We start from the raw sequence: 43,986 nt of genomic DNA on the forward strand, positions 1-43,986 counted from the left end.
GCGTCAGCGGGGCGAGCGCCAGTGCATCGGAACCGAGGTAGGTTTCCCCATCGCCAAAGCCCAGCACCAGCGGCGAGCCGAGCCGTGCGCCAATCAGCATATCGGGATGCTGGCGAAAGGCGATGGCGAGCGCGAAGGCCCCGCGCAGCTGCGGCAGCACGGCCTTGACCGCTTCTTCGGGGCTCTTGCCCGCCTCGACCTGTTCCGACAGCAGGTGGGCGACCACTTCGGTGTCGGTGTCGCTTTCGAACACGCGGCCGCGCGCGCTGAGCGCATCCTTGAGCTGGCGAAAATTCTCGATGATCCCGTTGTGGACCAACGCCAGTTCGGCGGTGGCGTGCGGGTGGGCATTGGCCGCGGTTGGCGCGCCGTGGGTGGCCCATCGCGTATGGGCGATGCCGGTGGTGCCGGGCGCGGGATTGACCGCCAGTTCGCGCACCAGCCCGATCAGCTTGCCCGGCGCGCGGCGACGGATCAGCTGGTCATCGTGGATGGTGCAAACCCCGGCACTGTCATAGCCGCGATATTCCATCCGGCGCAGGCCATCGACCAGGCGTTCCGCCACTTCTTCCTTACCGACGATGCCGATGATGCCACACATGGGTTGGATGCCTTTGTCAGAGAGTATAGGGGACGCGAACGCCCGGCATATTGGCCGGGAAGTCGTTGATATTGCGTGTAACCAGGATTCGGCCCGTGACCTGCGCGGCGGCCAGGGTCAGCGCGCTGTCCAGCGCCATGGCCGGGCGCTGGCTGCGCAGCACCGCGCCGCGGCGGGCGATTTCCTCGCTCAGTTCGACCACCTTGAAGTGATCGAGGAACTCTTCCACCCGGTCGGCGTCGCCCCTCGCACCGGCCATGATCTCGCTCCAGCCGAGCCGGGTGATCCAGCGTTCGCCGGTGGTGATGATCGCGGTGCGCGCGGCCGACAGACCGACCAGCGCATCGACCAGAATCGCGCTGTCGAACAGGACGGCGCTCATCGTTCTTGCCCGCCCAGACGGATACGGCGCTGGTAGCTCAGCCCATCCCCCACGTCGCTGCGATCGCGCCACATTCCCATGAAGGCGTCCACGCCTTTGCGCGAAGTGCCTTCGCGCAGCTGGGTCACCGCCTCGCGCACCAGCGCGGTGCGCGACAGGCCGCGCTCCGCCGCCTGCTTGTCGAGCCAGCGGATGTCGTCATCGGGAATTTCCACCAGAGTGCGCATGACGGGCACTGATATCATGCCATGATATCGAGTCAATTACACTTGCGTCGCAATTTGTCGCAAGCCAGACTGACGCCACAGCAAGGCACTCCGGGGGCGATAATGAAATTCCTGAAATCGCAAATATTTGCGGCAACCCTGGCAATCTTGTGCCTGGCCCAGCCGGCGCAGGCGCGCGAGGTCAGGGTCGCTTACGAAAGCGCGCATGATGCGGAAATCGATCGCGGAATTGCGCAATTGCAGAGCGGGGACCCCAAGGGTGCAACCCAATCGTTCGGCGCGATCATCGCGGCCTATGAAAAGGACTATCCCTCGGGACCGGACTATCGCTGTTCGGTCAGCGCCAAGCACGCCGACTATCTGGCCGGCCAACTGGCCAACGCGCCGGGGACCAGCGACATCGTGATTCTTGGCCCGAACTGGTGCCTGGCGCTGTGGGGCTATGGTTTCGCGTTGATCGACCTGAACCGCTCGGCCGATGCCGAGGTCTATCTCGCCAAATCGGTGGCCATGGCGCCCTATGACGCGCACTACCGCAACGAATATGCCGAACTGTTCAAGAACCGACGCGATTGGCAGCGTTCCTACCTTGAATTCAGCCTGGCCTGGGAAGTCGTCAGCCACGATCCCAAGGGCCCGGACCGCTCTGTCGCGGCACGCTCGCTGCGCGGCATGGGCTTCAACAAGATCGAACTGGGTGACCTCGACGAGGCCGAACGCTTGTTCAAGCAATCGCTGGAGTTTGATCCGGACAGCCCCGCCGCCGCCAACGAACTGCGCTATATCGCCCGGCTTCGCGCGGCTGGTGGTGGGAATTAACTGCCTGGGACGCGTGGACAGATTCCACCATGGCAGTTCCTATGCGTTTTTGCGTGAAAGCTGCCGTTCCGGATACGACAACATTGCAGCCTTCGGACATTCAAGGCATGCATCTGGAATGCTGAAGAGAGTTTTCGCCCTCGCCGTTGCAAGCGTTCTCCTTCTTCCCTCACTGTTGTTCAACGCAGTAGCATTCGGTGGGCAATGGCGCTGTGGCTTGATGGGAGCCCAGGTCATTATCGGCGACACGATCGCGGCAATTGGAATAGTTATTGGCATCCGGTTGTGGCCATTTTCCAGCGACGCTGCATCAAAACGGAAGACGCTTACCGTAGCGACTTTGGCGATACTCCTAGGATGTGTGGCCTACATTCTGTTCCTTTCGCCAGAATGCCCGTTTGCAGCGCGTTAGCTTTATCTACTTCCCCCAACTTTCCGGTCGCCCAAGCTTGCAATTACCTATCCCGAAAGCGGCCGCGCATGGGGCTGGAATTTGTTCACGCGACCTAGCCCTTCTTCTCCGCCGCCTTCTTCTTTTTCATGGCATCGTGGAAGCGGTCGGCCCAGCCGGGTTTGACCAGCTGCTCGCCGCGCACGATGCGCAGTTCACCGGCCGAAACGTCACGCGTCACCGCGCTGCCCGCGGCGACGATCGCGTCGGCGCCGATCTTGACCGGGGCGACCAGCGCCGAGTTCGAGCCGATGAAAGCGCGTTCGCCGATCACGGTCTTGTACTTGAAATAACCGTCGTAATTGCAGGTGATAGTGCCCGCGCCGATATTGGCCCCCGCCCCCACTTCGGCATCGCCGATGTAGGCCAGATGATTGGCCTTGGCGCCCTTGCCCATGACCGACTTCTTGACCTCGACGAAGTTGCCGACCTTGGCCTTTTCTTCCAGCACCGCGCCGGGACGCAGGCGGGCGAAGGGGCCGACCTCGCACCCGGTGGCGACCTTTGCACCTTCGATATGGCAGTTGGCGCGAATCTTCACGCCATCGGCGATCACCGCGCCGGGGCCGAAGAACACGTTGGGTTCGATCAACACGTCGCGCCCGATTTTCGTATCCCAGGCAAACCATACGGTTTCAGGCGCGATCAGCGTAGCGCCATCGTCCATCGCGGCCTTGCGGCGGCGCTGCTGCCACAGCGCTTCAGCGGCGGCGAGTTCGGCGCGGCTGTTGATCCCGTCAACCTCGTGCGGATCGGCGGTTACCACCACCGCGCAGGGCCGTCCGTCGGCCAGCGCGATGTTGACCGCGTCGGGCAGGTAATATTCACCCGCCGCATTGTCGTTGGTCACGCGGGCGAGCAGCGCGAACAGGTCGGCCGCGCGCGCCGCCATCAGGCCCGAATTGCACAGGCGGCAGGCGCGTTCGGCCTCGCTCGCGTCCTTGTGCTCGACCATTTTCACGATCGCGTCGCCGTGGGCGATGATGCGGCCATAGCTCAGCGTGTCGGCGGGCTCGAAGCCCAGCACGACCGCCGCCGGGGCGTCCGCACCGTGCAGCCGGGCAATCATCGCGCGCATCGTCTCGGCGCTGACGAAGGGCACGTCGCCATAGAGGATCAGCACGTCGCCATCGAACCCGGCCAACGCCCCTTCGGCCTGCTGCACGGCGTGGCCGGTGCCCAGCTGCGGGTCCTGCACCGCGATCGCGGCGCGCGTTCCCAGCTGCGCTTCAAGCTGGTCGCGCCCATGGCCCGCCACCACCACCTGCCTGGCGGGGGCAAGCTCTGCCACGCTAGCCAGCAGGTGTTCGAGCATCGGCCGCCCGGCGATCGGGTGCAGCACCTTGTGCAGGTCGCTCTTCATGCGGGTGCCCTTGCCAGCGGCAAGGATTACGACGGCAAGTTTCGTTTCGGCGTTCATGGTTGTGGTCTTTGCCAGCAAATGCTTGCCGTTTCCACTACGCCGCGCCAGTGGAATGCGCCATGAACCACTTGCCCTTTTCCATCGTTGGTTTCGACCTCGATGGCACGCTGCTCGATACCTCGCGCGATCTTGGTGCCGCGGTCAATCACACCCTTTCGCTGCTGGGCCGTCCACCTGTGCCGGACGAGGCGGTATCCGGCCTGATCGGCGGCGGATCGCGCCTGATGCTGCGCCGCGCGCTGGCGCTGACGGGCGGCGATGAAGGGGTGGATCCCGAAGCGCTCTATCCCGCGCTGCTTGAATTCTACGAAGCGAACATCGCCAACCACACCGCGCTTTACCCCGGCGGCGCGGCGATGCTCGATGCGCTTGAGGACGCCGGCGCGCAGCTGGCGCTGGTCACCAACAAGCCGCAATACCTCGCCGACAAGCTACTGCGCGAACTGGGCCTGCATCACCGCTTTGGCGTGGTGATCGGCGGTGGCGGCGGCTATCCCCTGAAACCGCAGCCCGACGCGCTGCACGCGATGGTGGACAAGCTGGGCGGCGGCCGGGCCGCCTATGTCGGCGACACCACCTTCGATACCCGCGCCGCCCGCGCGGCCGGCCTGCCCTGCGTCGCGGTCAGTTTCGGCTTCACCGACGCGCCGCTTACGGAACTGGGCGCCGACGCGGTGATCGACCATTTCGATCAGCTTCGGCCGGCCCTTAACCGCCTCTAGGGCATTGTGAAACCAGTTCGGGTATGGTGTAACCGGGACCCAACGATAAGGGAGAGATGCCATGCGAATGCTACTTTTCGCGCTGGCAGCCTTGGTGGCCACGCCCGCCCAAGCGGAGCGCCTGCTGGTCGATTATCGGGTCTATCCGCCGCTCCTGGCCGCGCTCGATGACATGGACGGCAACGTCTATTTCGAGCAGAGCGACAATCCCCGCTTCACGCTCGACCGGATCAAGGTCCAGGGCGCCACGCTCGATACCTGGCAGGAAGCGATCGAGCTTGTGATCTATCCCCGCAACAAGAGCGTAACCGCCCCGCTCGACTGGTTCGAGGCATTCAGGAGCAGCGAGGACAAGACCTGCCCCAGCACCTGGGAAGTGCTTGGTTCGGACGAGGGTTCGGTGCTGTTCAGCCGCACCCAGGCCAAGTGCAAGGAACTGGCCGGGCAGAGCCGGATCTACCGCGCGCTGCTCGGCAGCCGGAGCGTGTTCATCGTCGCCGGGCTCTATCGCGGCGAACTTGGCGATGAAATGCGCGGCCAGTGGCTCAAGCTGTTCGAGACCGCGCGGCTGGAGCCCTAAATCAGGCGAAAGGGCGCCCTTCCTTCGAAAGAGCGCCCTCACGCATTCGCTTTGTCGGCCGGCGTGCCGCGGCTCAGAAGTCGAACTGGGCGCGCATCCCGACGGTATCGCCCTGGTACTTGGTCTGACCGCCAGCGGCGACGGCGGCATCGTCAAGCCAGAGGTGGCCGTAGTTGACGATGAAGCGGACATAGTCGGTCGGCATCCACAGCATCGAGGCGCCGACAACCTGCTGGGTGCCGCCGACGATCGCACCGTCGGACAGGTCCAGCCAGTCGTAGCGCAGGTTGGCCTGGATCGCGCCGATGCCGCCCTTGCCCAGCGGGGTCTTTGGACGGATGCGGTCATAGGCGCCGCCCTTGTATGCGGTGGTATCGTCGGTCAGCAGCATGCCGACTTCGGCATAGCCGCCGTTGAAGGTGGGGTCGGCCAGGCCCGGACGGTGCGGACGCATCCAGCTCGATTCCGCGGTCGCGTGGAAACGGCCGCTGATATAGGCGGCTTCCACCCCGAAGCCGGTTTCACCCGTGGCGGAGAAGTTGCCGGTATCGACCAGGCGCACGTCGGTGGTGTGGGTGAATGGACGCCCGCGATAGCGCGTCGTCGTCGACACGTCGTTGAAGTCGCGGACATGGAACGAACCGCCCAGGTGCAGCTGACCATTGCCGAACTTCGGCATGAAGACCACGCGGCCATCGACACTGTAGCTGTTGTTCTTGTCGGAATTGAGATCGGCGGCGTTATCGGTGAACACCCCGCCCTGCACCAGCAGCACCTTCGACTGATAGGCGGCGCTGACGCCGACGCGGCGCTCAAAGCCGAACGCGCTGTTGAACGTCGCGCGTTCCATGAAGCTGGTGAACAGATCCGACGTCATGTCCTCCATCGAATTGAACGGCTTGTGCTGACCCAGCGCGAACGTGAGCTTCGGGTTGGCCTTATAGGTCAGATAGAGGTCGGTCAGCTCGACGCCCGAATTGGCCAGGTCCGCCTCGACGCGGTAGCCCCAGCCGCCCGGCATGGTGCCGTCGAACCCGATATAGGCGCGGCGGAATTCGGTGGCCACGCCCAGGCTGGTGTTGCTGCCCGGCAGGTTCACGCCCGCAGTATCGACCTGCAGACGACCGCGCGGCTTGAACGACCAGCCATCCTTGGTGGCCAGCTTGGGCGCGCCATCCCACGACACTTCGACCGGGTTCTTTGCCGTCACGCTGGGAGTCGCGGCGGCCAGCGCGGCATTGGCCTTGTCCGCTTCGGCGCGCGCGGCGGCGGCATCGGCCTCGGCCCGTTGCGCGCGGGCTTCGGCGGCATCGGCGCGCGCGGTCTGGGTCTGGACCTGGCCTTCGAGTACTTCGACCCGCTGGGTCAACTGGCCCATCTGGGCGTTGAGCTGGGCCAGCTGAGCCTGAACATCGGCATCCTTGGCCATGGCTTCGGTGGGCAGCGCCCAGCCGACAGCAACGGCAACAGCAATAGCGGAACAACGGATCGTGCGGCTCATGGGTTCCCTCCCTTGGAGCAATTGTTTCGATTCGAAGTCGCCTCTACGACGGCAACATGACAGTTATTTGACACATTGCTTTCACTTGCCGCTACGGCGCGCGCCGGTGCGCTGCTGGGTGTTGAAAGCGGCGCTACAACGTGCCATCGACACGCCGCTTCCCCCAAGGATAGACCAGTTCGAGAGGAGCTCTGTCCAATGACTATTTCTTTCAAGGATCGCGTCGCGATCGTTACCGGTGCGGGCGGCGGCCTGGGCCGGTCCTATGCCATCGAACTCGCCAAGCGCGGGGCCAAGGTGGTGGTCAACGACCTCGGCGGCTCGCGCGATGGCACCGGCCATTCCGACGCCGCGCTCAAGGTGGTTGAGGAAATCAAGGCGCTCGGCGGCGAAGCCATGTCGAATGGCGGCAGCGTCACCGAAGCCGCGCAGATGGAAGAAATGGTCGCCAAGACCGTCGAAGCCTGGGGCGGCGTCCACATCCTGATCAACAACGCGGGCATCCTGCGCGACAAGAGCTTCGCCAAGATGACCATGGAAGACTGGAAGCTGGTGGTCGACGTGCACCTCAACGGTGCGGCTAACTGCACCAAGGCGGTGTGGAACCTGATGCGCGAGCAGAACTATGGCCGCATCCTGATGACCGCTTCGTCAACCGGCCTCTATGGCAACTTCGGCCAGGCCAACTATGGCGCGGCGAAGCTGGGCCTCGCCGGTTTCACCAAGACGCTGCACCTCGAAGGCGCGAAGAACAACATCCGCGTCAACACCCTGGCCCCGGTGGCCGGCACGCGCATGACCGAAGACCTCGGCATGCCGGAAGAGTTCTTCAACGCGCTCTCGCCCGACAATGTCGCGCCGATGGTGCTCTATCTGGTCAGCGAAGACGCGCCGACCAACATGATCATCGGTGCGGGCGCGGGCGCCTATCACGCCGCCTATGTCACCATGACCCCGGGCGTCGCCATTCCCAAGGCCGAACGCACGCCCGAAGGCATTGCCGCGCACTGGGAGCAGATCATCGACCGCGCGGGCGAGACGGTGCCCCAGTCGGGTTCGGAACAGTCGGCCGCGGTGATGGCCGCGCTCGCCAAGATCGGCGGCCTCGGCGCCTGACCCATAGTGTATTGACACACTAACACACATGGCGCACTTTCCCCCGACCAACAGGGGAGAGTGCGCCATGTATAGTGAAGCAGATCTGCAATCCGCGATCGCCGCAGGCGCGATCAGCCATGAAGCGGCCGAAGCGCTCCGCGCTCATGCCGCGGGATTGCGCAGCGCGCCGGTCGCGGACGAGGAACATTTCCGGCTCATCACCGGCTTCAACGACATTTTCGTCACCATTGCGGCCGTGCTGCTGATGGTCGCCTGCGCGGGGATCGGCGAAGCGATCGCACCCGGCATCGCCGGGCTGCTGGTTGCAGTTTCGGCCTGGGCCATGGCCACCTTCTTCACGGCCAAGCGGCGCATGGCGCTGCCCTCGATCGTTCTGCTGCTCGGCTTTGTCGGCGGCGTGGCGGCAATTCCGATCAATATCCTGGCCGAAAGCGAGCCGAACCTGCCCGACCGGGTCAACGCCCTGATCGGCGCGGGGATCGGCCTGGGCGCGGCGGCTGCCGCCTGGTTCCATTGGCGCCGGTTCATGGTGCCGATCACCGTTGCCGCAGGCGCTGGCGCAATCGTCGTTACCCTGCTCGCGCTGGTGATGGCGGCCATCGCGCCTGCCATCCAGGGCCGCGAAGAGCAGTTCCTGCTGCCGATGGTGTTCCTTGCCGGGTGCGGCGTGTTCGCCCTCGCGATGCGCTGGGATATGAGCGACCGCGCCCGCGAAACCCGGCGCAGCGACGTGGCCTTCTGGCTCCACCTGCTCTCGGCCCCGATGATTGCCCACCCGCTGTTCCACTGGCTGGGCGTGACCGAGGGCCAGAACATCGGCCTTGCGGCTGCCGTGGGCGTGCTCGCGATCTATATTGCCATGGGCCTTGTCGCCCTGGCGGTGGACCGCCGTGCGCTGCTCGTCTCGGCGCTGGCCTATGTGCTGATGGCGCTGGCCTGGCTGTTCCGCAACTTCGGCATGGTCGAACTCAACGTCGCGATCACCGGGCTGGTGATCGGCCTGGCGCTGCTGTTGCTGTCGGCCTTCTGGGGGCCGATCCGCCACGCCGTGGTGGTCCGCCTGCCGGCGGCGCTGCAAGCCCGCCTGCCGCTGGCCCCGGCCCTGGCCTGAGCGCGGTAACCGATTGAGACGCTTGCACTTGCCGCCAAGGCAACTAGGCTCCCCCTGGGCAAATCATCCGGGGGGAGCTTTCTTATATGACGCAGACACGAGCCGGCACCGGCCCGCGCGCATTGCGTTCGATCACGGCGGTCACCCGCGCCTTCCTGGGCTTCTACATGCTGATGCTGGGGCTTCAGGGGATCTATTTTGCCAGCCTGGCGCTGCGCGAGGTGAGCGAGGGCTACACCATGTTCCTGGTGATCTATCCCAGCACCGCGCTGAGCCTGTTCGTCCTGACCCTGATCACGGCGGTCCCGCTGCTGGTCTGGGTTTGGCAGGCGCACAACAATTTGCGCGCCGACCGCCTGGACGGGCTCAAGACCACGCCGGCCTGGGCCGTACTGGGCCTGATCATCCCGGTGGTGAACCTGATTGTGCCCCCTACCGCCATGCGCGAGCTGTGGAACCGCAGCCACGGCGAGCCGGAATGGTTCGCCCAGCAAAGCGTCGACAAGGTCAGCTCATGGTGGACCTGCTTCGTGGTTGGCAGCCTGATCGAGGCCGCACTGGTTATCCAGACCGGCTTCAACCTGCTCACCAACCTCAAGATCATCGTACCCGCCGGGGTCAACACCGGCCTGCACATGTTCGCGGTCGTCTTGCTGGGCATGTCGGCCTGGTTCCTGCTGCGGATCGTCGGCGCCGTCGCCAAGGCGCAGCAGACCGTGGTCAGCGTCGGCGATGCCTTTGCGTGAGCCCATCGGGGCTCAATCCTCGACCAGTTTGACCAGGCGGCGTTCGATCGGAGACAATACGCCGGGCAGTTCGTGGCCGCGCTTCAGCACCTGCCCAGCCTCGCCGTAGAGCGTCCACATCCCCTGCTTGCCGCGCAGCGCGGGGCGTTTTTCGATGCGGGCCTGCGGGCTTTCAGCCGCGCGGCGATAGGCGCTGAACACGGCCGCGTCCTTGCCGAAGTCCATCGCATAGTCGCGCCATTCCCCGGCCGCGACCATCCGGCCATAAAGATCGAGGATGCGCATCAGTTCCTCGCGCTCAAAGCCGACCTGATTGGCCCGAACCGCTCCAAGCGGAAACGGGGTGACGACCGCGCTCAAGCCGTCTTCTTGCCTTTGGTCTTGGCGGCTTTTTCATCCGCCCGTTCGGCCAGCAGTTCGGCCAGACGCTTTTGCAGGATCTCGATCTCGCACTGCAGGATTTCGAGCTTCTGCGTCGCGGGATCGAAGCGTTCGGTGCACGGCGTGCCATAGGGCACGAATTCCTGCGTCTCCGGCTTGACCTCGACCGGCACGGGCTTGGCCGGGATACCGACCACGGTCGCGCCTTCGGCCACGTCCTTGGTCACCACCGCATTCGCGCCGATCCGCGCGCCCGCGCCGATCTGAAGCGGGCCGAGGATCGCCGCGCCAAGGCTGACGATCACCCCATCGCCCAGCGTCGGGTGGCGCTTGCCGCCAACGCCGCTGGTGGGGTTGGTGCCGCCCAGGGTTGAGCCCTGGTACATCGTCACGTTGTCGCCGATTTCGGCAGTCTCGCCGATCACGACAAACCCGTGGTCGACGAAGAAGTTCTTGCCGATCGTCGCGCCCGGATGAATGTCGATCGAGGTCATGAAGCGGGCGAAATGGTTGACCAGCCGCGCCAGGAAATAGAGCCGCGCCTTGAACAGGCGGTGCGCGATCTTGTGAAAGCCGACGGCCCAGACGCCCGGGTACAGCAGCACTTCCCAGCGCGAACGGGGCGCGGGATCGCGGGCGACGATCGAGTCGATATAGCTGAACAGGCGTCCCGGCATCGTTCCCCCTTTATCCCCCGCTCGGGACCTTAAAGCAAGCGCGGTTAAAACAACCTTGGCTCTCGCGGTCCCACGATCTCTTCCAGCGCGTCGCGCCAGATCGAGAGCGTCGGGGCCTGTTTGCGCTCAAGGCCGAGCCGGTCGATTGTCGCGACCAGTCGCTCCACGCCCATGTGGGAACGCTCTGCCCGCGGCGCAAGATAGGCGATCGCATCGCCAGCAAGCGGCAGTGCGCGCAACTCGGCGTGGAGCAGGATCAGTTCGCCCAGCATCGCGTCGTCGGGCACGCCGATTTCAAGATGCAGCGCCGCCCCCAGCCGAGACCTGAGATCGGGCAAGGCGATGTCCCACCCCTCCGTCGCGCCGGTTACCAGCAGCAATGGCGTGCCGCTTTCCTGCGCCCGGTTCCAGCGGTGAAACAACTGCGTTTCGTCGATCCGGTCGGCATCGTCGATTGCCTCGCCCGCGCCGCTTTCGGCAAACCACCGCACGATCAGCGATTTGCCCGAGCGCGGCGGTCCGGCCAGGATCGCCGTGCGAAACGGCCAGCTGGCCGCGGCCGCCAGCGCCTCGAACACGGCCTGGTTGGCATTGCCGACCACGATCCGCGAAGGCGCGCCGGTCCCGCCGGGGATTAGCGGAAGCGCGATCTGGCTCATGGTTTCAGCGCCTGATCGACAGGGCGTTGTTACCCACGGTGACCTTCCAGCCGCGGGCGCGCAGGCTTTCCGCCAGGGTAGTCAGATCGCCCGCGAAGGTAACCCGCATCACCGAGGTTCCGCCCATCGCCAGGCTGGTCGTCGCCGCGCTCTGCACGCCGGGCGAGCCGCGCACCGCGCCCAGCGCGGCATCGACCGCACCCGCATCGGGCGAGGCGAACTGGATGGTGAAGGTGTTGACCACCACCGGCGCGGCGGGCGCTGCCGTCGGCGCGGCGATCGGCGCGGCATCGCTCGCCTGATCGGTCGGCTGGTCGGCCGCCTGTCCCGCAGCGATCAGCGCGGCCATCCCCGGATCGATCTGCTGGCGCATATTGAGCGTTGAATCGGGCTTGAGCAGCCCCGCGTCGAGCGCCTTAGCATAGATCTGGTCAAAGCGGACGACGGCGTCTTCCAGCATCTTGGGCACGCTCCGTTCGTCGTTCGCGGTGAGCGTGAAAGTCTCGAGGAAGGTGTTGTCCGGGCCGTAACGCGCGGTGAAGGTGCCGCGCACCGGCCCGCCGGGCCACTGCCGTTCCAGCCGCGCCTCGGCAATCAGTACGTCGGCCGCCCCGAACTGGTCGAGCACACCGCGCCACCACGTCCGGCTGCGGCGCAGCGGCTGCCCCGCCGTGATCAGCAGCGAATCCCCGCCCGCGCCAACCGGCCGGACATAGTCGATCGGGCTGGCCCCGGCGCGGAACATCGCCCAGGCCTGCTGCCAGGGGGTGCGCGCTTCATAGACCTGCGCGGTGCCCCCCGAATAGAGCACCGGGATCAGCAGCAGCGGCGCCGAATGCGCCTTGGCCCCGCTCCCGCCGCCGATGTACTGCCCGGCCTTCTGCCGGTCGAACACCACGCCCAGCGTCGCGATATAGCGGTGCGGGCCGATCTGTTCGCGCTCGATCACCACGGCGGAAACCATCGACTGGATCTGGTTTTCGGGCATCGCCGGGCCGCCCGCCTTGGCCCAGGCCAGCTTCGCCGCCTCGACCCAGCCCTTGTAGCGCGCGTCCTCGCCCGACGATCCGGTGACGTTCACCTCGATCCCGTTGATCGAAATGTCCGACGTGGTGGCGAGTGGCTGAATCCCGCGATCGCCCTCGATCTGCGCGATCAGCTTTGACGGGCCGACCGCCACCAGCGCCACGGTCAGCGCGATTCCCAGCCCGCCGATCAGCGTGGCGGCAGGGCCAAGTCGCGGGATTCGCGCGGAAAGAGAAGGATTTGCGGGTGTCATCGGGGAAAACCGAGTGCCTTTTGCCCAAACGGCAATGGAAATCCAAGCCGGAAAGCGTTAGTCGGCCTCTCGATGGCCAACAATCCTCCCCCCAAGAGCTACAGCTACGAACAGGCTGGCGTTTCCATTGCAGCCGGCAACGCGCTGGTGAAAGCCATCGGCCCGCTGGCCCGCGCCACCGCGCGCCCCGGCGCGGATGCCGAACTTGGCGGCTTTGGCGGCTTCTTCGATCTGAAGGCCGCAGGCTATAAAGACCCGCTGCTGGTGGCGGGCAACGACGGCGTCGGCACCAAGGTCAAGCTCGCGATCGACCATGACCGCCACGACGCGATCGGGATCGATCTCGTCGCGATGTGCGTCAACGACCTGATCGTGCAAGGCGCAGAGCCGCTGTTCTTCCTTGACTATTTCGCCACCGGCAAGCTCGACAATGGTGTCGCCGAACGCGTCGTCGCGGGCATTGCCGACGGCTGCAAGCTGGCGGGCTGCGCGCTGATCGGCGGCGAGACGGCGGAAATGCCGGGGATGTATGCCGCGGGCGACTATGACCTTGCCGGTTTCTGCGTCGGCGCGGTCGAACGCGGCGAGCAGCTAACCGGCGACAAGGTGGCCGAGGGCGACGTGCTGCTCGGCCTTGCCAGCTCCGGCGTTCATTCCAACGGCTATTCGTTGGTCCGCCGCCTCGCCGAAGATCTCGGCTGGAAGCTGAACCGCCCCGCGCTGTTCGATGCCGACAAGCTGCTGATCGACTATCTGATTGAGCCGACCCGGATCTATGTGAAGACGCTGCTCCCGGTCGTGCGTTCGGGCCGCATCCATGCCCTCGCCCACATCACCGGCGGCGGCCTGCTTGAAAACGTGCCGCGCGTGCTGCCTGCGGGACTCCACGCCCGGATCGACGCCGATTCCTGGCAGCAATCGCGGCTGATGGCGTTCCTGCAGGCGCAGGGCAACATCGAGCCGGGCGAAATGGCGCGCACCTTCAACTGCGGGATCGGCATGGTTCTGGCCGTGTCGGCAGACGATGCCGCCGGGGTGATCGCGGACCTGACGGCAGTGGGCGAGGAAGTCCACGTGATCGGCGCGATCGAGGCCGGCCAGCGCGGCTGCACCGTGCAGGGCAGCGCCGAGGCGTGGAGCGCGCGCGAGGCCTGGGAAGCGGTGCACCTTGCCTGATCGGGCCAAGGTCGCCGTCCTGGTATCGGGCAGCGGCACCAATATGGCCGCGCTGCTCTATGCCAGCCGCGCGGCAGGCTGCCCTTATGAGATCGTGCTGGTCGCCAGCAACAACCCCGATGCGGGCGGGCTGAAACTAGCCGCGGCCGAGGGCGTGCCCACCTTCGCCCTGCCGCAAAAGGGCATGGCCCGGCTCGACCACGACATGGCAATGGACGCCGCGATCCGCGCGAGCGGCGCGCAATATGTCGCGCTGGCTGGTTACATGCGGATTCTCACCGCCGAGTTCGTGAGTGGCTGGGACGGGCGGATGCTCAACATCCACCCCTCGCTCCTGCCGAAATACAAGGGCCTCCACACCCACGAGCGCGCAATTGCGGCGGGCGACAGCCACGGCGGCTGCACGGTCCACCTTGTCACCGCCGAGCTCGATGACGGCCCGATCCTCGGCCAGACCCCGGTCGCGATCGTGCCCGGCGACGATGCCGATACCCTTGCCGCGCGGGTCCTGATTGCCGAGCACCAGCTCTATTCGCGCTGCCTCGCCGCGCTGGTCTCGCGCGGCACCTCGCCCGAGTGGCTGACGCAGCAAGTGCGGGAACGCGCCCTCGCCCTGCCCGAGGCCGAGGAAACGCTCAGCCACGGCATGGCCTGCTTCGGCATCGTGAAGGGCAAGAAGTTCGCCTATGTCAGCAGCGACCACCACGGCGACGGCAAGCACGCGCTGCTGGTCAAGATCAGCGGGCCGGACGAACAGGCCCAGTTGATCGAAAACGACCCCGACCGCTATTACCGCCCCGCCTATTTCGGCGACGGCTGGATCGCGATCCGGCTGGACCTTGGCGATACGGATTGGGACGGCGTTGCGGATTGGCTGGGCCGCAGCTGGCGCAGCGTGGCGCCGGCCCGCCTTGCCGCGATGTTCGATTTCTGAAGACATGACGGTGACTGCCGCAAGTGCGGCGATCCGCAGGCTCTATGCGCACAGCGCACTGCAATCCTTTGTCGAGAACTCCGGCGGACTCTTCGTTGTCGGCTTCTACGTCAAGCAGGGCCTATCCTATCCGCAGGCCTTGCTGGGCTTCGCGGCTATGCTGGCGGTGCGGTACGTCATGCGCCGCGCTATCCTGCCTCTCTCCTTGCGGATCGGCCTGCGCAACGTAATGCTTGCCGGGATCGCGGTGCGCACGGGCAGCTTTGCCTTGCTCCCGCACGTTGGCGGCCTCGATGCCGTGCTGCTGGCCTATGTGATGCTCTCCGGGTTGGGCAACGTATTCTACTGGACGGGCTATCACGCCTTCATGTCGGCGGTTGGCAATTCCGCAGCACTTGGCCGGCAGGTCAGCATCCAGCAGGCGCTGACCGCCGTGATCGGTATCATCGCCCCGCTGGCTGGCGGATTCCTGCTGGTCTCGGCCGGGCCGAGCTGGGCCTTCCTGATCGTCGCCGGGCTGCAAGCGCTTGCCGCCGTGCCGATGCTCGGCGCACCGAACCCTGCGGTGGAGCGCGAAATCGCCTCGGACGATGCTCTGCTGCGCCGCGCCCGGTGGCTTTACCTTGCCGAAGGCTTGCAGGTCGGTTTTGGCGTGGTCGCGTGGAACCTGGCGCTGTTCGTGACGCTGGACGAAGCGTTCGACAGCTTTGGCGGCGCGCTGGCGCTGGCGGGGCTCGGCGCCGCGGCCGGCAGCCTGACGATCGGTCACCTGTTCGACCGGGGGCGCGGCCATCATTCGCTGCCGCTCGCCTATGGCCTCTCGGCGATCACGATCCTGACCAAGTCGGCAGCGGCAAGCACGCCCTGGGCGGCCGTGGCGGCAACCGCGCTTGGTGCGCTGGTCGCCCCGATGACGGCCACCGCCATGCTGCTACCCCTTTACACGATGGCCCAGCGTTCAAATTGCGTCCTGCGCTTCACCATGGCGACCGAGGGCGGATGGGACCTGGGCTGCATCATCGCCTGTGGGACCACGGCCGCCCTGCTGGAATTGGGATCCGGTTTTCGCTTGCCGATCCTGCTGGCGCTGGTTGGGATCGCGACGATCGCGGGGATGCTTTCGCGCTGGTACGCCCGCGAGCTGGCCGCAGCCTAGATCTCGCTTTCTTCCACCAGCGGGCGGCTTTCGCGGGTGCCCTTGTAGCGGGCATCGGGCTCGGTCGGTCCCGGCGAGATCACCACGTAATCGTCATGCACCTCGATCAGCGTGCCGACGAAGGGGAAGCCTTCGAAGCTGCCGGTCACGCGGTAGCTGACCGTGTCGCCGACCTTGAACGTCGCCGCATCGAAATTGAACGTAAACGGACAGTCTTCGCCGCCCTCACCCATGCCCTTCATGTGCAGTCTCCTTTGCGGGCAACATAAGGCTGGAAATTGCAAAGGAAAGCGGCAGGATCAGCATAATGCTGCGCGATTTCACCTCGATCTTCACCGTTCTGTTGTTCGCGGTCGAACTTGCGGTGCTGCTGCGGGCCATGCTGCGCCCCTTGCGCGAGCCGGCCTCGCGGCTGGCCTGGCTGATCGCGATCCTGGTGCTGCCGCTTATCGGGATGATCGCCTACCTGCTGCTGGGCGAGGCGCGGATCAGCCAGCGCCGCCGCGCCCGCTATGGCGCGATTGAGGCGCGGCTACCCCGCCCCGGCGGCGATCCGGAAGCGGCGCGGATGCTGGCGGACGGGCACTATGCCGGGCCGTTCGCCCTCGCCCGCTCGGTCAATGGCCTGCCGCCGACGCTGGGCAATTGCGCCCGCCTTGCCGCCGACAGCAATGCCGCGATTGCCGAAATGGTCGCTGATATCGACGCCGCCCGGGCGAGCGTCCACCTGTGCTTTTACATCTGGCTGGCCGACCACAACGGCCTCGCCCTGAAAGACGCGCTGCTGCGCGCGGCGGCGCGCGGGGTGAAGGTGCGCGTGCTGGCCGACGCGCTGGGATCGCGCGGCTTCATCCGCTCTCGCCACTGGGCCGATCTGGCGGCAGGCGGGGTCGATGCCCGGCCCGCGCTGCCGGTGGGCGGCATCGTCTGGACGCTGATTCGCGGCCGGGTCGACCTGCGCAATCACCGCAAGCTCTTGATCCTCGACAACCGCGTGGTCTGGTGCGGCAGCCAGAACGGTGCCGATCCCGAATTCCGCATCAAGCCGCGCTTTGCCCCCTGGGTCGACGTGATGACCCGCTGGGAAGGCCCGGTGGCGCGGCATTGCCAGTTCCTGTTCGCGTCCGACTGGATGGCCGAAGGCGGCGACGACGTGACCGCGCTGCTCAGCCATCCGTTGCCGACCGCACAGCCCGATGCAAGCATCACCGCCCAGATCATCGGCACCGGCCCGCTGCTGCCCTATCCGGCGATGACGGCCTGCTTCACCGCCCTGATCCACGCCGCGCGGCGCGAACTGGTGATCACGACGCCCTATTTCGTGCCCGACGAACAGCTGCTGTTCGCCCTGACCTCCGCCGCACGGCGCGGGGTCCAAGTGGTGCTGATCGTGCCGCGTCGCAATGACAGCCGGATCGTGGCCGGGGCCAGCCGCAGCTATTATCCGGCGCTGCTCGCCGCCGGGGTCGAACTGTTCGAATTCCGCCCCGGCCTGCTCCACGCAAAAACCATGGTGGTCGACGGCGCTGCGGCGCTGATCGGTTCGGCCAATCTCGACCGGCGCAGCTTCGAGCTCAATTTCGAGAACAACCTGCTGTTTGCCGACGTCAAGTTTGCGGCCCAGCTGCGCGAGCGGCAGGAGATGTGGCGCGCCGCATCGGACCGGATCACCCTGCGCGAAGTCGCCGCCTACAGCGCGCCCCGGCGGCTGTGGCAGAACTTTCTGGCGATGCTCAGCCCGGTGCTCTAACCCCGCAAACGCAAAGGGCCACCGGATTGCCCCGGCAGCCCCTGCGGTTCAGCTTTGCGAGGGCGCGCTTAGCCGACGATTTCTTCGGGCTTGAAGAAGAAGGCGATTTCAATCGCGGCGTTTTCTTCCGAGTCCGAACCGTGGACGGTGTTTTCACCGATCGACAGGGCAAAGCTCTTGCGGATGGTGCCTTCGGCGGCATCGGCCGGGTTGGTAGCGCCCATGATGTCGCGGTTGCGGGTGACGGCGTCTTCGCCTTCCAGCACCTGGACGACGACCGGCTCGCTCATCATGAAATCGCACAGTTCGCCGAAGAAGGGGCGTTCCTTGTGCACCGCGTAAAAGCCTTCGGCCTGTTCGCGGGTCATGTGGATGCGCTTGGAAGCAACGACGCGCAGGCCGGCTTCTTCCAGCATCTTGGTGACCGCGCCGGTCAGGTTGCGGCGGGTGGCATCGGGCTTGATGATCGAAAAGGTGCGGGTAACCGCCATGAGACGTTCCTTGCGTATTGTTGGTTTTTGAAAGTTGGCGCGCCCCTAGCCGCGATTGCGGGGGATCGCAACAATTAGCATCAGGCGGCCTTGATCCAGCGGCCGTCTTCCTGCCGCCAGAAATTGCGTTCCAGCCCCTCGCGCCCGTCCAGCGCACGCCAGGTGGCGCGGGCATCGTCGATGGTCGAATTGTCGAACAGCAGGAATACCCGCTCGAATGCCAGCGCCTCGTCGCGCCAGCGCCCGTCGGCCAGCGCGATGTAACGCGCGCCGTTGGCAGGCTCGGCGCGGTCCGACAGCAGGATCGGCTGATGCGCGTCGTGCGCCCCGCCAGCCATGCCGTGGGCCAGGAAGCTGTCCTTCAAGGCCCACAACCCGTCGCCGATCCGCCCCCGCAGCGCGGCGTCGGACGATACCACCAGCAGGCGCTCCCCGGCCTTCAGCGTATTGCGCGCGATCAGCGGCAAGGCGCCTTCGGCCGGGGTGGCACTGAGCTGGTAGAAATCGACCTTCAAGCGGTCCTCAGACTTCGAGCGTATCGCGCACGTAACGATCGAGCACTCGCACGCCATATCCGGTCGCGCCCTTGTCCCAGGTCGCGCCCGGCTTGTTCGACCAGACCATGCCCGCGATGTCGAGGTGCGCCCAGGGCATGCCCTTGTCGACAAAGCGCTGGATGAACTGCGCCGCCGAAATCGAACCGCCTTCACGCGGGCCGACGTTCTTCATGTCGGCAATCGGGCTGTCGATCAGCTTGTCATAGGCCGGGCCCATCGGCATTCGCCACAGCTTGTCGCCAGAGGCCGTGCCCGCACCCAGCAGCTTTTCAGCCAGCGCGTCGTCGTTCGAGAACAGCCCGCCGTGTTCGTGGCCCAGCGAAATGATCATCGCGCCGGTCAGGGTGGCAAGGTCGATCACCGCGGCAGGCTTGAATTCCCGCTGGGTCCAGGTGATCGCATCGCACAGCACCAGGCGGCCTTCGGCGTCGGTGTTGATTACTTCGATCGTCTGGCCCGACATCGATGTCACGACATCGCCGGGGCGCTGGGCGCCGCCATCGGGCATATTTTCAACCAGGCCGCAGATGCCCACGACATTGGCCTTGGCCTTGCGCAACGCCAGGGCCAGCATCGCGCCGGCAACCGCGCCCGCGCCGCCCATGTCCCACTTCATGTCTTCCATGCCGCCCGGCGGCTTGAGGCTGATCCCGCCGGTATCGAAGGTCACACCCTTGCCAACGAAGGCGGTGGGCTTTTCGCCAACCGGCCCGCCCTTCCATTCCATCACCAGCAGGCGCGGCTTGCGCACCGAGCCTTGCGCCACGCCAAGCAGCGAACCCATGCCAAGCGCGGCCATTTCCGCCTCGTCCAGCACGCGGATCGCAATGCCAGTTCCGGCCATGCGCTGCTGCGCGCGGGCAACGAAGCTTTCGGGATAGAGCACGTTGGCGGGTTCGGTGACCAGTTCGCGGGTAAATTCGACCCCGGCAGCCAGCGCGGCTTCGATCTCCCAGGCCGCATCGCTGCCCTCGGGTGCGCCGACAGCGCGGATCGTGGTCAGCGAAACCTTGTGATCGTCGAGCAGCTTGGTGCGATAGGCATCGTGTCGCCAGCCACGCAGGCGCGCGCCCAGCAGAACAGCGGCAACTTCGCCCGCGGTCAGGGCGCTACCGGAAAAGTCGATCGTCAGCGTTGTTTCGCCCGAAGCGAGGTACTTGGCGGTGAGTGCGGCCCCGGCACGTTCCATTGCGGCCATGCGATCCTTGGCGCTCGGGCTGCCCGCCCCGGCCAGCGACGCGCGCACGACGGCGCCGCCACGGCTGAGAAAGCCTTCGAAAATCTGGCCGGTCTTGCCACTAAAGCGGCTGGCGCGCGCGCCTTCAACCAGAACGGGCTCAAGGTCGGCAGGTAGCGCATCCTGATCGATGATCCGGGCGATAGGGCTGGTGTTGGCGGCAAGGGCGCCGTTGACGAATTCGATCTGCATCTTTGCTCCAGGCGAAAATGTCCGGTGTGCGGCAAAGTATGGCCGCACCGCGTTTGCGTGGATTGCAGTTAGGCGCGGGCGGTGCGATAGGCAACCCATGCTCCCTGTCTCGCAGCGCCGGCTGCCGCATCATCGTTCGCTTTACTCCGGCGTCGCCGCAATGGCGCTCGCCGCGCTTGGTTTACCCACGCACGCCGCCGCGCAAGTCGCCGATCCAGCTGGCGCGGCCGCTGGCCAGAATGCCGCCGAACCGGCCAAGGACGCCGTCCCCGGCGACGAGCAGATCGCGTTTGAAGCCGACGGGGCAAGCTATGACAGCAATACCGATGTCATAACCGTGTTCGGCAATGTCTTCATGCAGCGCGGCAACCAGTCCGTCCGCGCGGACAATGTCACCTGGGACCGCAAGTCGGGCCAGATTGTCGCGACCGGCAGCATCCGCTTTGTCGACGCCGACGGCAACCAGCTCTTCACCGACCGGATTGAACTGACCGACGAGTTCAAGGCCGGAGCGATGGAAAACATGCTGCTGGCGCTGCGCGAAGGCGGACGCCTCGCCGCGACCAAGGGCGAGCGGGTGGAGAACGGCGACATCGTTCTGCACAACGCAGCCTATTCCGCCTGCGCAGTGGAGGATGACAAGGGCTGCCCGCGCAATCCCAGCTGGCGCGTCACCGCGCGGCGCGTGGTCTATGATCCAGACGAACGCCGGGTGCGGTTCTACGGCGCAAGCCTCGAACTGTTCGGCGCACGGCTTTTGCCGCTGCCTGGCTTGGTGCTGACGACGGATGGGCGGCCGATCTCGGGCCTGCTGATTCCGGATGTGCGCCTGTCGGCGTCCAACGGCGTCGAATTTTCGCAGACCTGGTATCAGCGCCTCTCGACCAGCAAGGACCTCGCGGTTACCGGCTATGTCTATACCGGCGCGCTTCCGATGGTGCAGGCCCAGTTCCGTTCGCTGGAGGCCAAGGGGGCCTGGCAGGTCACCGGCTACGCCACGCAGAGCGAACGCATCACGATCGGCGGGACCACTTCGAACACGCAAAAGGACTTTCGCGGCTATCTGTTCGCCAACGGCCGCTTCCAGTTCGATCCGAACTGGAGCCTGACCTTCTCTGGCCGGGTCACGTCCGACCGCACCTTCCTGCGGCGTTATGACATCACCCGTGACGATCGGCTGCGCTCAATGGTCAGCCTCGAACGGATCGACAGCAACAGCTATTTCTCGCTTGAAGGCTGGGCAACCCAGACGCTGCGCGCCGGCGATGCGCAGGGGCTGGTTCCGATTGCCCTGCCCGTGATGGATTACCGCAAGCGCTTCGACGATCGGGTGCTGGGCGGCCGGTTCGAACTGCAGGTCAACAGCCTCGCGATCACTCGCACCAGTGGACAGGATACGCAGCGCGCCTTCGTTTCTGGGCGGTGGGATCTGCGCCGCCTGACGCCGATGGGCCAGGAAGTGAAGCTGACCGCGCTGGTCCGCGGCGATCTTTATCACTCTGACGAGAATTCGCTGACCACGGCCGCGCTCTACCGAGGCAATCCCGGCTGGGAAACACGGGGCCTCGCAACCGTAGCGGTCGATGTAAAATGGCCGCTGGTCGGCGAATTCATGGGCGGCAACCAGGTCTTTACGCCGCGCTTCCAGGTCGTTGCCAGCCCGACGATCAAGAACCTCGATGTGCCAAACGAGGATGCCCGCGCGATTGATCTGGAGGATTCGAACCTTTTCGCGCTCAACCGCTTTCCCGGTTATGACCGGGTCGAAGACGGCGTGCGCTTCACCTATGGCTTCGACTGGCAGTGGGAACGACCCGACTGGCGGGTGAGCAGCACGATTGGCCAGTCCTATCGCCTGACCTCGAAGCCCACCTTATTGCCTGACGGAACCGGTCTTTCCAGCCGCACCTCCGATGTAGTCGGTCGAACCGAGGTGCGTTTCAAGGACGTGGTCAAAGTCACCCACCGGTTCCGACTGGACAAGGATAATTTCGCTGTTCGCCGCAACGAATTCGACGCTGCGGTGGGTAATGAGCGCACTTATGTCGAAGTCGGTTACCTGCGCCTCAACCGCAATATCAATGCCGGCACCGAGGATCTCAAGGACCGCGAGGAACTGCGCGTTTCTGCTCGTGTCGGCTTTGCCAACTATTGGTCGATCTTTGGTTCCGGCGTGGTTGATCTGACCACGGACCCCACGATTGCCGGCGCTGACGGCTTCCAACCGCTGCGCACCCGGCTTGGCGTGGCCTATCAGGACGACTGCCTGGAGCTATCGTTCACCTGGCGCCGTGACTTCGTGGCCACGGGTGACGCGCAGCGGGGCAATACCTACCAGATCCACTTCGCTCTAAGGAATCTGGGCTTCCGTTAAACAAGACGACCGGTAAAACCGCGGCTGGCGCATTGGCAGGCCCTGCCAAACACGCTATCCGCCTCGATGCTCAGCTTGGGTTCAGCCTGCGGGCTGCAATGGCGGGGTCAAGTCGCGCGGGGCCTGACCCGCCGTTTTTGGGATTTGATAACCAGTGGCAATCACTTCGTCGCTTCGCTTCCTCACTCGTTCCGCTGTTGCCGTCGCGCTCGTTCTGGGTGGCGTGGCCAGCGCACAGGACAGTTCCGGCAATCTCGACTTGCCGAGCGATCCGAAGATTTTCGGCAAGAACGATCCCAACCACCGCACCGCAACCGTGATCATCAACGGTGAAGTGATTACCGGCACCGACGTCGACCAGCGCGTGGCCCTGATCGTCGCGGCAAGCGGCGGCAAGATCGAACCCGAAGAGCTGGAACGCCTGCGCATGCAGGTGCTGCGCAACCTGATGGACGAAACGCTCCAGATCCAGGAAGCCAAGGCCCAGGGCATGACCGTGGAAGACGCCGAGGTCGACGAGACTTACGCGCGCATCGCCCAACAGAATTTCGGCCAGGAACCCAAGGCGCTCGATGCCTACCTGGTGAAGATCGGCTCCTCGCCCGCCTCGCTCAAGCGGCAGATCCGTGGCGAACTTTCGTGGCAGCGCCTGCTGCGCCGCAACGTCCAGCCCTATGTCAGCGTCTCGGATGAAGAGGTGCGCGATGTGCTCAAGCGCCAGCAGGAGCAGAAGGGCACCGAGGAATACCGCGTCGGCGAAATCTTCCTTTCGGCCAACAGCGAAAACCGCGATGCCGTGGCGCAGAACGCGATGAAGATCGTCCAGCAACTGCAGCAGGGCGGCAGCTTTGTCGGTTATGCCCGCCAGTTTTCCGAAGCATCGACCGCGCCGGTCGGCGGTGACCTGGGCTGGGTGCGTCTGGCGCAGCTGCCCCCCGAACTCTCGAACGCCATCGCCACGCTGCAGCCCGGCCAGATGGCCGGACCGATCGAAGTGCGCGGCGGGTTTTCGATCGTCGTACTGATTGACAAGCGCCAGATCCTGACCGCCGATCCGCGCGATGCGATCCTCAGCCTCAAGCAGATCTCGATCAGCTTCCCCAAGGGCACGACCGAGGCCCAGGCTACTGCACAAGCCCAGACCTTCGCGGAAACGATGAAGACCGCGCGCGGTTGCTCGACGGTTGACGGGATTGCTGCCGGAATCGGCGCGGAAGTTGTCACCAACGACCAGATCAAGGCGCGCGACCTGCCGGGGCCGCTTCAGAACATGGTCCTGGCGCTGCAGCTGGGCGAAACAACCGCTCCGTTCGGCTCGATCGAAGATGGCGTGCGCGTGCTGATGCTGTGCGGACGCGACGATCCCAAGGTCGATACCGGTCCGGATTTCGACACGGTCCAGGCCCAGATGGAAGACGAGCGCATCAACAAGCGCGCGCAAAGCTACATGCGCGACCTGCGGCGCGACGCGATCATCGACTACGGCAACTAAGGTCTGACGCACCGGATGGGGCCGCTTGCACTCTCGCTGGGCGATCCCGCCGGAGTCGGCCCCGAACTCATCGCCGCAGCCTGGGCGCTGCGCGAAGAAGCGGAACTGTTCCCCTTCTTCGTTGCGGGCGGGCCCGAATTGCTGGTCGATTCCTCGCGCAGCCGGGGCATTGCCCTGCCCGTCACGCAGATTTTCCATCCGGCCGAAGCCTTTGACTGCTTTGGCCATTCGTTACCGGTGCTGGCCGGAGCGGATGGCGAATACACCCCCGGCACCCCCAGCCGCGAAGGCGCTGAGCTGGCGCTCGCCTCGCTGGAGGAAGCCGCAAGGCTCGTGGTCGAGGGTGAAGCTTCGGCCATTGTTACCGGTCCGATTGCCAAGGCCCGGCTCGCCGAAGTGGGATTTGATCATCCGGGACAGACCGAGTTCGTCGCCGCCGCCAGCGGGGTTGCGGCGCAGGATGCGGTGATGATGCTCGCGGGGCCGAACCTGCGCACCGTGCCGCTGACCGTCCATATCGCGCTGGCCGACGTCCATGCTCACCTGACTACAGAGTTGATCGTGCGCCGCGCGAGGATCACGGCCGCGGCGCTGGAGCGCGACTTCGGGATCGAGCGCCCCCGCATCGCCATCGCCGCGCTCAATCCCCACGCCGGGGAGGAAGGCCGCATGGGCGGTGAGGAAGCCGCGATCATCGCACCCGCCATTGCCCAACTTCGGGCCGAGGGGATCGACGCCACCGGCCCCCACCCCGCCGACGCGCTGTTCGCCCCCCGCGCGCGCGCCGGTTACGATGTGGCGCTGTGCATGTATCACGATCAGGCGCTGATCCCGCTGAAGGCGCTCGATTTCGATAGCGGCGTCAACGTCACGCTGGGCCTGCCGATCATCCGCACCTCACCCGATCACGGCACCGCCTTCGCCATCGCGGGCCAGAACAAGGCCGATCCCGGCGCGATGATCGCCGCGATCCGCATGGCCGGCGAATGTGCCGAGCGGCGGTTCGGGGAATGAGCCAGCCCGACCTTCCCCCGCTGCGCGAGGTCATCAATCGCCACGGCCTGTTCGCCAGCAAGGCGCTCGGCCAGAACTTCCTGTTCGACGAGCAATTGCTCGACCGGATCGCCGCGATCCCCGGCAAGCTCAAGGGCCAGCAGGTACTCGAAGTCGGCCCCGGCCCTGGTGGCCTGACCCGCGCCCTGCTGCGCGCCGGAGCGCAGGTTACCGCGATCGAGATGGACAAACGCTGCCTGCCCGCCTTGGCTGAACTCGGCGAGGCCTTCCCCGGCCAACTGGAGGTGATCGAGGGTGATGCCACCAAGGTCCCCCACGGGATCGAGGGCCCGTTCCACATCGTCGCCAACCTGCCCTACAATGTCGGCACCGCACTGTTCACGGGCTGGCTGGGCGGTGAAGCATGGCCGCCGCAATGGGCCAGCCTGACTTTGATGTTCCAGCTGGAGGTTGCCAACCGGATCATCGCCGAAACCGGCAGCGACGCCTATGGCCGCCTCGCCGTGCTGGCCCAGTGGCGTGCCGAGGCGAAAGTGGCGATGAAAGTCCACCGCAGCGCCTTCACCCCGCCGCCCAAGGTGATGAGCGCGATCGTCCACGTGAAGCCCGCGGCCATGCCCGAAGGCGTATCGGCAAGGACGCTCGAACGCCTGACCGAGGCCGCTTTCGGCCAGCGCCGCAAGATGCTGCGGCAAAGCCTCAAGGGCCTGCCCGGCGCGCTCGCCGCGCTGGAAGTCCTTGGCATCGACCCCGCGCGCCGCGCCGAAACGCTGAGCGTGGAGGAGTTCGTGGCCGTGGCGCGGGTGCTGAGTCAGTAACCCTCACGGCATTGCCAGCCGCCACCATTGGGCGCATCATGACCGCATGGTGGCGCAACACCCTGGCCTGAAACGGAGAAACCGGTCGCTGGTGATGGGCGCGCTCGCCTTTATCCTGCTGTCATCGCCGGCATCGGCCGAACCTGCAAAAGGCCTTCCCGAGAGCTGGACGTTGGGAGAAATGCCCGCTGCAACCGATGGCCAGCCGCGCCCGACTTATCACCAGCCCGCCCCCCGCACCGGCACCTATCTCCACGGTGGAAGCGGCCAGATCCAGGATGCTTCCGATTGGAACCGCACGTCGCCGCAGGAAGCCTGCTTTGTAAAGACCGGGAAGCAGTTCAGCTATTCGATGCTGCCAGCGCAGGAATACTGGTATTACGAGGCGGATGGCGAAGGCCTGCTGCTCCTCAGATCGCGCGCGTTTGCGGGCTACGACGCCGATTGCAACGACATTATCCGCAGCACTGACAGCGTGGAACGCGTGCAGATCGGCAAGGACAGTTTTACCCGCTTCATTCCCAAGGATGGAGGTTGGGTCGCGGAAACCCATGCCTTCGCGTCGTATCGGCGGACCGACACGCACGATGTCGGCATCGGAAACAACTTCGACACGCTGACCTACTTCGTGATGCGCAAGCGGCATTTGCGAGACAGCGATGTCGGCCCGCTCGTCAAGGGTATCCAGACGCACTGCGTAGGCTATTCCAGCCCGCCCGATGCTGGCGGCGTGCTGTGCTGGCTCGGCGAAAAAGGCCCCGGTCGAGGCATTCTGACCTATGACAGCGAAACGATAGCAGGTGGACCGAACGTCTATCACGAAGTGACCGATATTGAGGATGGCGTGCCGATCGACGGACGCTTGTTCGAATGGGACCGACCGATCAGCGCAAACTGACTGCGCAGAGAATTTCGCAATCATTTCCTGCGATTGTCGCCGCCATCCCGGACCGAACAGGGCTCATGGACGAACGACAAGCAACTCTACGCAGCCTGCGCCGTATTCTCGGCGCGATGAGTCTCGCCCTGTTCGCCTATGCGGCCGCGATCGCATGGAAAGGCCACGTGGTCATAATCGGGCGACCCCATCACAGCGCCTATTCGGGCGCCGAGGCGCTGCAATGGGCCGGCCTTTACGCCTGCTTTGGCGCGGCCCTGCTGGGCGTGTTCATGAACACGCCCGCGCGGGTCGGCACGTGGATCGGCACCTGGCTGGTGCTGGGCATCGCCATCGTGCTTGTCCCGGCCTACACGGGCGCCTGATCAGAGCGCCTTTTTCACTTGCCGCCAGTGGTGCAGCAGCGGCTCGGTATAACCGCTGGGCTGATCGACGCCCTTGAACACCAGATCGCAGGCAGCGCGGAACGCCGGGGCGTCCTCGTTGCCGACCAGCGGCAGGTAGACGGGATCGCCCGCGTTTTGGGCATCGACCTTGGCGGCCATGCGGCGCAGGCTGTCCATGACCTGCTCCTTGGTGCAAACCCCGTGGAGCAGCCAGTTGGCCATGTGCTGACTGGAAATGCGCAGCGTAGCGCGGTCTTCCATCAGGCCGACGTCGTTGATGTCGGGCACCTTGGAACAGCCGACCCCCGCGTCGATCCAGCGCACGACATAGCCGAGGAGCCCTTGCGCGTTGTTGTCCAGTTCCTCGCGGACTTCCTCGTCGGACCAGTTGATCCCGTCGGCCAGCGGCACGGTAAGCAGCAGGTCGAGCGCCGGAGTCGGTTTGCCCGCGAGTTCCTGCTGCACGGCAAACACGTCGACCTGGTGGTAGTGTGTCGCGTGGAGCGTGGCAGCAGTGGGGGACGGGACCCAGGCAGTGTTCGCGCCAGACTTGGGATGGCCGATCTTCTGCACCATCATGTCGCCCATCATGTCGGGTGCGGCCCACATCCCCTTGCCGATCTGCGCCTTGCCCGACAGCCCGCAAGCAAGGCCGATCTGGACGTTGCGCGCCTCGTAGGCCGAGATCCACGGCGTCGCCTTCATCGCGCCCTTGCGCAGCATGGCGCCGGCCCGCATCGAGGTGTGGATTTCATCGCCTGTCCGGTCGAGGAAGCCCGTGTTGATGAACACGATCCGGTCCTTCACGGCATGAATGCAGGCGGCAAGGTTGGCGGAGGTGCGGCGTTCCTCGTCCATCACGCCAACCTTGATCGTGTGGCGGGCAAGGCCCAGCAGGTCTTCCACCGCATCGAACAGGGTGTTGGTGAAGTCGACTTCTTCCGGCCCGTGCATCTTGGGCTTGACGATGTAGATCGAACCACAGCGGCTGTTGCTGAACGCGCCCTTCCCGGCCAGCCCCTGCGCCCCGATGGCGCTGGTAACGACCGCGTCCATGATCCCTTCGGGAATCTCGCTGTCATCGGCCAGCAGGATCGCCGGGTTGGTCATCAGGTGGCCGACATTGCGCACAAACAGCAGGCTGCGCCCCGGCAGAACCAGTTCGCTGCCATCCAGCGCGGTCCACTTGCGGTCTGGGTTGAGCGTCCGGGTCATCGTCCGCCCGCCCTTTTCGAAGGTGTCCGCCAGATCGCCCCGGATCACGCCCAGCCAGTTGCGATAGGCGTTGAGCTTGTCTTCCGCGTCCACCGCCGCGACCGAATCCTCCATGTCGCAGATCGTGGTCAGCGCCGCTTCGAGCACGACGTCGGCAATGCCGAGCGGGTCGGTCTTGCCGACCGGGTGCGCCGGATCGACCAGCACTTCGATGTGGAGGCCATTGTGGCGGAACAGGAACGCACCGTCGCGCTTGGCCACCAGATGCTCGCAAGGCTCACCGGCGAGCGCCGCTTCCCAGCCCGGAATCGCGCCGTTCAGGAACGCGCGCGCGGCCTTGATAACGGCGGCTCCGCGCACTTCGTCATAGCCGCCGGGGCGGGCCGGGGCGGCATCGAGCGCGTCGGTGCCGTAGAATGCGTCATAGAGGCTGCCCCAGCGCGCATTGGCGGCGTTGAGCAGGAAGCGCGCGTTGAGCACCGGCACGACAAGTTGCGGCCCAGCCATCGTGGCGATTTCGGGATCGACATTTTGCGTGCCGATCGTGAACGGCGCGGGTTCGGGCACGAGATAGCCGATCTCGGTCAGGAAGGCCTTGTATTCGGCCATGTCGATGGGCTTGCCGGCGCGCGCCAAGTGCCACGCATCGATCCTGGCCTGCAGGTCGTCACGCTTGGCCAGCAAGTCACGGTTTACCGGGGCGTAGCGTTCCACCAGGGCGGCAAAGCCTTGCCAGAAGCTGGCGGCATCCTTGCCCAGCGGGGCGATGACTTCGCCCTCGATGAATTGCGCCAGGGCTGCATCAACCTGAAGCTCGCTGCGTTCAACCCGATTGGTCATTTTTCCTCGCACTCGATTAAGCCGCAGGCGCCAAACGGCGTTCCGGCATGGGGTATCGTCGAATCCGGGGAGGAATGCGAGGGCCTATGCCGCACCTGCGAAGAAATGGCAACGCCTGTGATTTCTGCCCGCCGCTTCAGGCAGGGGTTGGAGCGGCCTTAGCTCTCGGCTAGAAGGTTTCAGATGCAACAGCTTGATGCTTCCGAACAGGCACTGCTTAGTGCCGTCGATGCTGGCCCGATGTTGGGTCAAGTCCAGGCGTGGAGCGCGCTCAACACCGGTACCGGCAACCTTGCGGGCCTGGCCGAACAGGCACGCCTGCTGGCGGCCGAATTCGCCGCGCTACCGGGTGCGGTCGAACTGGTTGACCCCGCCACCGTCACGGCCATCGCGGCCGACGGGAAGGAAGACGAAGTCCAATACGGCAAGCACCTGGTGTTGTCCGTCCGCCCCGATGCGCCGCGCCGCTTCCTGCTGACGGGGCACATGGACACGGTATTTCCCGCCAATCATCCCTTCCAGCACCAGAAGTGGCTGGACGGCGAAACACTGAACGGCCCCGGCGTGGCCGACATGAAAGGCGGGATTGCGGTGATTTTGGCCGCACTCAAGGCATTTGAGACTTCGCCTGCGGCCGTCGGCGTCGGCTATGACGTCCTGATCAATTCCGATGAGGAAACCGGCAGCCTTTCATCCGCCGCGCTGATCGCCCGCCTTGCGCAGGGCAAGACCGCAGCGCTGACCTATGAACCCTCGGCCCTGCCCGACGGCACCCTAGCCGGCGCGCGGGCCGGCAGCGGCAACTGGTCCCTGGTGGTGACGGGCCGCTCTGCCCATGCCGGGCGCAATCCGGAGGACGGGCGCAACGCCATCGTCGCAGCCGCCGCGCTGGCGCTGGGCCTCAAGGCGCTGGAACGCGACGGGCTTTCGGTCAACCCCGCGAAGATCGAGGGCGGCAGCGCCAACAACGTCGTGCCGGACCATGCCGTGCTGCGCTTCAACATCCGTCCACGCTTTCCGGAAGTCGCCGATATTTTTGAAACGGAAATCCAGGCTTTGATCGCCAAGGTTGAATCCGAGCACGAAGTCCGCATCCACCGCCACGGCGCGATTAGCCGCCCACCCAAGCCGCTCGACGCGCGGGCCGAAAAACTGTTCGGCATCGTCGAGGAATGTTCCGCCCTGCTTGGCCATCCGATCACCCGCAAGGCCACCGGCGGGGTCTGCGATGGAAACAACATCGCCGCTTGCGGGGTGCCTGTGGTCGACACCATGGGCGTGCGCGGCGGCGCGATCCATTCTTCGGACGAGTTCCTGATCGTCCCCAGCCTCGAAGAGCGCGCGAAGCTGTCCGCGCTCGTCCTCCACCGCCTCTCCCTTGGAGAACCGCTTTGACCTTTCGCATCCGCGCGGCCGGGCCGCACGACCTTCAGCACATTTACGAAATGGCCAAGCGTACTGGCGGGGGCTTCACCAACCTTCCGCCCGACCGCAAATCGCTGATCGCCAAGCTGGATCGTTCGGGCGAGGCTTTTGCGCGTGCCGAGGATACGCTGGACGACGACCTGTTCTTCTTCGTGCTGGAAAACACCGCTACTGGCGATGTGCGCGGCACGTGTCAGGTATTCTCGGCGGTGGGGCAGAAGTGGCCGTTCTATTCTTACCGGATCGGCGCGCTGACCCAGCACAGCGCGGAGCTCGGCCGCACTTTCCGCGCCGACATCCTCAACCTCTCGACCGATCTTGAAGGGGCAACTGAAGTGGGCGGGCTGTTCCTCCACCCTGGCGAACGCGCCGGTGGGCTAGGCCTGCTGATCGCGCGGAGCCGCTATCTGTTCATCCGCAATCACCGCCCCCGCTTTGCCGACCGCACACTGGCCGAACTGCGCGGCGTGATTGACGAGGCCGGCGGTTCACCCTTCTGGGACGGGGTTGCCGGGCGCTTCTTCGGGATGAATTTTCAGGACGCGGACGAGTTCAACGCCAAGTTCGGCAACCAGTTCATTGCCGACCTGATGCCCAAGCACCCGGTCTATATCGCGATGCTGACCGACCATGCCCGCGCAGTAATCGGCGTGCCGCACCCCACGGGCCGCGCGGCGATGCGGATGCTGGAGAACGAAGGGTTCGCCTGGGAACGCTATGTCGACATTTTCGACGGCGGACCGACCATGACAGTGCGGACCGACCAGATCCGCTCGATCCGCGAAGCTGAAGACGCACGGGTCGTGGCGGTCGACGGCAAGCTCGGCGAACACCGCGAGGGCGACAAGCGCCTGATCGCGGTTGGCCGGCTTGCCGACTTCCGCTGCGCCTATGGGTACATTGCCGAGCGAGACGACGGCATCGCGCTCGACGTGGAATGTGCTTCGGTGCTGGGAATCGAACCCGGCGAGACCGTCACTCACGTGGCGCGGTGGTGAACCATGGCGCTGGTTGAAATCAACTTCGACGGGATCATCGGCCCCAGCCACAATTACGCCGGGCTGAGCCTGGGCAACCTCGCCTCGGCCAGCCATGCGGGCGACGTTTCGTACCCGCGCGCCGCGGCATTGCAGGGCCTTGCCAAGATGCGGCACAACATGGCGCTGGGGCTGGCGCAGGGTTTCCTGCTGCCGCTCCCCCGTCCCAATGGCGCATTCCTGACCGCGCTGGGCGCCGAAGACGGCTCGGATCGGCGCCTGCTTGCCGCTGCGTGGTCGGCCAGTTCGATGTGGACTGCGAACGCCGCCACCGTCTCGCCCGCCCCCGACAGCGCGGACGGGCGCTGCCATCTGACGGCGGCCAACCTTGTCACCATGCCGCACCGCTCGCAGGAATGGCCCGATACCGTGCGCCAGCTGCGCGTCGCATTTGCCGACAAGGCGCACTTTGCCGTCCACGATGCCGTGCCCCCCTGTTTTGGCGACGAGGGTGCGGCCAACCACATGCGGATGTGCGCAGAACACGGTGCGCCGGGGTTGGAAATCTTCGTCTATGGGCGCAGCGGCGGAGCCTTTCCAGCGCGTCAGCACGAACAGGCGAGCCGCGCGGTTGCGCGCCTCCACGGCCTCGATCCCGCGCGCGCCCTGTTTGTCGAACAGGCACCAGAGGCAATCGCGGCAGGCGCGTTCCACAATGACGTGGTGGCCGTGGCGAACGAGCGGGTGCTGTTCACCCACGAACAGGCCTTCGCCGACCCGGACGGCACCTACGCCGCGATCCGCGCGGCCTTGCCCGAGGCAGAGATCGTGGTGGTGCCAACCGCTGCGGTCAGCCTCGCCGACGCAATCAAGTCCTACCTGTTCAACGCCCAACTCCTCACCCTGCCCGCAGGCGAGATGGGGCTCGTCATCCCGCTCGAAGCCTGGGAGCACCCTGGCGTCCGCGCCTGGCTGGACGGGATGCTGGCCAGCAACGGCCCGATCCGGCACGTGCTGCCGGTAGACGTGCGCCAGTCGATGGCGAACGGCGGCGGCCCGGCTTGCCTGCGGCTGCGCGTGGTCGCCGATCCGGCGACTGTCGATCCGCGCTTCCTGCTGGATCCGGCGAAGGCTGATGCGCTCGAAAGCGTGATCGCCGCGCACTGGCCCGAAGCGATTGCGCCGGCTGACCTTGGGGACCCGGCGCTTGCCGTGCAAGTCGTGGCGGCTCGCGCCGCGCTGCTCGAAGTTCTGGCACTGGGCGAACTTGCCTGAGTCCCCTGTCGGGACAGCTTACAGACGGGATTCGGGTTAACCACGCACTTGCGCGTAATTCTCTATTTGGCATGATGGTTGCGATGATTCCCGTTAAGGAATTGAGGAACCCATGCTGAGCAAAATCAAGCGCCTGTTCGTGATCAAGACGCCGGTTGAGGCGTACCTGATCATCTATGCGCTGGCGCTTGGTGCGGTCGAACGCGGCACGGTTTACATCCACCGCTTCCCCGGCTTCGGCGGCAAGCTGCTGTTCCTCGCCTGCACCGGCGCGGTGTTCATGGCAGGCGGCAAGATTCTTGACTGCCTCAAACACGAAAAGCGCATCGCCGAACGCCCCGAAACGGTGTTCTGAACACACTTCGCGGCACAGGACCGATTGCCCTTAAATCCGCTTCAAACCGAGACGAGAATGGTGGCCTGCGCGAACCGGCGCGCAGCGTGCTCCAGCACGTGAGCACCGGAAGCGCAGCAGGCTGCCGTTCGCAGCCCGGTTTGAAGCGGATTTAAGGGCAATCGGTGGGGTGGTTCTGTTGCTAGGCCCACCCCGAGCCCCCGGTATCCGTTCTGTTGCCCGGTCGGTCCAACCGCGCTTTAGCTTTGTAAGATCAGGCCGCTAGGCCGTCAGATTACGCAGCGAGAGCGAGTGCTTCGTTGTCGTTGGCACTTGTGAGTTTTGAGCCTTGAACGGGTTACTCAGCCCGGGTGAAAACAACGCTTTTCAACACACGTCGATCCTAGTTCGGCCCCATCATCACCCCGGCGACAACCGGGCCACGGCCTGCCCGTCTCCGGGTATCCGTGTGGTGGTGGTGGAGCCGCCGGGTACCGCCCCCGGGTCCGCTGCATCTATTGCACGTCGCAATTTATCACCATAGCCGGGCGAACCCGGCGAAACCCAATATAGGCAGAGTGCCGAGAAATGAAAGGGGCGGCAGCCAGACCGGCCCCGCCCCTTCGCTAAATCAACTGAAACGCTTACTTTTTCAGCGCATCGCGAATTTCGGTGAGCAAGTCCACCTCGCTCGGCCCGGCGGGCGCGGCCGGCGGCGGCGGGAAGGCCTTGTTGGCCTGGCGCACGATCAGGAAGATCACGAAGGCCAGGATCAGGAAGTTGATGACCGCGGTGATGAAGCTGCCATAGGCCAGGACATTCGCGCCCGCTTCCTTCGCGGCCTTGAGCGTCGCACCTTCGGGCGCGACGCCGGAAAGCACGATGTACTTGTTCGAATAGTCGATCCCGCCGGTAATCGCGCTGATCACGGGCATGATCACGTCATCGGTTAGCGACGAAACGATCTTGCCAAAAGCGGCGCCGATGATCACACCGACAGCCAGATCGAGCACGTTGCCGCGTGCGATGAAGGCCTTGAATTCGCTGAGCATTGCGCCCCCTCCTGATCCGATTGGTCCCGAGGCAGACTGTCTGCCAGTAAACCCGAATCCGCACAATAATTGTTTGAAACCCAAGTCGTTTGTCGAGACTGTCCTTGATCGGACACTGACCCGCCCTACATTCGTGCACATTGCGGCAAATAGCCGCCCTGACGAGAGGAAGATGTTTCCCATGTCCGCAAACTATTCCGCAATTTTCCCCCGCGCCCTGATCGCCGCCACTGCCGCCGCCACGCTGGCCGGCTGCGGGATCAATTCGGTTCCGACTGCGGAAGAAAACGCCAAGGCCAAGTGGGCCGATGTCCAGGCCGCATTTCAGGAACGCGCCAACCTGATCCCCAACCTCGCCGCCGTGGCCAAGGGTGCGGCCGAGCAGGAAAAGGGCATCCTGATCGGCGTGATGGACGCGCGCTCAAAGGCGACCAGCATTACCCTCACCGCCGATGACCTGACCGATCCGGCCAAGGTCAAGGCGTTCCAGGACGCGCAGAACCAGTTCGGCACTTCGCTGGGCGGGTTCGGCCGCCTGCTGGCCAATGCCGAGGCCTATCCCGAACTCAAGAGCATCACCAACTACCAGATGCTGCAGAGCCAGCTTGAGGGCCAGGAAAATCGCATCCGCATTGCCCTGCGCGATTACAACGAGGCGGTGCGCCAATATAACACCACGATCCGCACCTTCCCCGACGCGATCGGCGCGAAGGTGATCTATGGTGCCAAGCCGATGGTCCCCTATGAAGCCGTCACGCCGGGCGCGGAAGTGGCGCCCAGCCTCGAAGGCAAGCTCTGAGCGGAAGGATAGCGCCATGCTCGGCCGCGCCGGGCCTGCCCCGCACATCGCCAAGCGCGCGCTAACCCAGACGGTCGGCGCACTGCTTGCACTCGCAGCGCTGCTGCTGCCGCATTCGGCCTGGGCGCAGACGTTCCCGGAACTGACCGGGCGCGTCGTGGATGCCGCCAACGTCATCCCCGCCGACGAGGAAGCGCGCCTGACGCAAAAGCTGGAAGCGCTGGAAACCCAGTCGCACCGGCAAGTGGTGGTCGTCACCCTGCCCGATCTGCAGGGCTATGACATTTCCGACTATGGCTACCAGCTTGGCCGGCACTGGGGCATCGGTTCGAAAGACAAGAACGACGGCGTCCTGCTGATCGTCGCCCCCAGCGAGCGGAAGGTCCGGATCGAGGTTGGCTATGGCCTGGAACCGATCCTGACCGATGGCCTGTCTTCCCTGATCGTCCAGCAGCAGATCGTGCCGCGCTTCAAGGCGGGCGACATACCCGGCGGGATCGAAGCCGGGACCGATGCGATCATCCAGCAACTCACCCTGCCCGAAGACGAAGCCCGCAAGCTTGCCGCCGAAGCCAAGCCGCAGCAGACCGACACTGGCGACGTGATCGCGCCGACGCTGTTCTGGTTGTTCATGTTCTTCATCTTCTTCGTCCTCCCGATGCTTCGGCGCGGTCGGCGCGGCCAGCGCTATGGTGGTAGCGGCCTTGGCCAGGTCATCATGTGGAGTGTGCTTGACGAACTGTCGCGCGGCGGCCGTGGCGGCGGTGGCAGCGGCTGGGGCGGCGGCGGTTTTGGCGGCGGAGGCGGCGGATTTTCTGGCGGCGGAGGCAGCTTCGGCGGCGGCGGATCGTCGGGTAGCTGGTAGGGAGGCAGGCAATGGCACAGGTTCCTGCCATGAGCGAGGCAGAGCGCGATGCGGTAAGCAAGGCAGTCGGCGCGGCGGAGGAAAAGTCCGCAGGCGAGATCGTGACGATCCTCACCGAAATTTCGGATTCCTATCACGACGTCGCCCTGTTCTGGTCGGCGGCAGTGGCCTTCCTGGCGATTGGCGCGCTGGCGCTGGCCCCCGATTTCTACCTTGGCCTGATCGACCGGGTAACCGGCGAATGGGAAACCGCCTGGCATCCGGGTAAGCTTATGGCCCTCGCCCTGACGGTCGGCGTCGTCAAGTTCATCACCATGTGGCTTCTGCAACTATGGCGTCCGCTGCGGCTGTTGCTGGTTCCGGCCCCGGTCAAACACGCCCGGGTGCGCGCCCGCGCCGTCACCTGCTTCAAGGTGGGTGCAGAGCGGCGCACCCATGGCCGCACCGGCATCCTGATCTACCTCAGCCTTGGCGAACACCGGGCCGAGATCGTTGCCGACGAGGCGATTGCTTCCAAGGTCGCACCCGAAGTGTGGGGCGATGCCATGGCGGCGATGCTGGCGCATCTCCGCTATAATCGCATCGGGGATGGCCTGGTCGCGGCGGTCGAAAAGGTCGGCGCGGTGTTGGCCCAGCACTTCCCCCGTGCAGAAGACGACAAGAACGAATTGCCGGACCGCCTGATCGAAGTCTAAGGCTCGCGCTCCGAGTTATGGAGGCGACATGAGCGAGGCGGATTACGACAAGCCGGAAGAGGTTCACTGGACCGGCAAGTTCATCGTCGCCAAGACCCGCGGCAAGTGGGAATACGTTTCGCGCACACGCGGCATCAAGGCCGCCGTGATCCTCGCGATCGACGCCGAAGATCACGTGATCCTAGTCGAACAGTTCCGGGTGCCCCTGGGCCGCCCATGCATCGAGTTTCCCGCCGGACTGATCGGCGACCACGGCGAGGCCGAGGATGCAACCGCCGCCGCCGCGCGCGAACTGGAAGAAGAAACCGGTTACCGCGCGGCGCGAATGGAAAATCTGGGCGAATATTATTCGTCCCCCGGCATGGTCACGGAAAGCTTCACCCTGCTGCGCGCCCACGGCCTGACCCAAGTTGGCCCTGGCGGAGGGGTGGACGGCGAGAACATCACCGTTCATCGTGTTCCGCGACGGGAGCTGGCCACGTTCATCGCCGAATCGCGTGCACGCGGCCTTGGCATCGACGTTCGCCTGCTGATGCTGCTTGGCCCCGGAATGATTGGAGAGGAATAGGACAATGGCTGGACGGGTTGCAGGAAAGAAGGCGCTGATCACCGGCGCGGCGCAGGGTCTTGGCGCGGCGCAGGCGTTGATGCTGGCCCGCGAGGGCGCGCAGGTATTGCTGGCCGACATCAACGATGCCGGGGCTGCCAACCAGGCCGCCGCGATCAATGCCGAGCTGGGCGCGGGAACCGCGTTCTCGATCCGGCTCGACGTGACGCAGGAAGACCAGTGGATCGACGCGGTCGATTTTGCCGCGCAAGCGATGGGCGGCCTGTCGGTGCTGGTCAATAACGCGGGCGTGGGGGTACGCGGCAATATCGAAACCTGCACCCTGGCCGAATGGCACCGCGGCTTTGCGATCAACGTCGATTCGGTGTTCCTGGGCTGTCAGAAGGCGCTGCCACTGATGAAGGACAGCCAGCCCGGCTCGATCATCAACATCTCGTCGATCGCGGGCCTGATCGCCAGCGACACCATGCCTGGCTACAACGCCAGCAAGGCGGCCGTGTGGATGCTGTCCAAGTCGGTCGCGCTCTATTGCGCCAAGATGGGCTGGGACATCCGCTCGAACTCGGTCCACCCGACGTTCGTCGACACCCCGATCCTTGATGGCATTGCCGCCAGTTCGGGCCACCCGAAGGACGTCGTCATGGGCAAGCTCGCCCGGCAGGTTCCGCTGAAGCGGGTTGGCCACCCCGACGACATCGCCGCGGGCGTGCTCTATCTGGCCAGCGACGAGAGCCGGTTCATGACCGGGGCCGAACTCAAGCTTGACGGCGGCATCTCCGCAATGTGAAGGCCCAATGATGGACGGGGACAACACAAAGCAAAAGCCGCGCACCTTCAGGGTTACGTCGTTCGACGTGGCGGCAGAGGCTGGCGTAAGCCAATCGACGGTCAGCCGCGCGCTGGCCGGAGACCCCGTGGTGAGCGAAGCCACGCGTCTGCGCGTTGCCGAAGCGGCGCGCAAATTGAACTATCATGTCGACAACAACGCTGCGCGGCTGCGCACGGGGCGCACCGGCACGCTGGCCGTGGTGGTGATCTGCCGCCCTGACGAGGACCGCAAGGACCTCAACCCCTTCACCTATTCGCTACTCGGCACGATCTGCGCCGCCGCCTCGGCGCGCGGTTACGAAACGCTGGTAAGCTTCCAGGATGGGCCGCAGAACCTTTCGGGCCGCTACGAGGAACAGCGCAAGGCCGACGGGATCATCGTCATCGGCACCACCCAGAACCAGGCCGCCTGGGACTATTACCGCGAGCTTGGCGAATCCGGGATGCACTGGGTGTGCTGGGGTTCGCCGTTCGATGACAGCGAATGGATCCGCAGCGACAACCATGCTGGGGCCCGGCTCGCCACCGATCACCTGATCGAAGCGGGCTTTCGCCAGATCGCCTGCATCGGTTCGCTCGATTCACTGCAGCGTCAGTTTGGCGAGCGTTACGAAGGCTATGCCGAACGCATGCGCGAAGCCGGATTGGAGCCCTGGTTGGTTGAGATCGAGGAAGGTCTCAGCCGCGAGGAACAGGGCCGCCGCGCAGTGCGCGCCCTGCTCGCCTCCGGCAAGGAGTTCGACGCCATCTTCGCCGTGTGCGACGAGATCGCCCTCGGCGTGCTGCGCGAACTGACCGAAGCCGGGGTCAGGATCCCGGACGACTGCGGCCTGATCGGGTTCGACGGGATCCGCGCCAGCGCCCACGCGATGCCCCCGCTTTCCAGCATCCAGCCCGATTTCAGCGCTGCCGGGGCCATGCTGGTCGACAAGCTATTGGCCGTGATCGCCGGCACCGCGCACGAACAGCGCCGCGTACCAGTCACCCTGCTCGCCCGCGCCAGCACCAGACGCGGTTGATAATCGGGGCGATTGCCCCGCTCCTTCATATATGCGAAGAGTTCAGGAAATTCATTCCTGGAGAGGATTCTCGCATGGCCCACATCAAGACCACCCACGTCGGCAGCCTGCCGCGCGGGGAAGAACTTACCCCGCTGCTGCTCGCCCGCGATGCCGGCAAGCCCTATGACGCGGACGAGTTCGACCGGGTGGTTTCAGCGGCCGTCGATGAGGCCGTTAAGCAACAGGTTGCCGCGGGCGTCGATATCGTTTCGGACGGCGAACTGGGCAAGGTTGGCTATTCGACCTACATGATCGAACGCCTGTCGGGCTTTGGCGGCCACACCGACCGCAAGCCCGCCGCGGACCTGGCCGAAGTTCCGAACCTTGCCAAGAAGCTCTCGGCGATCATGGGCAGCCAGGAATTCGTCCGCGCCAGTTGCATCGGCGAAGTCAAGCTGGTCACGCTCGATCCGCTGCACGAGGACATCCGCCGCTTCCGCGCCGCGCTCGATAAGAACGCCGCCCCCACCACCGAAGCCTTCATGAACGCGGCCTCGCCGGGCCTGATCACCGCGTTTCAGGTCAACCGCTTCCACCCCAGCCACGAGGCCTACCTCGCCGCGCTGGTCGATGCGATGCGCGAGGAATACGAAACCATCGTCAACGCCGGGTTCTACCTCCAGCTCGACTGCCCCGATCTCGCGATGAGCCGCCACACCGGCTACCAGGACGCGAGCGACGAGGAATTCATCAAGATCGCGGCCGCCAACGTCGAGGCATTGAACGCCGCCACGGCCAACATCCCGCCTGAAAAGATGCGGATGCACGTGTGCTGGGGCAACTATGAAGGCCCGCACGACCACGACATCCCGCTTGAGAAGGTGATCGACATCGTGGTCGGTGCCCGTCCCGCAACCGTCCTGTTCGAAGCCGCCAACCCGCGCCACGAACATGAATGGAAGGTCTGGAAGGACGCCAAGCTGCCCGACTGGAAGATCCTGGCACCCGGCATGATCGACACCTGCTCGAACTATGTCGAGCACCCCGAACTGATCGCCCAGCGGATCGAGCGCTTCGCCGATATCGTCGGGCCGGACCGCGTGGTCGCCAGCACCGACTGCGGATTCGGCACCTTTGCGGGCTATGGCAAGATCGACCCGATCGTGACCTGGCGCAAGCTCAAGAACTTGCGCGAAGGCGCCGACATCGCGGGCGCGCGCCTGTGACCGAGGCCGAGCGCCTCGCCGCCGAGTGGGCCTGCGCGAAGCTGATCGCGCTTTATGCCAATCTCAATGACGAGGCGCGCTGGGACGAGGTTGCTGCGCTTTACACCGAGAGTGGGGTGATGACCCGCCCGACCGCCCCAGACGCGCCGATCATCGGACGCGAGGCGATCCTGGCGGCCTTCAAAGGCCGCCCTCCCCGCAAGACCCGGCATGTCTGCTCCAACGTGGTCATCACGGTGGAAAGCCCGACTAGCGCCAGCGGGACCAGCGCGATGATCCTGTTCACCGAGAACGGACCGCCGCTGGCCGGTTCGTTCCACGACCACTTCGAGCTCACCGCGGACGGCTGGCGCTTTAGCGAGCGGCGCGGCACACTGGCCTGGTAGGAGCACATCGTGGTCCAGCCAGGCAGCACCAACACCGTCAAGTCCGCGCTGCGCACGCTCGACATTATCGAGTTCGTGGTGGCGCATCCGCAAGGACCAATCGCGCAGGACATCGCCGCCGCGCTCGACATCCCGGTGTCGAGCCTGTCCTATCTGCTTTCGACCTTGCTCGAGCGAGGCTATCTGGTGCGCGATGGACGGCGCTATCGCCCCGGCCCGGGGCTCGACCGGCTGACGGTCAAGCCCCACGCCCTGACGCTGGGTGAGCGGGTCGAGCCGCTGGTCAAGTTGCTGCGTTCCGACCTCGATGAAACCGCCAGCTTCATGATCCGGAGCGGCTGGGAAGTCGAAGCGCTGGTGACGGAGAGCAGCGGGCAGGCCCTGCGCTATGCGGTCGACCGAGGCGAGCGCAAGCCGCTCCACAGTCTCGCCGCCGGCAAGGCGATCCTCGCGACCATGTCCGAGGACGAACTCGAGCTCTATTTCAGCGAAAGCGCACGCCAGCGTTTTACCGAACACACGATCGTCGCTGAGGCGGCATTGCGCGAGGAATTGAAGAGGATCCGCCGCGAAGGGGTTGCCGAGGCGCACCAGGAAAATACCCGCGGGATCTGCGGGATGGCGTGCCCGGCGTGGGTCGATGGCCAGGCGGTCGGCGCCTTTGCCGTGGCCATCCCCGAAGTGCGCTTCGACGCCAAGTTGGCGGCGAAGACCCGCGCGGCGCTGGCACGCGCCGCGGCGAGTCTTGCCGCCGCCTGATCAGGCCTTGCGGGTGCGCCAGCCGTCGGCGTAGGCGTCGCGCGCCGCTTCAACATATGGCACCGCCGCAACCACGGCCTTGATCGTGGTCTGCACGTGGCGCTCCACAGTCGGCTTGCTGGTGCCGCCGTTCGGTTCACCCCAGACCAGTTCGACTTCGGTGCCGGGCGCCGCATACTTTTCATCGAGCATGGCGAGCGTCAGGAACTTGCCTTCGTTGGCGGTATAGCCGATCCAGGTCGAAAGCCCGGCCAGGCTGCCATCGGCGGCGCGCACTTCGTCGAACGGGTGCATCGCATAGACAGCGCTGGGGTATTCCATGAACTTCGCGCGGTCGCCCTTCGACAGCGCCGAGCTCTGCACGCGCATCACGTCCTCGTTGTCGAGCGCCAGCGTCACCTTGCGGCGGTGCGGGCCCTGCGCCATCTTTTCGAGCGCCTCGCGGCCGATGAAGTCATGGTCGAACTTCACGAACGGGCCGTAACCCAGATCCCACGGCGTGGTGTAATAGCCTTCGACGCTGTCCGGCACATAGGAGCCGCCGATCGAGCACTTGCCGGCATAGGAATTGGCGCCGAGCCATTCGCGGAACGGCTTCAGCTCCTCGCCGGTATAGATCGCGGGCAGCGGGCTCGGGATCCAGCCCGATTCCAGCGTGTTCGACGAATAGGCCCGGCCGCCGACCAGCGCCATGCCGTATTCCTTGCCCGCTTCGACCAGCGCGGCGTGGACCGCGGCGTAATCTTCCCACGGACCATACAGTTCCCAGCCCGGCTGCCCGGCCATACCGTGGCGCAGCGCGTGGACGGTCTTGCCCGCGATGGTGAGGTGCGTGATGTTGAAGAACTTGAGGTCGGGCGGGGTCGTGCCGGTGGCCTTTTCGATGATCTTCATCGCGTTCGGGCCCTGGACCTGGAAGCGATAGTTCTTGCGCTTACCGTCGGTGCGCATCGCCCAACGCTCATCGCGTTCCACCTCGACGTTCCACTTGCCCGAAGCGGCGTGGAATTCGACCCATTCGATCGAGGGTGCGCGGCCCACCAGGTTGAAGCGCTGTTCTTCGAGATAAAACAGGATCACGTCGCCGATGACATAGCCCGCCGGGGTGCACGGCACGAACTGCTTGGCCTTGTCGGGCACGAAGCCCTTGAAGCTGTTGATCGCGAGGTATTCGAGCATCGCGAAGGCATCCGGCCCGCGCACTTCCAGGTCCACCATGTGGTACGACTGGTTGTAAAGCACGGCGGTGTGCTGCCACGCCCACTGCTCGTTACGCCAGTTCGAGTACTCGGCCGGGACGCCCGGATAGACGTTGGGGCCGACCTGCTGGTTGCGCAGCATATCGACAAGGTCGCCCGTTCCGGCGAGCAGGCTTTCAAGGTTTTCGGCCATCTTGCATCCTTCTCATGAAGCATCGCGGGCCACAGCGCGCCCGTCTCGCGAATCCCTCTGCCACACTTTCGCGTCCATGAAAAGTTCGTGGTTGTGAATTTTCGCGAACTTCGCGCGTGCCACGCATGGAAAGTACGCAGCAAAAGTTTGCCCACAAGCCAAGGCGCCCCGCCCCGGCTGATCCGGAACCGGGAACGGGCCTGCCAGGGCGGCGGACATGGGCAGCGAAACCTCGCGGGATTTGGGGTGAGCGGTGAGGGTAGCGGATTGCGGGGGAGTAGGAAAATCGGATTAGCCTACCAAGACCATGGTCTATAAATCATTTGTTTAAAATCTGCCGGTCTCTCGCTCGTAATCCCGCTGATAGTTAATGCACCTTGCAAATGAACAATAAATAGACCGCATCGCGGCTCTTCAACAAAAGTCCAACGGACTGAAAATTGGTCACCAAGATATCTTGCCTGCCTAACAGGTAGAACAAAATTCTCAGTTAATTCCAGTATTTCTTCAGGAAACCTACCAGCAGCCCAATCAAAATTGGTATGAAACCAAAGCGACATGCCCCCATTGGAACTCAGCGGCTCACCAAAGCACTGGTAGTGGAGGGCGAGAATAATTTTCCTCCCGACATTCGTGATGTGCTCATCCCAAAAATCTCGATCTAATTTTAAAATAGGAAAATTACTGTAAGGATGACCAACGGGCTTTTTAAGGCCGTTTTCGCGCAATATTCTCCGAATTTCCGAACCATTCTTCGGTATCATAATTTCGATTAGGTCTGGATATTCGCGTACAATAGACTTTGCCAAGTCTATATATCTGTCATTATCTAATTTTTTAGAATTTCCAATAATAAGAAGTGATAGGATTTTTTCAGATTTTCGTGTTACTTCATTGCACGCCTGACAGGCAGGAAAGACAAATCCCTCAGGCCATGCCCGATTCTCAAAATAGGTTCGTGCGGGTTGATGGTCTTCGGTCGTAGCCGGCTCATTCCCTCCACAAAAGCAGCAGCATGGATTTTCACTGAAGAAGAGCGCCCTACGCATCTTCCTTGCGCCCATAGAAACTAGGGCGTAGACTCATTATGCGGCACACCATATGCGCGTGCAGATGAGTTTGACGGCGGCGAGGTAGTTCTCAGGGCACTTGTCGTATCGGGTGGCGATGCCTCGGAAGTGCTTGATGCGGTTGAA

The 43,986-nt window shown here is 64.8% G+C and carries 45 protein-coding genes, 1 other RNA gene and 2 pseudogenes; 29 read left to right on the forward strand and 19 right to left on the reverse strand.

All coding sequences use genetic code 11. The features are described 5' to 3' along the window. The 3 genes and pseudogenes from ACE3SN_RS04530 to ACE3SN_RS04540 all read right to left on the reverse strand — a co-directional run. Positions 1-601, reverse strand: a pseudogene (locus tag ACE3SN_RS04530) (glutamine--fructose-6-phosphate aminotransferase); the annotation flags it as partial. Positions 602-617: 16 nt separating this feature from the next. Then, positions 618-983, reverse strand: a complete 366-nt coding sequence (locus ACE3SN_RS04535) for a PIN domain-containing protein (RefSeq protein WP_374527895.1) — start codon at positions 981-983, stop codon at positions 618-620. Then, positions 980-1,210, reverse strand: a complete 231-nt coding sequence (locus tag ACE3SN_RS04540; RefSeq protein WP_374527897.1) for a ribbon-helix-helix domain-containing protein — start codon at positions 1,208-1,210, stop codon at positions 980-982. The genes ACE3SN_RS04535 and ACE3SN_RS04540 overlap by 4 nt, the downstream gene beginning before the upstream one ends. 102 nt (positions 1,211-1,312) lie before the next feature. Here ACE3SN_RS04540 and ACE3SN_RS04545 point away from each other — a divergent pair, with 102 nt between their 5' ends. Continuing rightward, on the forward strand, positions 1,313-2,029 hold the full coding sequence (locus ACE3SN_RS04545; RefSeq protein ID WP_374527898.1) for a diguanylate cyclase: 717 nt from the start codon (positions 1,313-1,315) through the stop codon (positions 2,027-2,029). A 506-nt stretch (positions 2,030-2,535) separates the two neighbouring features. On the opposite strand, the gene glmU is transcribed toward ACE3SN_RS04545, so the two are convergent. Beyond that, positions 2,536-3,900, reverse strand: coding sequence for a bifunctional UDP-N-acetylglucosamine diphosphorylase/glucosamine-1-phosphate N-acetyltransferase GlmU (gene glmU, locus ACE3SN_RS04550; protein ID WP_374527899.1), 1,365 nt, complete (start codon positions 3,898-3,900; stop codon positions 2,536-2,538). A 62-nt stretch (positions 3,901-3,962) separates the two neighbouring features. On the opposite strand from glmU, the gene ACE3SN_RS04555 reads away from it, so the two are divergent. Together ACE3SN_RS04555 and ACE3SN_RS04560 are read left to right on the forward strand one after the other, a co-directional pair. Next, on the forward strand, positions 3,963-4,625 hold the full coding sequence (locus ACE3SN_RS04555) for an HAD-IA family hydrolase (protein ID WP_374527900.1): 663 nt from the start codon (positions 3,963-3,965) through the stop codon (positions 4,623-4,625). Between the two features lie 61 nt (positions 4,626-4,686). After that, the gene (locus ACE3SN_RS04560) at positions 4,687-5,205 is read left to right on the forward strand and encodes a hypothetical protein (RefSeq protein WP_374527901.1); all 519 of its coding nucleotides are present in this window, start codon (positions 4,687-4,689) and stop codon (positions 5,203-5,205) included. A 73-nt stretch (positions 5,206-5,278) separates the two neighbouring features. Here the strand turns inward: ACE3SN_RS04560 and ACE3SN_RS04565 are convergent, their stop codons facing one another. After that, positions 5,279-6,706, reverse strand: a complete 1,428-nt coding sequence (locus ACE3SN_RS04565) for an OprO/OprP family phosphate-selective porin (RefSeq protein WP_374527903.1) — start codon at positions 6,704-6,706, stop codon at positions 5,279-5,281. A gap of 198 nt (positions 6,707-6,904) precedes the next feature. On the opposite strand from ACE3SN_RS04565, the gene ACE3SN_RS04570 reads away from it, so the two are divergent. From ACE3SN_RS04570 to ACE3SN_RS04580, 3 genes are all read left to right on the forward strand, one after another. Then, positions 6,905-7,822 carry an SDR family oxidoreductase gene (locus tag ACE3SN_RS04570; RefSeq protein WP_374527904.1) on the forward strand — a complete coding sequence of 306 codons (918 nt, stop codon included), beginning with the start codon at positions 6,905-6,907 and terminating at the stop codon, positions 7,820-7,822. A 67-nt stretch (positions 7,823-7,889) separates the two neighbouring features. Then, positions 7,890-8,936, forward strand: a complete 1,047-nt coding sequence (locus ACE3SN_RS04575) for a hypothetical protein (protein WP_374527906.1) — start codon at positions 7,890-7,892, stop codon at positions 8,934-8,936. An 86-nt stretch (positions 8,937-9,022) separates the two neighbouring features. Then, the gene (locus ACE3SN_RS04580) at positions 9,023-9,682 is read left to right on the forward strand and encodes a DUF4328 domain-containing protein (protein WP_374527907.1); all 660 of its coding nucleotides are present in this window, start codon (positions 9,023-9,025) and stop codon (positions 9,680-9,682) included. A 12-nt stretch (positions 9,683-9,694) separates the two neighbouring features. On the opposite strand, the gene ACE3SN_RS04585 is transcribed toward ACE3SN_RS04580, so the two are convergent. From ACE3SN_RS04585 to ACE3SN_RS04600, 4 genes are read right to left on the reverse strand one after another with little or no spacing between them, the layout of a single operon-like run. After that, a complete protein-coding gene (locus ACE3SN_RS04585) occupies positions 9,695-10,042 on the reverse strand; it encodes a DUF2794 domain-containing protein (protein WP_374527909.1) in 348 nt (115 codons plus the stop codon). After that, the gene (gene epsC / locus ACE3SN_RS04590) at positions 10,039-10,740 is read right to left on the reverse strand and encodes a serine O-acetyltransferase EpsC (protein ID WP_374527910.1); all 702 of its coding nucleotides are present in this window, start codon (positions 10,738-10,740) and stop codon (positions 10,039-10,041) included. The genes ACE3SN_RS04585 and epsC overlap by 4 nt, the downstream gene beginning before the upstream one ends. Positions 10,741-10,784: 44 nt before the next feature. Next, a complete protein-coding gene (locus ACE3SN_RS04595; protein WP_374527912.1) occupies positions 10,785-11,399 on the reverse strand; it encodes an ATPase in 615 nt (204 codons plus the stop codon). A 4-nt stretch (positions 11,400-11,403) separates the two neighbouring features. Further along, positions 11,404-12,678, reverse strand: coding sequence for a heavy-metal-associated domain-containing protein (locus tag ACE3SN_RS04600; RefSeq protein WP_374527914.1), 1,275 nt, complete (start codon positions 12,676-12,678; stop codon positions 11,404-11,406). 72 nt (positions 12,679-12,750) lie between these two features. Between ACE3SN_RS04600 and purM the strand changes: the two genes are divergently transcribed. From purM to ACE3SN_RS04615, 3 genes are read left to right on the forward strand one after another with little or no spacing between them, the layout of a single operon-like run. Next, positions 12,751-13,854, forward strand: coding sequence for a phosphoribosylformylglycinamidine cyclo-ligase (purM, locus tag ACE3SN_RS04605; RefSeq protein WP_374527916.1), 1,104 nt, complete (start codon positions 12,751-12,753; stop codon positions 13,852-13,854). After that, complete coding sequence (gene purN, locus ACE3SN_RS04610) at positions 13,847-14,788, forward strand: phosphoribosylglycinamide formyltransferase (protein ID WP_374527918.1); 942 nt, start codon at positions 13,847-13,849, stop codon at positions 14,786-14,788. The genes purM and purN overlap by 8 nt, the downstream gene beginning before the upstream one ends. Before the next feature lie 4 nt (positions 14,789-14,792). Then, positions 14,793-15,944: an MFS transporter gene (locus tag ACE3SN_RS04615; RefSeq protein WP_374527920.1), complete on the forward strand. Its 1,152-nt coding sequence runs from the start codon at positions 14,793-14,795 to the stop codon at positions 15,942-15,944. Here the strand turns inward: ACE3SN_RS04615 and ACE3SN_RS04620 are convergent. Next, positions 15,941-16,186: a hypothetical protein gene (locus ACE3SN_RS04620; protein ID WP_374527922.1), complete on the reverse strand. Its 246-nt coding sequence runs from the start codon at positions 16,184-16,186 to the stop codon at positions 15,941-15,943. The two genes, ACE3SN_RS04615 and ACE3SN_RS04620, sit on opposite strands and share 4 nt — an antisense overlap. 65 nt (positions 16,187-16,251) lie before the next feature. On the opposite strand from ACE3SN_RS04620, the gene cls reads away from it, so the two are divergent. After that, positions 16,252-17,694, forward strand: a complete 1,443-nt coding sequence (gene cls, locus ACE3SN_RS04625) for a cardiolipin synthase (RefSeq protein WP_374527924.1) — start codon at positions 16,252-16,254, stop codon at positions 17,692-17,694. A 68-nt stretch (positions 17,695-17,762) separates the two neighbouring features. On the opposite strand, the gene ndk is transcribed toward cls, so the two are convergent. The 3 genes from ndk to ACE3SN_RS04640 all read right to left on the reverse strand — a co-directional run bounded on the left by ndk (position 17,763) and on the right by ACE3SN_RS04640 (position 20,171). After that, the gene (gene ndk, locus ACE3SN_RS04630; RefSeq protein WP_374527926.1) at positions 17,763-18,185 is read right to left on the reverse strand and encodes a nucleoside-diphosphate kinase; all 423 of its coding nucleotides are present in this window, start codon (positions 18,183-18,185) and stop codon (positions 17,763-17,765) included. Between the two features lie 80 nt (positions 18,186-18,265). Beyond that, positions 18,266-18,700 carry a DNA polymerase III subunit chi gene (locus ACE3SN_RS04635; RefSeq protein WP_374527928.1) on the reverse strand — a complete coding sequence of 145 codons (435 nt, stop codon included), beginning with the start codon at positions 18,698-18,700 and terminating at the stop codon, positions 18,266-18,268. A gap of 7 nt (positions 18,701-18,707) precedes the next feature. Then, the gene (locus ACE3SN_RS04640) at positions 18,708-20,171 is read right to left on the reverse strand and encodes a leucyl aminopeptidase (protein ID WP_374527930.1); all 1,464 of its coding nucleotides are present in this window, start codon (positions 20,169-20,171) and stop codon (positions 18,708-18,710) included. A gap of 97 nt (positions 20,172-20,268) precedes the next feature. On the opposite strand from ACE3SN_RS04640, the gene ACE3SN_RS04645 reads away from it, so the two are divergent. The 6 genes from ACE3SN_RS04645 to ACE3SN_RS04670 all read left to right on the forward strand — a co-directional run bounded on the left by ACE3SN_RS04645 (position 20,269) and on the right by ACE3SN_RS04670 (position 27,132). Then, positions 20,269-22,545 (forward strand): LPS-assembly protein LptD, encoded by a 2,277-nt coding sequence (locus ACE3SN_RS04645; protein WP_374527932.1) that lies wholly within the window; start codon positions 20,269-20,271, stop codon positions 22,543-22,545. A 160-nt stretch (positions 22,546-22,705) separates the two neighbouring features. After that, on the forward strand, positions 22,706-24,037 hold the full coding sequence (locus ACE3SN_RS04650; protein ID WP_374527976.1) for a peptidylprolyl isomerase: 1,332 nt from the start codon (positions 22,706-22,708) through the stop codon (positions 24,035-24,037). 15 nt (positions 24,038-24,052) lie between these two features. After that, a complete protein-coding gene (gene pdxA / locus ACE3SN_RS04655) occupies positions 24,053-25,051 on the forward strand; it encodes a 4-hydroxythreonine-4-phosphate dehydrogenase PdxA (RefSeq protein WP_374527934.1) in 999 nt (332 codons plus the stop codon). Continuing rightward, positions 25,048-25,869, forward strand: a complete 822-nt coding sequence (gene rsmA / locus ACE3SN_RS04660; protein WP_374527936.1) for a 16S rRNA (adenine(1518)-N(6)/adenine(1519)-N(6))-dimethyltransferase RsmA — start codon at positions 25,048-25,050, stop codon at positions 25,867-25,869. The genes pdxA and rsmA overlap by 4 nt, the downstream gene beginning before the upstream one ends. Before the next feature lie 46 nt (positions 25,870-25,915). Then, positions 25,916-26,767: a hypothetical protein gene (locus tag ACE3SN_RS04665; protein WP_374527938.1), complete on the forward strand. Its 852-nt coding sequence runs from the start codon at positions 25,916-25,918 to the stop codon at positions 26,765-26,767. A gap of 65 nt (positions 26,768-26,832) precedes the next feature. Continuing rightward, on the forward strand, positions 26,833-27,132 hold the full coding sequence (locus ACE3SN_RS04670; protein ID WP_374527940.1) for a hypothetical protein: 300 nt from the start codon (positions 26,833-26,835) through the stop codon (positions 27,130-27,132). On the opposite strand, the gene ACE3SN_RS04675 is transcribed toward ACE3SN_RS04670, so the two are convergent. Next, positions 27,133-29,208 (reverse strand): malate synthase G, encoded by a 2,076-nt coding sequence (locus tag ACE3SN_RS04675; RefSeq protein ID WP_374527942.1) that lies wholly within the window; start codon positions 29,206-29,208, stop codon positions 27,133-27,135. A gap of 240 nt (positions 29,209-29,448) precedes the next feature. Here ACE3SN_RS04675 and ACE3SN_RS04680 point away from each other — a divergent pair, with 240 nt between their 5' ends. The 4 genes from ACE3SN_RS04680 (at position 29,449) to ACE3SN_RS04695 (ending at position 33,240) form a co-directional block, all read left to right on the forward strand. After that, the gene (locus ACE3SN_RS04680; RefSeq protein ID WP_374527944.1) at positions 29,449-30,603 is read left to right on the forward strand and encodes a hydrolase; all 1,155 of its coding nucleotides are present in this window, start codon (positions 29,449-29,451) and stop codon (positions 30,601-30,603) included. After that, positions 30,600-31,631, forward strand: a complete 1,032-nt coding sequence (locus ACE3SN_RS04685; RefSeq protein WP_374527946.1) for an arginine N-succinyltransferase — start codon at positions 30,600-30,602, stop codon at positions 31,629-31,631. The genes ACE3SN_RS04680 and ACE3SN_RS04685 overlap by 4 nt, the downstream gene beginning before the upstream one ends. 3 nt (positions 31,632-31,634) lie before the next feature. Beyond that, complete coding sequence (locus ACE3SN_RS04690) at positions 31,635-32,885, forward strand: N-succinylarginine dihydrolase (RefSeq protein ID WP_374527948.1); 1,251 nt, start codon at positions 31,635-31,637, stop codon at positions 32,883-32,885. A 112-nt stretch (positions 32,886-32,997) separates the two neighbouring features. Continuing rightward, the gene (locus tag ACE3SN_RS04695) at positions 32,998-33,240 is read left to right on the forward strand and encodes a hypothetical protein (protein ID WP_374527950.1); all 243 of its coding nucleotides are present in this window, start codon (positions 32,998-33,000) and stop codon (positions 33,238-33,240) included. Between the two features lie 202 nt (positions 33,241-33,442). On the opposite strand, the gene ssrA is transcribed toward ACE3SN_RS04695, so the two are convergent. Both ssrA and mscL read right to left on the reverse strand, forming a co-directional pair. Beyond that, positions 33,443-33,818, reverse strand: a transfer-messenger RNA (tmRNA) gene (ssrA, locus tag ACE3SN_RS04700). Positions 33,819-33,863: 45 nt separating this feature from the next. After that, a complete protein-coding gene (gene mscL, locus ACE3SN_RS04705) occupies positions 33,864-34,271 on the reverse strand; it encodes a large conductance mechanosensitive channel protein MscL (protein ID WP_374527952.1) in 408 nt (135 codons plus the stop codon). A gap of 181 nt (positions 34,272-34,452) precedes the next feature. Here mscL and ACE3SN_RS04710 point away from each other — a divergent pair, with 181 nt between their 5' ends. The 9 genes from ACE3SN_RS04710 to ACE3SN_RS04750 all read left to right on the forward strand — a co-directional run bounded on the left by ACE3SN_RS04710 (position 34,453) and on the right by ACE3SN_RS04750 (position 41,398). After that, the gene (locus ACE3SN_RS04710; protein ID WP_374527954.1) at positions 34,453-35,070 is read left to right on the forward strand and encodes a LemA family protein; all 618 of its coding nucleotides are present in this window, start codon (positions 34,453-34,455) and stop codon (positions 35,068-35,070) included. Positions 35,071-35,086: 16 nt separating this feature from the next. Beyond that, a complete protein-coding gene (locus ACE3SN_RS04715; RefSeq protein ID WP_374527956.1) occupies positions 35,087-35,935 on the forward strand; it encodes a YgcG family protein in 849 nt (282 codons plus the stop codon). Positions 35,936-35,946: 11 nt separating this feature from the next. Continuing rightward, positions 35,947-36,630, forward strand: a complete 684-nt coding sequence (locus tag ACE3SN_RS04720; RefSeq protein WP_374527958.1) for a TPM domain-containing protein — start codon at positions 35,947-35,949, stop codon at positions 36,628-36,630. 28 nt (positions 36,631-36,658) lie between these two features. Continuing rightward, positions 36,659-37,198 carry an NUDIX hydrolase gene (locus tag ACE3SN_RS04725; protein WP_374527960.1) on the forward strand — a complete coding sequence of 180 codons (540 nt, stop codon included), beginning with the start codon at positions 36,659-36,661 and terminating at the stop codon, positions 37,196-37,198. A gap of 4 nt (positions 37,199-37,202) precedes the next feature. Continuing rightward, positions 37,203-37,985 carry an SDR family oxidoreductase gene (locus tag ACE3SN_RS04730; RefSeq protein WP_374527962.1) on the forward strand — a complete coding sequence of 261 codons (783 nt, stop codon included), beginning with the start codon at positions 37,203-37,205 and terminating at the stop codon, positions 37,983-37,985. Between the two features lie 10 nt (positions 37,986-37,995). Further along, on the forward strand, positions 37,996-39,045 hold the full coding sequence (locus ACE3SN_RS04735) for a LacI family DNA-binding transcriptional regulator (protein WP_374527964.1): 1,050 nt from the start codon (positions 37,996-37,998) through the stop codon (positions 39,043-39,045). 74 nt (positions 39,046-39,119) lie between these two features. Beyond that, complete coding sequence (locus ACE3SN_RS04740) at positions 39,120-40,253, forward strand: cobalamin-independent methionine synthase II family protein (protein ID WP_374527966.1); 1,134 nt, start codon at positions 39,120-39,122, stop codon at positions 40,251-40,253. After that, positions 40,250-40,639 (forward strand): nuclear transport factor 2 family protein, encoded by a 390-nt coding sequence (locus tag ACE3SN_RS04745; RefSeq protein WP_374527968.1) that lies wholly within the window; start codon positions 40,250-40,252, stop codon positions 40,637-40,639. The genes ACE3SN_RS04740 and ACE3SN_RS04745 overlap by 4 nt, the downstream gene beginning before the upstream one ends. A 9-nt stretch (positions 40,640-40,648) precedes the next feature. Further along, positions 40,649-41,398 (forward strand): IclR family transcriptional regulator, encoded by a 750-nt coding sequence (locus ACE3SN_RS04750; protein WP_374527970.1) that lies wholly within the window; start codon positions 40,649-40,651, stop codon positions 41,396-41,398. Here the strand turns inward: ACE3SN_RS04750 and ACE3SN_RS04755 are convergent, their stop codons facing one another. The 3 genes and pseudogenes from ACE3SN_RS04755 to ACE3SN_RS04765 form a co-directional block, all read right to left on the reverse strand. Beyond that, complete coding sequence (locus tag ACE3SN_RS04755) at positions 41,399-42,790, reverse strand: aminomethyl transferase family protein (protein ID WP_374527972.1); 1,392 nt, start codon at positions 42,788-42,790, stop codon at positions 41,399-41,401. 296 nt (positions 42,791-43,086) lie between these two features. Next, a complete protein-coding gene (locus ACE3SN_RS04760; RefSeq protein ID WP_374527974.1) occupies positions 43,087-43,839 on the reverse strand; it encodes a hypothetical protein in 753 nt (250 codons plus the stop codon). Between the two features lie 36 nt (positions 43,840-43,875). Next, positions 43,876-43,986, reverse strand: a pseudogene (locus ACE3SN_RS04765) (IS5/IS1182 family transposase); the annotation flags it as partial.

Origin of the sequence: Novosphingobium sp., assembly GCF_041915465.1 — a bacterium.
Classification (GTDB): Bacteria; Pseudomonadota; Alphaproteobacteria; order Sphingomonadales; family Sphingomonadaceae; genus Novosphingobium.

Coding starts and splice junctions, on each gene's coding strand:
- ACE3SN_RS04640 (WP_374527930.1), bottom strand. CDS start 20,171: ATGCAGATCGAATTCGTCAACGGCGCCCTTGCCGCCAACACCAGCCCT.
- epsC (WP_374527910.1), bottom strand. CDS start 10,740: ATGCCGGGACGCCTGTTCAGCTATATCGACTCGATCGTCGCCCGCGAT.
- ACE3SN_RS04715 (WP_374527956.1), top strand. CDS start 35,087: ATGCTCGGCCGCGCCGGGCCTGCCCCGCACATCGCCAAGCGCGCGCTA.
- ACE3SN_RS04760 (WP_374527974.1), bottom strand. CDS start 43,839: ATGCGTAGGGCGCTCTTCTTCAGTGAAAATCCATGCTGCTGCTTTTGT.
- ACE3SN_RS04620 (WP_374527922.1), bottom strand. CDS start 16,186: ATGAAGGGCATGGGTGAGGGCGGCGAAGACTGTCCGTTTACGTTCAAT.
- rsmA (WP_374527936.1), top strand. CDS start 25,048: ATGAGCCAGCCCGACCTTCCCCCGCTGCGCGAGGTCATCAATCGCCAC.
- ACE3SN_RS04680 (WP_374527944.1), top strand. CDS start 29,449: ATGTTGGGTCAAGTCCAGGCGTGGAGCGCGCTCAACACCGGTACCGGC.
- ACE3SN_RS04675 (WP_374527942.1), bottom strand. CDS start 29,208: ATGACCAATCGGGTTGAACGCAGCGAGCTTCAGGTTGATGCAGCCCTG.
- ACE3SN_RS04695 (WP_374527950.1), top strand. CDS start 32,998: ATGCTGAGCAAAATCAAGCGCCTGTTCGTGATCAAGACGCCGGTTGAG.
- ACE3SN_RS04565 (WP_374527903.1), bottom strand. CDS start 6,706: ATGAGCCGCACGATCCGTTGTTCCGCTATTGCTGTTGCCGTTGCTGTC.
- ACE3SN_RS04645 (WP_374527932.1), top strand. CDS start 20,269: ATGCTCCCTGTCTCGCAGCGCCGGCTGCCGCATCATCGTTCGCTTTAC.
- ACE3SN_RS04545 (WP_374527898.1), top strand. CDS start 1,313: ATGAAATTCCTGAAATCGCAAATATTTGCGGCAACCCTGGCAATCTTG.
- ACE3SN_RS04670 (WP_374527940.1), top strand. CDS start 26,833: ATGGACGAACGACAAGCAACTCTACGCAGCCTGCGCCGTATTCTCGGC.
- ACE3SN_RS04540 (WP_374527897.1), bottom strand. CDS start 1,210: ATGCGCACTCTGGTGGAAATTCCCGATGACGACATCCGCTGGCTCGAC.
- ACE3SN_RS04735 (WP_374527964.1), top strand. CDS start 37,996: ATGGACGGGGACAACACAAAGCAAAAGCCGCGCACCTTCAGGGTTACG.
- ACE3SN_RS04560 (WP_374527901.1), top strand. CDS start 4,687: ATGCGAATGCTACTTTTCGCGCTGGCAGCCTTGGTGGCCACGCCCGCC.
- ACE3SN_RS04570 (WP_374527904.1), top strand. CDS start 6,905: ATGACTATTTCTTTCAAGGATCGCGTCGCGATCGTTACCGGTGCGGGC.
- ndk (WP_374527926.1), bottom strand. CDS start 18,185: ATGGCGGTTACCCGCACCTTTTCGATCATCAAGCCCGATGCCACCCGC.
- purM (WP_374527916.1), top strand. CDS start 12,751: ATGGCCAACAATCCTCCCCCCAAGAGCTACAGCTACGAACAGGCTGGC.
- ACE3SN_RS04725 (WP_374527960.1), top strand. CDS start 36,659: ATGAGCGAGGCGGATTACGACAAGCCGGAAGAGGTTCACTGGACCGGC.
- ACE3SN_RS04730 (WP_374527962.1), top strand. CDS start 37,203: ATGGCTGGACGGGTTGCAGGAAAGAAGGCGCTGATCACCGGCGCGGCG.
- ACE3SN_RS04755 (WP_374527972.1), bottom strand. CDS start 42,790: ATGGCCGAAAACCTTGAAAGCCTGCTCGCCGGAACGGGCGACCTTGTC.
- ACE3SN_RS04710 (WP_374527954.1), top strand. CDS start 34,453: ATGTCCGCAAACTATTCCGCAATTTTCCCCCGCGCCCTGATCGCCGCC.
- cls (WP_374527924.1), top strand. CDS start 16,252: ATGCTGCGCGATTTCACCTCGATCTTCACCGTTCTGTTGTTCGCGGTC.
- ACE3SN_RS04600 (WP_374527914.1), bottom strand. CDS start 12,678: ATGACACCCGCAAATCCTTCTCTTTCCGCGCGAATCCCGCGACTTGGC.
- ACE3SN_RS04690 (WP_374527948.1), top strand. CDS start 31,635: ATGGCGCTGGTTGAAATCAACTTCGACGGGATCATCGGCCCCAGCCAC.
- mscL (WP_374527952.1), bottom strand. CDS start 34,271: ATGCTCAGCGAATTCAAGGCCTTCATCGCACGCGGCAACGTGCTCGAT.
- ACE3SN_RS04720 (WP_374527958.1), top strand. CDS start 35,947: ATGGCACAGGTTCCTGCCATGAGCGAGGCAGAGCGCGATGCGGTAAGC.
- ACE3SN_RS04575 (WP_374527906.1), top strand. CDS start 7,890: ATGTATAGTGAAGCAGATCTGCAATCCGCGATCGCCGCAGGCGCGATC.
- ACE3SN_RS04665 (WP_374527938.1), top strand. CDS start 25,916: ATGGTGGCGCAACACCCTGGCCTGAAACGGAGAAACCGGTCGCTGGTG.
- ACE3SN_RS04555 (WP_374527900.1), top strand. CDS start 3,963: ATGAACCACTTGCCCTTTTCCATCGTTGGTTTCGACCTCGATGGCACG.
- glmU (WP_374527899.1), bottom strand. CDS start 3,900: ATGAACGCCGAAACGAAACTTGCCGTCGTAATCCTTGCCGCTGGCAAG.
- ACE3SN_RS04535 (WP_374527895.1), bottom strand. CDS start 983: ATGAGCGCCGTCCTGTTCGACAGCGCGATTCTGGTCGATGCGCTGGTC.
- ACE3SN_RS04580 (WP_374527907.1), top strand. CDS start 9,023: ATGACGCAGACACGAGCCGGCACCGGCCCGCGCGCATTGCGTTCGATC.
- ACE3SN_RS04740 (WP_374527966.1), top strand. CDS start 39,120: ATGGCCCACATCAAGACCACCCACGTCGGCAGCCTGCCGCGCGGGGAA.
- ACE3SN_RS04595 (WP_374527912.1), bottom strand. CDS start 11,399: ATGAGCCAGATCGCGCTTCCGCTAATCCCCGGCGGGACCGGCGCGCCT.
- pdxA (WP_374527934.1), top strand. CDS start 24,053: ATGGGGCCGCTTGCACTCTCGCTGGGCGATCCCGCCGGAGTCGGCCCC.
- ACE3SN_RS04615 (WP_374527920.1), top strand. CDS start 14,793: ATGACGGTGACTGCCGCAAGTGCGGCGATCCGCAGGCTCTATGCGCAC.